Genomic DNA, 55720 nt, shown 5'->3' on the forward strand with positions numbered 1-55720 from the left:
GGTGCCGCGCTGACGCACGATGATCGAGCCGGCGTTGATGGCTTCGCCGCCGAACTTCTTCACGCCGAGACGGCGGCCCGCGGAATCGCGCCCGTTGCGCGAGGAGCCGCCGGATTTCTTGTGAGCCATGGTTCGCTCCTGTCCTTAAAAATCGCGGCCCGATTACTCGGCCGCGTCATCCTTCTTCGCCGCGGCCTTCTTGGGCGCGGCGGGCTTCTTGGCGGGGGCGTCGGCCTTGGCCTCGGCCTTCGGAGCCGCGGCCTTCTTCGGCGCGGCGGCCTTGGCTTCCGTCTTCGGGGCCTCGGCTTCGGCCGGAGCGGCGTCCGCCTTGGGCGCGGCCTTGGCCTTGGCGGCCTTCGGGGCCTCGGCGACGACGGCTTCCGCCTTCGCCTTCTTCGGCTTGTTCAGCGTGGCGAAGTCCAGGCCGCGGGCGCGGGCGTCCAGCTCGGCCTTGGTGGTCAGGTCGACCTTGCCGTCCCACTTGGCTTCCTTGCCGGCGCCGGCGATGGCGGTGACGCGCAGCACGGTCTCGGCCTGGCGGTGACCACGGGTGCGGCGATAGCCCTGGCGGCGGATCTTCTTGAAGATCTTCACCTTCTCGCCCTTGCGGGTTTCGATCAGGGTGGCCGCCACGCTGGCGCCTTCCACGGTGGGAGCGCCCACCGTCACGGCGTCGCCGTCGCCCAGCATCAGAACCTCGCCGAACGCCACCTTGGCGCCGGGCTCACCGTCCAGCTTTTCGACGATCAGCAGGTCGCCGGGCTGGACCCGGTATTGCTTGCCGCCGGTCTTGATCACCGCGTACATCGTTTCGCGCCTTTGTATTTCTTCTTGATTGAAAGCGTGTTCGCGCCCCCAGGCGGGCCCGGGGACGAGGAGGCGCGGTTATACAGAGGGACGCGGCTGAGTCAACGGTGGGGAGCGGGTGGCCGCTAGGTGACTCACCGGCGACGTAGGGAAGGTCTGCACTAGGGCGGGGCGTGTGACTTCCCGAGGGAGTCGAACCCCACCGGCCGCCGCTGACGCTTGGGCCTGCCGGCGGCGAGAAGCGCGGCTTGCCCACCTCTAAAGGTTCCTTCTGGTTGTGGACGGCGTGCTCGGCGCCGGCGTCTCACCGCTCGCGCACGCCCGCGAGCCGTTCGATGACAAGGTCGAGCAATGCGCGTAGGCGCGCCAGCCGCTTGAGATCCCTGTGGTAGCCGACCCACGTGTCGCGGCCGGGCGGCGCCTCGCCGAGATCGATTAGGTCGACGCCGGGCAGCGCGTCTCCGAGCGGCCGGGGAAGAACGGCTACGCCGACGCCCTGCTCACACAGGCGCCCTTGCACATCGCGGTTGTTGCTCCTCGAGACGACACGCGCGTTCGGGAGCAACTTCCTGAGCCAAACTGCGTCCGGCATGCCGCTAAAGGCTTCGTCCATCGTGACCAAAGCCGCGCCCGCGCCATCGCCGGCGACCGGTCGCGGCAAATCGGCCCGAATGTAGACGCCGTATTCGATATGAAGAAGCCGTCGAGACACCACGTCCGGCTCCTCGAAGGGACGGATGCGAAACGCCATGTCGGCCTCCCGTCGCGAGAGGCTGTAGTGGATCGCGCTGGTGAGTAATTCCACCTCTACACCGGGGTGGCGCTGCGCAAATTCCGCGAGGACCGGCGTAAGCATGTGGGCCCCGAACCAGTCGGATGACGTGATCCGCACCACCCCCTCCAGATGGTTGTCCTGGCCGGCCAGCCGACGCTGAAACGCAAGGGCTTCTTCTTCAATACGTTCGGCGTGCGACAGGACGGTCGATCCTTCATCCGTCAGTACGAAGCCGTCAGCCGTCCGTTGGAACAGCACTTGTCCAACCGATTGCTCCAACGCGCGAAGCCGACGCCCCATCGTGGGCTGGCTCTGGCCAAGGCTTCGCGCCGCAGCGCCGAGCGTGCCTGTCCGGGCAATCGCCAGGAAAACACGAACATCGTTCCATTCCACCGCCGCTAGCCCTCATAACTGCATGGCGACCGTGCGCCTTAGTTCGTTTCCAAACAAGTTCGTGGGGCCGATCCTGGCGACACACAGGAGACAGGCCAGTGGCGAAGAACGGTTCAATGAGGGCGGCGGTCTTGGAAATGCATGGTGCGCCGTTTCGCCTCGTCGAGGTCGCGCGACCCGGACTCGGGCCGAACCAGGTCCTGGTGCGGATCCACGCCAGCGGGGTCAATCCGCTCGACGTTAAGATCCGCGCCGGCGAGGCCGCCCATGCCCGCCACCCTCTGCCAGCCATCCTGGGTATCGACCTGGCAGGCGTGGTCGAGGCGGTCGGTCCAAGTGTCACAGCCTTCCGTCGGGGTGACGAAGTCTACGGAATGACCGGCGGCGTCGGCGGCTTGCAGGGCTCCCTCGCCGACTATGCCGCGGTCGATGTCGATCTCCTCGCGCCCAAGCCATCCAATCTCACCATGCGAGAAGCCGCGGCCTTGCCCCTGGTGTTCATCACAGCCTGGGAAGGTCTTGTGGACCGCGCCCATCTGCAATCCGGGCAGAAGGTTCTGATCCATGGCGGTGCGGGCGGCGTGGGGCACGTCGCGATCCAGATCGCCAGGGCGTTGGGCGCCGAGGTTTTCGCGACAGGCGCGGCCCGGAGCCTGGCCTATATTTCCTCGCTCGGCGCCACGGCGATCGACCGCGGCGATGTCGCCGTGGACGACTATGTCGCCCAATACACGTGCGGGCAGGGCTTCGACGTCATCTACGACACCGCCGGCGGCGCGACGCTCGATGCGTCTTTTGCCGCCGTCCGCCGGTTCGGGCACGTGGTCAGCGCCCTCGGTTGGGGCATACACGCCCTGGCGCCCCTGTCGTTCAAGTCGGCGAGCTACTCCGGGGTCTTCACCCTGCTGCCGCTGCTGACCGGCGAGGGTCGCGCGCATCACGGAGACATGCTGCGGCAAGCCACCCGGCTGGTCGAAGCGGGACAGTTGTCGCCGCGAGTCGATCCCCGCCGCTTTTCCCTCGGCGACCTTGATGACGCCTATCAAACGGTCGCGGAAGGCGGGCTGCAGGGCAAGGCCGTCATCGACATTGTCGCGTGACGGGAACGCGGTTTTCCCGAGGTGCTCCAGGCGCGCACGCCGCCCTGAGGAGAGAGCCGCGGCCAACCCTGGCTAATGTCAAATAACAGCGTTCATTAAGCGTCGAAATCTGGGCCGACATGGGGATCGCCTGACCGCATCCCGCAAACCTGGCTCTTCCTCATCATCGGAGCGCACCATGCATTCTCAGCCGCAACCCCTCAGTTCCTCCCGCCGGCACATCATGTCGGCCACCGCATTGTTGCTTGCGGCGGCGCCGGCCGCCACCGCGATGCCGCGCGCGCCGTCCGCACATGGCGACGACACCGCCCACGGAACGGGTTTTGTCACTGCGAAAGACGGCACGCAGATCTTCTACAAGGACTGGGGGACGGGACAGCCCATCGTGTTCAGCCACGGCTGGCCCCTCACCGCCGACGAGTGGGACGCCCAGATGATGTTCTTCGGTGAGCGCGGGTTCCGCGTCGTGGCGCACGACCGGCGTGGACATGGACGCTCCGGCCAGACCTGGGGCGGCAACGACATGGACACCTACGCCGACGACATGCGGGCGGTCGTCGAAGCGCTGGACCTTCGGGATGCGATCCACGTCGGCCATTCGACCGGCGGCGGCGAGGTGACCCGCTATCTCGCCCGCCACGGAACGGATCGCGCCGCCAAGGCGGTGCTGATCGGCGCCATCCCGCCGGTGATGATCAAGAAGGCGAGCAACCCGGAGGGCTTGCCGGTTGAGGTGTTCGACGGCTACCGCGCCGCCCTCGCAGCCGATCGCTCGCAGCTCTACCACGACATCCCAGCGGGCCCGTTCTACGGCTTCAACCGCCCTGGCGCGAAGGTCAGCCAGGGCCTGATCCAGAAATGGTGGCTGCAGGGCATGATGGGCAGCGTCAAGGCCCACTACGATTGCATTCGGGTCTTCTCGGAAACCGATTTCACCGAGGACCTGAAGAAGATCAACATCCCGGTCCTGGTGATGCACGGCCAGGACGATCAGGTGGTGCCGGTCGCCGATTCCGCCCTGAAGTCCGTGAAGCTTCTGAAGCGGGGCATGCTCAAGGTCTATCCGGGGCTGCCGCACGGCATGGCGACCACCCACGCCGAGCTGATCAACGGCGACATCCTGTCGTTCGTCCGCGGCGCGCCGCTGTCAGCGTGAAGCGCGGGCGGGCGTGGACGAGCCCGGCCAATCCCCCCCGCGCGCGAAACAGACTTTGAAGATGCGATCGACCCAAGTCGGTCGCACGTGAGAACGCCTCGCCCGACACAGGAGATGTCCCAATGAGTGCTGACCGCGAAGCGCTAGAGGTCACCACCTTCCGCCTGAGGCGAGGGCTGAAGATCGACGACTTCGTGGCCGCCAACGCCGACGTCGACGCATGGCTATTGCGGCAGCCGGGGTTCATCTCGCGCCGCATCGCGCAGGGCGCCGACGGCTTCGTCGTCGACATGCTGGTCTGGTCGAGCGCCAGAGCAGGCGAGGACGCTGCCGCGCGGCTAATGGCGGAACTGCCGACTTCGCCCGTTCACGAAGTCATCGACCAGCGGACGGTCTCCTGGAGCGTGTCTCCGGTGTTCCACCGACTGGACACTCCGCAACCACCATTCGAACGCCGCGCGCCGAATCCGTCCGACGAGGAACGATCTCAACACAGAACCCTCTGCGGATGCGCAGAAGCCGCGCCTGTCCTATCGGTCGGAATGTCCGATTTCGGGGGCGGAGCCAATGTCAGCTAGTGGCGCTTGCCAGACGTTCGGCGCGCGCGACTAAGCCCCGCATGCCGCCTGCCCCCTCCATCACCCGCTCTTCGGCGGGCGGTCCCCCTCCCGCCATCGCGGCCGCGATGGGGGAGGTGGACTACTCCCGACCCTGCCCCGGATACCGCAGGCCCAGCCGCCGGCGGATGATGGCGGCCTCCTTCGGCGGGGCGTCGTCGACCTTGTCGGGGAGGATGAAGCCGTCGCGGTATTGGCAGGCGCGGGCGACCATGGCGGCGAATTCGGGGCGCGCGCGGACCCAGCGGTAGAGGCTGTAGAGGCCGGGCATGCCGCGCTCGCGCGCCAGGCTGTGGAGCGAGGCGCCGTGGGCCAGGCGGGTTTCGATCCGCGCCATCAGCTCGGGCGAGCAGTGGGCGTCGGTGCGGGCGCGGCCGCGCTGGCGGTGGCCCTCACGCATGGCCGAGCGCAGCGCGGCGTCGAACACCGGCTGGTCGCGGCGCCAGCGCAGGAGCGCCGCCTTGGTGGGCATGGCCCGGTCGCGGACCAGTTCGGGCAGGGTGAGGCCCAGGCGCACGGCGGTGAGCACGCGGTCGGCCAGAGCCTCGTCGTAGGGCCAGCGAGAACGCCGGTGGCCGCGCGCGCTCCAGCCGTAGCGGCGGCGGTCGGCGTCGAAGGCCGCCTTGGCCTGCTCGAACTCGGCGGCGAAGAGGGGGTCGGCGCGCTTCCAGGCGGTGAGCTCGCGCCGCTGGGGCATGGCCGGGTCGCGGATCAGGTCGATCACCGGCTCGCCCCGGCGCACGCGCAGCAGGAACGCCTCGGCCACGGCCTTGCGGAAGGGGAAGCGGACGCGCGTGCGGCGCACGCTCTGGCCGCCGGAGATGCGGGCGCGGAAGTCCGGGTCCTCGCGCGCCCATTTGCGCAGGGTGGGCCGGCTGGGCCAGCCGGGGGTGGCGGCGATGTCGTCCAGGCTCTCGCCGGCGGCGAGGCGGTGGAACAGCGGCTCGGCGAAGCGCGCGCGGTCGGCGGGGGTGTAGGCGGGCATGTTGGGGTTCCGGGAGATTGGAACAAATAATGAACGTTGGAGGTAGGAAGGGTGGATTCAAGTGTGGAGCGGCGAGGCCGTGCGCGCGGCTCGCCCCCCTCCACCATCGGCTCTACGGCCTGCGGCCTCGGCCGACGGTCCCCCTCCCCCACTGGCGCGGGGGCGGCAGGAAGGATGCTCCCCCTCAGGGGGAGCTGTCGCGGAGCGACTGAGGGGGGAGGACTTTTTCCCGCCCGCCTCCCCTTGGGGAAGGATGGCGTCCGGCGGGTCGGGATGGTCCAATCGCCGGACTACGCCAGCCGGAGGGACCGACGCCATGGGGCTTGTCGTCGACTGCGATTCCCACGTGAAGGAGCCGGCCGACCTGTGGCTGCGCTACCTGGACCCGAAATATCGCGACCGGGCGATCCGGATCGAGGAACGCGACGGCGCGGAGTCGCTGATCATCGGCGAGCAGGTGGTGCTGTCGGGCGTGCTGGCCGGGCTGGGCGGGGCGCACGTGCCGCGCGAGCAGCTGTTCGGCGGCGGCCTGCGCTATGCCGACGGCTGCCTGCCGTCGAGCTACGAGCCGGCGGCGCGGCTGGCGATGCTGGACGACTGGGGCGTCGACCGCTGCGTGCTGTTCCCCACCATCGGCATCCTGCCCTTCCCCACCGAGGACATGGACCTCGCGAACGCCTATTGCCGCGCCTACAACACCTGGCAGGCCGAGTTCCACCAGGCGGCCGGGCGCCGCGCCATCCCCATGGCGCTGGTGAACTGGCGCGACGTTGACGCCGCCGCCGCCGAGCTGGAGCGCTGCCTGAAGCTGGGGTTCGGCGGGGTGTTCGTGCCGCCGGAGACGGTGGACGGGGCGCGGCCGGGGCAGGCGCGGTTCGACCCGATCTGGCGGCTGTGCGCCGAGGCCGGCGTGCCCGGATGCCTGCATGTGATCGTGCGGTTCGGGGGCTCGGCGCGGCCGTTCGCGGCCTGGCAGGAAACCGCGCCGGGGCCGGTGTTCGGCTTCGCCATGGGGGCGACGGCGCAACTGATCCCGGCGGTGGCCTCGATGGTTCTGGACGGGCTGTTCGACCGGTTCCCGACGCTGAAGGCGGTGTGCGTGGAGGCCGGCTGCGGGTTCGCCGCCTATCTGATGGACCGGCTGGACGGGAAGCATCAGTTCTTCGCCGGGGCCACGCCGCTGGAGATGAAGCCCAGCGACTATTTCCGGCGGAACCTGTGGTTCGTGGCCGAGCCCGAGGAGCGGACGATCGGCGCCATGCTGGACCTGGTGGGCGAGGACCGCATCCTGTGGGGCAGCGACTTCCCGCACGTCGATTCGCGGATGGACGCCGCCGAGCTGATCCGCGGCAGCGTGGCCGACCTGCCGCCGCCCCGGCGCGCCCGGGTGCTGGGCGAGAACGCGCGGGCGCTGTGGGGGTGAGAGGATCGGGATCGCCCTGCGCTGCGCCGCCCTTCAGGGCGTCATCCCCGCCCTTGTGGCGGGGATCCCTCGCGCCGCAGCTCCGCCCGTGCGGGCCGCCGACCGACAGGACCGCCGATGGCGGGATCCTCGCCACAAGGGCGAGGATGACGGGCTATAGAGGGGCCACCGTGGATCGATCCCGAAGCCGGAGGACATGATGCTCAAGGCCCGCCCGCCCGCGCCGCCGGAACCGATGCACGAGGCGGGGCCCTTGTGGAGCATCCAGCGCCGACACGTGCTGGCCGGCGCCCTAGGATGGGCCGCGATGCCGAAGATCGCCGCCGCCGCCTCGCCCGCCCCCTGGACCTACGCCGTGCGCCGGCTGGTCGACCGGGCGATCGTCGCGCCGGGCATGGACGCGCGGATGGGCCACGACATCGAGGGGCCGTCGCTGATCCGGGCACCCGACTGGCTGCCGAACCGGCTGGGCCGCTACTACCTCTATTTCGCCGACCACAAGGGCGACTATATCCGGCTGGCCTACGCCGACGCCCTGGAGGGGCCGTGGACGGTGCACACGCCGGGCGCGCTGCAGCTCTCGCAGTCGGGGTTCCCCACCTCGCCGCCCGCGCCGCCGTCCGGCCCGGCGCGCGGCGACGGCCTCTTGGGCCGCGCGCCGCCCGGGACGCCCGACGTGCCCACGCCGCTGGAGGACGCCACCCTGCCGCACATCGCCTCGCCCGACGTGCACGTGGACGCGGAACGGCGGCGGATCGTGATGTACTTCCACGGCCTGGCGCGGTTCGGCGTGCAGCCCAGCCGCGTGGCCGTGTCGTCCGACGGGGTGAACTTCGAGACCGTGGGGGGCGAGCTGGGGCCGCCCTACATGCGCGTGTTCGACCATGGCGGGGCGCGCTATGCGATGGCGATGCCGGGGCGGCTCTTGCGGTTGCGCGACGGGTTCGCCGACTTCGAGGCCGGGCCGCAGCTGTTCGGCAACGACCAGCGGCACACCGCCGTGCTGATCCGCGGCCAGACGCTGCACATCTTCTGGACCCGGGTGGGCGACGCGCCCGAGCGGATCTACGCCTCGACGGTGGACATGGCCGGCGACTGGAAGGCCTGGCGCGCGAGCGATCCGGTGGAGGTGATGCGGCCCGAGCGGCCCTGGGAGGGCGCGGACCTGCCGGTGGAGCCGTCGTACCGCAGCGCCATCTTCCGGCCGGTGAACCAGCTGCGCGACCCGTGCATCTACGAGGAAGCGGGCAGGACGTACCTGCTCTACGCCGTGCAGGGCGAGGCGGGCATCGGCATCGCCGAACTGACGGTGACGCCCGCGGGCTGAGCCTTCTCGCCTTCCGCGTTTGCGCTCCGTTGCGGCAAGGGCGTAGCGTTCGCCGCCAAGGACAGGAGAGGACGCCCGCCATGACCCCCGCCGACAGCGCCGAGCCGCGCGCCGCGCAAGCCGCCGAGACCACGCAGGAAACCGCCGGCCCCGAAGTCCTCTACGAGGTGAGCGAGCACGTCGCGACGCTGACGCTGAACCGGCCGGAGCGGCTGAACACCATCTCCGGGCCGATGCTGAACCTGCTGGGCGAGCTGCTGCTGAAGGCCGACCGCGACCCCGACGTGCGCTGCATCATCCTGACCGGCACGGGGCGGGCGTTCTGCGCGGGCCTGAACCTGAGCGGGGCGACCAAGGGCTCCACGGGCCTGTCGGGCGCCTCGACCTCCACCGACATCGACCTGCGCGGCACCCCGCCGACGGTGCTCTTCAACCTGGGCACGCCCACCATCTGCGCGCTGAACGGCTCGGCCGCCGGCTACGGCATGGACACCGCGCTGGGCTGCGACATCCGGATCATGGCCAAGAGCGCCAAGCTGGCCGCGGCCTTCACCAAGCGCGGGATCGTGCCCGAGAGCGGCGGCACCTGGATCCTGCCGCGCCTGATCGGCTGGTCGAAGGCCGCCGAGGTGATCTTCACGGGCCGCACGCTCACCGCCGACCAGTGCGTGGAGATGGGGCTGGCCAGCCGGGCGGTCGACGACGATCAGGTGGCCGCCGAGGCCCGCAAGCTGGCGCTGGAGATCGCCGGCAACGCGCCGCTGGCGGTGCAGGCCTCGAAGCGGATGATGCGGATGGGCTGGTCCGAGGGCTTCGACGAGCACGTGCACCACGTGTTCCTCCAGCTCCTGCCGCTGCTGCGCACCGAGGACGCGCTGGAGGGCATGAAGGCCTTCATGGAAAAGCGGGCGCCGCAGTTCAAAGGCAAGTAGCGCCGGGCGTCAGAGCACGCAGCTGGTCAGGCCCTCGCGGCGCACGACGCCGGCGTTGCGGGTGATCGCGCCCGAGCGGCGGCGGACGTAGGGGCCGGGCTTGGCCGCCTTCCACGACAGCGGCTTTGGCACGATGGCGGCCAGCCGCGAAGCCTGGGCGGCGGTCAGGTCCTTGGCGTGGACGTGGAAGTTCTTCTCGGCGGCGGCCTCGGCGCCGTAGACGCCCGGGCCCCATTCGATGGTGTTGAGGTAGACCTCCATGATCCGGCGCTTGCCCCAGCCCACCTCGATCAGGACGGTGAACCAGGACTCGAAGCCCTTGCGCACCCAGTCGCGATGCGGCCAGAGGAAGACGTTCTTGGCCGTCTGCTGGCTGATGGTGGAGCCGCCGCGCAGCTTCTTGCCCGACGCGTTGGCGGCCATGGCCTTCTGGATCGCCTGCACGTCGAAGCCGTGGTGCTCGCAGAAGCGGGCGTCCTCGGCGGCGATGACCGCGCGCACGAGGTGGGGCGAAATCTGGCGCATCGGGACCCAGCGGCGTTCGATGCCGTGGCCCTCGAACATGCGCTGGACCATCAGGTAGGTGACCGGCGGCGGCACGAAGCGATAGATCGCCACAACCGCGACCGGCCCGATCACGAACACGATCAGCAGCAGCGCGAAAACGCCGCCAATCACGCGTCCGAACGCCCCGCCCCTCGCCTTCTTCTTCGCCACAGCCTGCTTGCCTTCACCCTAGGAGGGGATGCTAGGGGCGATTCCCGTAGCAAAGGTCAATGGGGGGAGCATGGACGTCTCCGAGGCGGTCGAGCGGCGCACGTCGGTGCGGGCCTTCACCGATCAGCCGGTCGCCCGCGAGGTGGTGGCCGACATCCTGGCCCGCGCGGCGCGCGCGCCCAGCGGCGGCAACCTCCAGCCCTGGCGGGTCTATGCGCTGGCGGGATCGCCGCTGACCGCCCTGAAGGCGGCGGTGGCGGCCAACCCGATGGGCGAGAAGATGGAGTACAACGTCTATCCGCCCGACCTGTGGGATCCCTTCCGCACGCGCCGGTTCGAGAACGGCGAGCAGCTATACGCCTCGATCGGCGTGCCGCGCGACGACCGGGCCGGCCGGCTGCGCTGGTTCGCCCGCAACGCCGAGTTCTTCGGCGCGCCGGTGGGCCTGTTCTTCTGCCTCGACCGCAAGCTGGGCCCGCCGCAGTGGTCGGACGTGGGCATGTACATGCAGACGGTCATGCTGTTGGCGACCGAGCGGGGCCTGGCCACCTGCGCCCAGGAGTTCTGGGCCCGCTATCCGCAGACCGTCGCCGGCCACGTGGGCCTGCCCGACGACCACATGGTGTTCTCGGGCATGGCGCTGGGCTACGCCGACGAGGGCCATCCCATCAACCAATGGCGCTCCGCCCGCGACCCGGTGGAGACCTGGTGCGACCTGAAGGGCTTCGAATGAGCATGGTCCGATGAACTGGGCGCGCCTTGTGCTGATCGCCGCGATCGTCGCGGGGACGACCTATGTGGGGTCCTGGTTCCTGGCCCTGCCCCATCCGGCGGCTGTGGCCTGGAAGGGTGCGGGCGTGGCGCTGCTGGCGGTCTATGCGGCGCTGGCCGCGCGGGGCTCGGCGCGGCCGCTGATCGCCGCGGTGATGGCGTTCGGGGCCCTGGGCGACGTGCTGCTGGAGACCCACGGCCTGATCGTCGGCGCGCTGGCGTTCCTGGCCGGCCACCTGACGGCGATCTGGCTCTACCTGAGCCAGCGGCGGGCGGGACCGACGGCGGCGGACTGGGCCGTGGCGGGCGCCCTGATCCCGCTGATCACCGTGACCGCCTTCCTGCTGCCGCCCGACCGGGCGGGCGCGCCGGGCATCGCGTTCTACGCCCTGGGCCTGTCGGCGATGGCGGCCAGCGCCTGGCTCTCGCGTTTCCCCCGGACGCTGACCGCGGCGGGCGCGCTGATGTTCGCGGTCTCGGACCTGCTGATCTTCCTGCGCACGGGCCGTCGGGAATTGGACGGCTTCCCCATGGGCCTGGCCGTCTGGGGCCTCTACTTCGCAGGGCAGACGATGATCGCCCTGGGGGTCGTGCGCGGCGGCGCGAGCGCGCGCAAAACCTAATCTCCGAACGGTCGAAGCTTCTTAACGTTTTGCGACGTATCGCCTTGCGATATCACGTTATCGTTCGGGGGTGGCAGTGCCAGCTTATTACAATTCCACGAGTTTCTCCGTCCCGCTGCGGGCCGGAGCCGAGACCGCTTCTGTCCATGAAGTGGGGGTCGGAGACTTCAACGGGGACGGCAAGCTCGACGTCGTCCTGAGCTATTTCCGCTATCCGCTGGAAGACACCGGCACGGCGATCCGCCTGTTCACGGGCGACGGCCAGGGCGGGTTCACCGACGCCACCACCGCGCTCTTCGGCAGCGGCGCGCCCACCACGGTGCATGCGCGCGAGCTGATCGTCGCCGACTTCAACAAGGACGGCCGGCCCGACGTCTTCCTGGGCGACCACGGCTACGACGCCAATCCGTTCCCGGGCGCGCAGAACGGCCTGATCCTGTCGAGCGGGGCCACGGGCCTGACCAACGCCACGGCCCAGCTCCCGCAGGTGAAGGACTACACCCACTCCACCGAGGCGGCCGACATCGACGGCGACGGCGACCTCGACATCTTCGTCGGCAACGGCGGCGGCGGGAACGCCGTGACCGCGCCCTTCTTCCTGATCAACAACGGCGCGGGCGGCTTCACGAAGTCGGACGCCGGCCTGCCGAGCTCTCTGCTCACGGGCGCCAAGCCGAACCACTGGAGCGAGGCGTTCATCGACGTCGACGGCGACGGCGACAAGGACCTGTTCCTCGGCGCCAGCAAGGACAACCCCGCCCAGCTTCTGCTGAACGACGGCCACGGGAACTTCACCCTGTCGCCCAAGACGATGCCTGCGGGCGCGGGCAACGCCGACGCGGTGGACATCCAGTCGATGGACATCAACGGCGATGGCCGCGCCGACCTCGTGGTGGCCTATTCGGTGTTCAACGCCAACAGCACCGACCGCCACGTCCAGGTGCTGATCAACGACGGCGCCGGCGGCTTCACGGACGAGACCAGCTCGCGGCTTCCCGCCAGTATCCAGGTGGGCGAATGGAGCCGCCGGGTGCACGAGACCGACGTCAACGGCGACGGGGTGACCGACCTCGTGCTGTCGAACGGCTCGTCCTCGCCCATCTACCTGGGCGACAGCCTTGGCCATTTCGTCGAGATGCCGGGGATCGCGCCGGGCAACCAGTACGACCTGATCACGCCGGCCGACGTGAACGGCGACGGCCGCGTCGATTTCATCGCCTGGCGCGGCCTGTTCGACAACGCCGAGCAGCTGCGGGTGGACATCTCGGTCGACCCGGGCCCGACGCAGGTGGGAACCGCCGCGGTCGACGGGCTGATGGGCGACAACAGCAACGACACCATCAACGGCGCCGCCGGCAATGATGTGATCTTCGGCGGCGGGGGCACGAACTATCTCCGCGGCGACGAAGGCGACGACTACATCGTGGGCGGGGCGGGGTTCGACGACATCAACGGCAACATGGGCAACGACACCTGCGTCTCGGGCGGCGGGGACGACTGGGTGGTCGGCGGCAAGGACAACGACAGCCTGACGGGCTCGGCCGGCCAGAACCTGGTCTACGGCAACCTCGGCAACGACACCTGCGAGGGCGGGGACGGGGACGACATCGTCCGCGGCGGCCAGAACGACGACATCGTCAACGGCGGGGCCGGGGACGACTTCGTCTCGGGCGACAAGGGCGACGACACCATCACCGGCGGCGCTGGGGCCGACCGCTTCCACACCTTCGGGGCGGCCGGGATCGACCGGGTGCTGGACTTCCACATCGCCGAGGGCGACCGGGTGCAGCTCGATCCGGGCACCGTCTACACGGTGTCCCAGGTCGGGGCCGACACGGTGATCGACATGACCGGCGGCGGCAAGATGATCCTGGTGGGCGTGCAGATGAGCACCCTCACCGGGGACTGGATCTTCGGGGCCTGATCCGAGGCGGGGCAGGGTTTCGTAAACCCTGCCCCTTCACCCCGCCTTCAGTACGATCGCCTAAGCCTGGGGCCATGGCCCTGACCCCGCGAAACCTCACCGCACTCATCCGCATCGGGGGCGTCGCCGCCGGGTTCGGCGCGCTGATCGCCCTGACCGGGCCGTTCCGCTATTCCGACCTCGGCCTGCCGTTCCCCGACTTCGTGGCGCACGGCATGCTGTTCTACGGCCTGGCGGGGCTGATGATGGGCGCCCTGCCGCGCTCGCGGACCACCGACCTGGCGCTGGCCCTGATCGTCATCGCGGGCGGCAGCGAGGTGCTGCAGGCCCTGGTCGGCCGCGACATGGAGTGGGGCGACTTCGTGGGCGACAGCACAGGCGTGCTGGCCGCCGTGGGCCCGGTCTATCTGGCCGGCTTCCGACGCCTGGTGCGCGAGCACCCCGACGCCACCCTTGCCGAACTTCGCGCCATGGACCGCCGCCAGGGCCGCGGCGCCGAGCGGCCCGTGGCCGACCCCGCGCAGAGCTGAGCTTGCGGGCCGGCGCGGGCTCTGGAAGCTTGCGCCCATGCCGATCCGGACCCTCTCCATCGCCGCCGCGCTGGCCTGCGCCGCCCTGCCCGCCTTCGCCGAACCGCGCACCGCGACCATCCGGGACCCCGACACCCGGGCCTGGTGGGAGATCGCCGAGCACCTGTCGTCCGACGCCATGGAGGGCCGCGACACCGGCTCGCCCGGCTACGACCGCGCCGCGGCCTGGGTGATCGAGCGCTTCAAGGCCGCGGGACTGACGCCGGCGGGCGAGAACGGCGGCTGGACCCAGACCTTCCCGGTCCACGAGGCCAAGGTCGAGAGCGAGGGAACGCAGATCGCCGTCGTGGCCGCCGACGGGACGTCCACGCCGCTGCGGTTCCTGCACGACGTGACGGTTCGCGCCGCCGACGACCTGCCCGCCCGCCTGGACGCGCCGCTCGCCTTCGCCGCCGATTGCCGGGCCGAGGACCTGGCGGGAGCCCGGGGCAAGGTGGCGGTCTGCTTCAACACCCGGCGCACGGGACGCACCTCGGGCGCCGAGCGCGTGAGGAACGCCCAGGCGGCCGGCGCCGTCGGGCTGATCCAGGTGGACGATCCCTATTTCACCATCGAGCCGCCGCGCTGGCCGGCCGCCTATGCGCGCAGCGTGGGCATCGCCGACGGGACGCCCGACGCCGACGGCGGCTTCCCGGTGATGGTGCTCAACGCCGAGGCCCTGCCCAGGCTGATCGCCGGCTCGGGCCAGGACGCCGCGGCGCTGCTGAAGGCCGGCGGGGCGGGCGCGCGCGCGCCGATCTTCGATATCCCGGCGCGGCTGACGGCGACGTTCAAGGTGACCACCCGCGACTACACGGCCAGCAACGTGCTGGCGCTCATGCCCGGCGCGGACGCCAAGCTGAAGGGCGAGATCCTGGCGCTGTCGGCGCACCTGGACGGCTATGGCTACGGCGAGCCGGTGGACGGCGACGGCCTCTACAACGGCACGCTGGACGACGCGGCCTATGTGGGCACGCTCATCCGCTTCGCCGAGCGCCACAAGGGCAAGCCGCTGAAGCGCAGCGTGCTGCTGGCGGTGGTGACGGGCGAGGAGAAGGGCCTGCTGGGCTCGCGCTGGTTCGTCGCCCACCCGACGGTTCCCAAGGACGCGCTGGTCGCCGACCTCAACCTGGACCAATTGCGCCCGCTCTATCCGCTGACGCTGCTGACCGTGGCGGCCATCGACGAATCCACCCTGGGCGACACCGCCCGCGCCTTGGCCGCAGCGCAAGGGATCCGCACCCAGGCCGACCCCGAGCCCGAGCGCAACCTGCTGCGCCGTTCCGACCACTGGCCGTTCATGCAGATCGGCGTGCCGGCGACCGGCTTCATCTTCGGCGTCGAACCGGGGACCGAGGCCGAGGCGCGGTATCGCGAATGGTACCGCACCCGCTACCACCGCCCGCAGGACGACATCGGCCAGCCGATGGACTTCGAGGCGGCCGGCGCCTTCAACCGGTTCTTCTACGCCCTGGCCGAGACGGTGGCCGACGCGCCGCAGCGGCCGGCCTGGAAGCCGGGCAGCGCTTACACGCCCAAGCCCTGAGGCTTTGACGTCGCGCTCGCCCGGACCGCGCCCCGCGCTATGATGCCCGACGGGGAGCAGGAGGCGTCGGATGTACGAACGGGTGGTCCTGGCCTACGACGGCACGCGCGAAGGCCGCACGGCGCTGCGCGAGGGGGCCTTGCTGGCCAAGCGATGCGACGCGGCGGTCTACCTCCTCTGCGTGGTGGCCGAGACGCCCGGCGTGCGGCTGGGCGAGGCGGCGCACGCCGGCGCCATCGCCCACACCCAGGACACCTATGGCGCGCTGTTCGACGAGGCCATGGCGCGGCTCGCCGAGCTGGGCTTCACGGCCGAGGGCCAGGTGGTGCAGGGCGAACCCGCCGAAGCCATCGCCAACTACGCCCGCAAGGTGCGCGCCGACCTGGTGGTGGTGGGCCACCGCCGCCAGAGCCTGCTGGAACGCTGGTGGTCGGGATCGTCCGGCGCCTACCTCGTCGACCACCTCGGCTGCAGCCTGCTGGTGGCGCGCAACAACATCAGCGACGAGGCGTTCGCGAGCGAGATCGAGGGGTAGCGCGCGCCTCTCCCCCCCGCGAAGCGGAGAGGGTAGGGAGAGGCGGTGCGGACCGAGCCGATCCCGGAGCGGTCGATCGAGGATTCCCGGCGAACCATCAGCGCCATACGTTTCGCCGCGCCGCCCCTCTCCCTACCCTCTCCCTCTTGGAGCTCCGCTCCGGGGGAGAGGATTCATTGTTCGGCCCGCCAGTCGGCGGCGGTCGCGGCGTAGAGCTCGACGAGGTCGGCGTAGCGCTGGGCCTCGGCCTCGGCGAAGCCACGGCGGGCGCGGCCCAACTGGCGCTGGGCGTCGATGAGCTGCATCAGGGCGCCGCCGCCAAGGCGGTAGGCGACTTCGGCGTCCTTGTAGCGGGCTTCCGCCGCCGCGCGCGCGCGTTGCGCGGCGGCGATCTGATCGCCGTCGGATCTCAGGGCGACCAGGACATCGGAGACCTGGACGAAGGCGCGCAGCACGGTCTGCTGGTAGCGGGCCAGCGACGCGCGGGCCTCGGCTTCCGCGGCCGCGCGCTGCGCCTTGAGCGCGCCGCCATGGAAGACCGGCGCCGTCGCGCCGGCCAGCAGGCTCCAGCCCGTGGCGCTGTAGTTGAACAGGTTCTCCGGCTGGATCGAACCCTGCGTCAGGCCGGCCGTGAGCCGCAGGTCGGGATACTGGTCGGCGACCGCCACGCCGATCGCGGCCGTGGCGGCGTGCAGTTCGGCCTCGGCGGCCAGGATGTCGGGCCGGCGGCGCACGAGCTGCGAGGGCAGGCTGAACGGGACCTCGCCGCGGACGCGGAACTCGGTGAGCGCGAAATCGGGCGCGGTCCACTCGGCCGGCGACTTGCCAACCAGGAGCGCGAGCTGGTGTCGCGCCTGGGCGAGCTGGCGCTGGAGCGGCGGCAGCAGGGCCTCGTCCTCGGCGAGCTGGGCGCGGACCCCGGTGGTGGCCGAGGGTGCTTCGCCGCCGGCCTCCTGGGCCTTGGCCACGATGTCGGCGATGGCGTTGTCCTCGTTGATCACCGAGCGCTGGGCGTCGATCTGGGCGCGCAGCCCCGCGATCCGCACGGCCTGCGCGGCGATATTGGCGCTGAGCGTGAGGTAGGCCGCGTCGGCCTCGCGGGCGGCCTGCTCGGCGCGCGCCTCGGCGCGCTCGGTGGCGCGGCGGCGGCCGCCGAAGAGGTCGAGGTCGTAGCTGACCGAGGCGCCGACCTCGTAGAGGTTGATCGTCGGGCTGGGGAAGCCGGTGAAGCCGAACGACTGGGTGTTGATCCGTTCGCGCTGGGCCCCGGCGGTGGCGTCGACCTGGGGCAGCTCGGCGCCGCGGGCGGCGGCGGCCTGGGCCCGGGCGCGCTCGAGCGTCGCCCGCGCCTCGGCGATCGTCGGGCTGTCGGCGAGCGCCAGGCGGATCGTCTGGTCCAGGGTCTCGGGACCGAACGCGCCCCACCACGGCCCGGCCGCACGCGATTCCGGCGCGAGATGCGCGTTCGCCGGCATGCTGTCGCCGTTCATGACGTAGCGGTCCGCCGCCGGTCCCGTCGGCCCGGCGGGCGCCTGGAAGTCGGGGCCGACGGTCGCGCAGGCGGCCAGCGACAGGGCGGCGAGGGCGGCGCCGGTCAGGCGAAGGGATCTAGTCCGCAGCGGCATGGATCGGCTCCGCGCTCGTGCGCCGAGGGCGGCGCATCAGAAGCAGCATAGGCATGCAGGCGAAGGTGATGAGGAACATGAGCTTGAAGTCGTCGACATAGGCGATCATTCCGGCCTGACGGGTGATCTCCGCGTTGAGCGCCGACAGGCCGGCCACGCTGTGCAGGTCGAACATCGGCGGGAGGCCGCTGCGGACCATCGGGTCGGCGGGATCGACACGGCCGGCCAGGGACGCATGCGCCGCCTGGGTGTTGGAGACCAGCAGCGCCTGCATGATCGAGATGCCGACGCTGGAGCCCATGTTGCGCATCAGGGTGTAGACCGCCGAGCCCTCGGCCCGCAGCGCGGGCGGAATGGTGGCGAAGGCGAGCGTCGACAGCGGCACGAAGAGCAGGCCGATGCCCAGGCCCTGGATGAGCCCCGAGATCACGATCGGCATGGCGCCCATCGACAGGTCGAAATGCATCATCTGCCACAGCGCGATGGCGCTGAGCGACAGGCCGGTCATCAGGATGAGGCGGGTGTCGACGCGCCCCACGATCTGGCCGACCACGAACATGGCGATGAACGAGCCAACGCCGCGGGGCATGGTGACGATGCCGGCGGTCAGCACCGGATAGCCCATCAGGTTCTGCATCATCGGCGGCAGCAGGGCCAGCGTCGAGAACAGCAGGATCCCGATGAAGAAACCGAAGGCGCTGGCGGTCACGAAGTTGCGGTCGCGGGCCAGGGCGCGGTCGAAGAACGGATGCTCGGCGGTCAGGGTGTGGGCGACGAACACCCACAGGCCGATCGCGGCGATCACCGCCTCGGTCCAGACCTCAGCCGAGGAGAACCAGTCCTGGCTGGGACCGCGGTCCAGAACCATCTGCAACCCGCCCACGAACAGGGTCAGCATGCCGAAGCCCAGGAAGTCGAAGCGGCGGGCCTTGCTGAGTTCGTCGCGGGCGATGAACAGGAAGACGCCCAGGAAGGCGAGGATGCCGATCGGCAGGTTGATGTAGAAGCACCAGCGCCAGGAGAAGTTCTCCGTGAGATAGCCGCCGAGCACCGGCCCGAGGATCGGCCCCAGGATGGCGCCGGCGCCCCAGATGGCCATGGCCTGGCCGTGCTTCTCGGGCGGGTTGATGTCGAGCAGGACCGCCTGGCTCAGCGGGATCAGCGAGGCGCCGAACACGCCCTGCAGCAGGCGGAAGATCACCAGCTCAGGCAGGCTGGTGGCCAGGCCGCACAGCATCGACGCGAGCACGAAGCCCGAGATCGAGATCATGAAGAGCCGCTTGCGGCCGATCCGCCCGGCCAGCCAGCCGCTGAGCGGGGTCATGATCGCCGCCGAGACGATGTAGGAGGTCAGCACCCAGCCGATCTGCTCGGGGCCCGCGGAGACGCTGCCCTGGATGTGCGGCAGGGCGACGTTGGCGATGGTGGTGTCGAGCGAGTTCATCACCGTCGCCAGCATGATGGAGATGGTGATCGGCCAGCGGTTGGCCTCGGGGGTCCGACTCTCGGGCGCGAAGGTCATGCGACGCGCCTCAGCCGTCGCGGCCAGGCGCTTTCACGTCGACCTTCACCTTGGCGGACAGGCCCGCGCGCGAGGCCATGGGCGGCGGCGGGCTGTCGAACTCGATGCGCACGGGCAGGCGCTGGGTCACCTTCACCCAGTTGCCCGTCGCGTTCTGGGCGGGCAGCGGCGAAAAGGCCGAGCCGGCGCCGGGGGCGAAGCTGGCCACCCGGCCGTGCAGGTCGGCGTCGGGATCGGCGTCGATCTCGATGCTCACCGGCTGGCCGACCTTCATGTGGGCGAGCTGGTCTTCCTTGAAGTTGGCCTCGATCCAGGGCTTGCCCGACAGCAGCCAGAACGCGGTCTGGGAGGCGTTGAGGTAGGCGCCCGCCGGCAACTGGTCGACGCGGGCCACCACGCCGTCGGCCGGGGCCACGACAATGGCGTAGGAGACGTCGAGCGTCGCGCGCTCGAGCTGGGCGCGGGCCTGCATCACGGCGGGATGGTCGGCGGCGGCGAGGTTCGGGTCGCCGCCCAGCGCGGCCAGCGCGCGGGTCGAGGCCTGGCGGGCGGCGGCGAGCTCGTCGCGCGCCTGCTGGGCGGCGTGGACGGCCTGGTCGACCTGCTGGCGCGAGGCCACGCCGGCGGCGGCGAGATCGCGCTGGCGCTTGGCCTCGCGCTCGGCGTAGGCGAGCTGTTCCTGGGCGGCGCCCACATTGGCCTGGGCCTGGCCATAGGCGGCGCGGTCGGCGCGCACCTGCAGCTCGGCGGCGGCGAGCTGGGCCTTGGCCGCGTCGGCCGTGGCCTGGAAATCCCGGGGATCCAGCTTGAACAGCGGCTGGCCGCGGCGGACCGCCTGGTTCTCCTTGACGTAGATTTCCAGCACCCGGCCGCTGATCGACGGCGCCACCGGCGTCTTGGCCACCTGCACGTAAGCGTTGTCGGTGGTCTCGTAGCGGGCGTTGAGCATCATGATCGCAACGACCACCACCACGATCACCACCGGCCCGCCGATGATCAGCGGCCAACGCCAGCGGCGCAGTCCGCTCCGAGGCGGCGGCAAATGCGCGGCGTTCGCGTCCGGGTCGCTCACGTCCCAGTCCCTCTCCGTTCAGGATGCCAATGAATCGACGTCGGCGGTCCAACGCAAGGGCGCGACCGTCGACGATGCGTTTCAGATAGGCGCGACAGCCCAATGAACCAAATGATATGTTGTCACGCAGAAAATGCAGGAGATTCATAGCTGCTGCACGACCTGAACCTGCTCCGCGTCTTCGACGTGCTGCTGGAAGAGCGCAGCGTCACGCGCGCCGGGGCGCGGCTGGGCCTGACCCAGTCGGCGGTGAGCCACGCGCTGTCGCGGTTGCGGCACGGCCTGGGCGACGAGCTGTTCGTGCGCGGGCCCGACGGCATGCGCCCGACGCCGCGGGCGCTGGAGATCGGGGCCCAGGTGCATGCGGCGATACACCAGCTCCAGACCGCGCTCTCGACCACCGACTTCGACCCGGCCAAATCCGAGCGCCGCTTCACCATCGCGGCGGGCACCTACGCCAGCGCGGTGATCGCGCCCTCGCTGGTGGCGCGGCTGGCGGCCGAGGCCCCATTGACCGAGCTGGCGCTGAGCGACTACGCGCCAGCGGTGATCGACGCGCTGGACGCGCGGCAGGCCGACTTCGTGATCGGCGGCGTGGTGGCCGCGCCCGAGCGGTTCGCGCGCGAGACTCTGCTGGTCGAGGAGCTGGCCTGGGTGGTCAACGTCGACTCCCCGCTGGCGCGACGGCCCGTGGTGGACCTGGCGGCGCTGGCCGCGACCCCGCACGTGGTGATCTCGCGCCGCCCGCCCGGGCAGGCGGACGAGGCCGCCGTACGGCGCGGCGTGCTGACCCGCCCGAGCTGGGAGGACGCCGGCGCGCTGGAGGCGGCGCTCGCCGCCGAGGGCCTGCGCCGCCGGGTGGGCGTGACCGTGTCGGACACCTACGCCGCCCTGGCCATCGCCGCGCGCTCGGAGATGGCGGCCCTGGTCCCGCGCCGGCTGGCGCGGCTGTCGGCGGCGCGCGGGACGCTGAAACTGATCGAGCCGCCCTACGCTTCGCCGCCCGTGGAGGTGGGACTGATGTTCCTGCGCGAGCGGCTGGCCGAACCGCCGATCGCCTGGATGCGCGACGTGCTGCGCGAGGTGGCGCGCGGCATCGCGTGAACTTCCTCTCCCGTGTGGCGCGGGAAAGGAAGGGTCCTACCCGCTCGCCTCCGCCGCCCAGGCGGAGCGCAGGAGCGTTTCCAGCACGTCCATGTCCACGTCGGACAGCCGCTTGATGTAGAGGCAGCCGCGACCCTCGGCGTGCTTGCCCAGACGCCCGAGCAGGTCGTGGCGATCGGGGCTGGCCGGCAGGTAGAGCACCAGCGACGGCCTGCGCGGCGAAAAGCCCATCTTGCAGATCTCGCCGGGCCGACCGTCGGCGTAGCTGTAGCGGCTGACCCCGAAACCCACGATGGACGGCCCCCACATGACCGCCGGCTCGCCGCTGATCCGGGCCATCAGGTCGCGGAGCGCGCGGCCGTCGTCGCGCCGGGCGGCCGGCTGGGCCGCGTCGAGGAACGCGTCCACGTCGGCGTCGGTGGGCCGGGTCTTGGCTTCGTAGGCCATGGCCAAGAGGGTCGATCCGGCCGGCGCGGCCGTCAATCGATCTCGGCGACGCCCGCGGCTCCATCCTCGTCGCCCCAGGCCACCCGCTTCGCATCGGGGCTCAGGGCCAGAGCCGAGATGGCCGCGCCCTTCTCCGCCTTGAGCGGCACGAGGCGTTCGCCGGTGACGTCGGCGGCCCAGACGCGGCCGTCGTCGAGCCCCGCGGCCAGCCAGGTCTTGTCCGGGACAGCGGCGATCCTGGACGTGACCGCGGCGTCGTCGTAGCCGATCTCGGCGGCCTGCTTGCCCATCGGCCCGGTGGCGCCGGCGAACGGCCAGACCACGGCGCCATTGGCCCCCGAGGTGGCCATGAGCTGGCCCCGGGAGAGGAACGCCAGGCTCCTCACCTTCGACGGATAGCCGCCCATGCGCATGTTCTTCTCGTCGGCCACACGCCAGCCGTGGAGCTGGTTCTCCTGCATGGCGCTCATCAGGAACTTGCCGTCCGGGCTCCAGCAGACGCCGATGTGGCTGCCGGCCCACTTGAAGATCGAGGGCTTCTGGTCGGCGATGCGGGCGTACCAGAGCCAGACCCCGCCGTAGGTGGCCACCGCGATGCGCCGGCCTTTCGGATCGAACGCCAGCCCTGCGATCGACTTCTCGTGGGCGAAGACGCGGGAGAAGGCGGGGTCGGCCATGTCGCGCACGTGCAGCTCGCGCCCGGCGGAGAAGGCGACCAGCTTCGACTCCGGGCTCGCGTCGATCGATTCGATCCAGCGGCCCGGGACCTTGGCGATCTCCTCGGCGCCGGCCGGCGTCACCCGGACCACCCGGCCGTCGTCGCCGGCGGTCAGGATCCCCTCGCCCGTGGGCGGCAGGCAGGCGGCGAGGCAGGCGCCGTCGTGCGCCTCCACCCGTTCGCCGCCCTCGAAGCAGACCGCGCCGTCGCCCAGCGCGAAGACGGCGCGTCCAGCGCGGTCGAACAGGGCGGCGGTGACATAGGCGTCGAAGCTGAAGTTCATGGCCCTTCCCCTATTCGGTCGCACGACCTGCGGGCAAGCGTGCGACGAGTCGGGCAGGTGAACGACGTTCGGCCGCTTTGCGCTTTACAAGCGGCGGGCGGCTTGCCAATGGTCGCCGCGACGGGCCTGGACTTTGCAGGCTCATGGGAAGGAATCAGGACGCATGGGCGCCAAGATCGGCGGTGGCGGGAGCGGCAAGTTCGACCTCGGCCAGAACTCGGACATGAACGTGACGCCCTTCGTGGACGTCATGCTTGTGCTCCTCATCATCTTCATGGTGTCGATCCCGGCGGCCACGGTGTCGATCAAGCTCGACCTGCCGCCCGCGATTCCGCCGCCCCCCGGCACCAAGGTGAAGGAGCCGACGCTCATCAACATCCAGGCCGGCAACGCCATCTTCATCGGCGAGATCCCGACCACGCTCGATCACCTGCCGGCCGACCTGGCGACGCAGCTCACCAAGGACGACCCGACCCTGCCGCCGACCGAGCAGCGCGTGTACATCCGCGCCAACCGCGACGTGCGCTACGGCGACTTCATGAGCGTCATGAACACGCTGCAGGGCAACGGCTTCTATCAGGTGGCCCTGATCAACGAAGAGCTCTAGGCGCTTCGGACAAGCTTTCGAAACGGCCCGCCGGGGGAGACCCCGGCGGGCTTTTTCATGGGCGATACGCGGCGGGAGAGGAACCGCCCGCCATCGCTGGCGCGATGGGGAGCCATGGCTACCGGCCGATTCAGCATTAATCGGCACATAACCGCCTTCGTTTAGAACTTCAGGCTCAGGCAGGGTCAGAATGACCCGGTAGATCGCGCGAAGGCGCCAAGGCCATGTGGGAACGGATCGAAGTCTGGGTGGAGTCCGAGCGGCATCACGGCCGCTGGCGAATGGAAGGCCGCCGTCTGCTGCTGGAATGGCGCGGCGGGCGCTCCTACGAGTGGTGCGGCCTCCTGCGGCCCGAGGTGGTCGCCGCCCAGAGCCTCAAGCGCCTCGTCAGTCACCCGCCGTTGGCGGCGTAGGACCGGATCAGGCCGCAACGCAGCTTTCGAAGCCCGCCTGAAGGGCGGCCTTGTCGAGGTTGCGGCCGATGAAGACCAGCCGCGAATAGCGCTTGTCGCCCGGCTTCCACTCGCCCTGGAAGTCGCCCTCGAGGATCATGTGCACGGCCTGGAACACCAGGCGGCGCTCCTCGCCCTTGATGTCCATGATGCCCTTGGCCCGCAGGATGTCGGGCCCCTGGGTCTGCAGCACATTGTTGAGCCAGGCGGTGACGCGGTTGGCGTCGATCGGCTTGTCGGAGGTCAGCGAGATCGAGCTGATCCCGCTCTCGGCCACGTGGTCGTGGATGTGGCCGTGGCCATGATCGTGGTCATGATGGTCATGGCCATGATCGTGATGGTGATGATCGTGGTCATGCTCGCAGTGCTCGTCGTGGACGTGGCCAGGCTCGCCGTGCGCCGGATTGAGGAAGTCGGGCTGCAGCTCGGTCACCCGCGTCAGGTCGAAGGCGTGGCGGCCGAGGATCGTGTCGAGCGGCACGTTCGAGCGCTGCGCCCTGCGGATCGGCGCCATCGGGTTCAGCGTGCGGATCGCCTTCTCCACCTCGGCCAGCTCGGCCTCCGAGACGAGGTCGGTCTTGTTGAGGATGATCTGGTCGGCGAAGGCGATCTGCTCGGCCGCCTCCTTCGAATCCTTCAGGCGCAGCGGCAGGTGCTTGGCGTCGACCACGGTGGTGACGCTGTCCAGCTCGGTGCGGGCGCGCACGTCCTCGTCGACGAAGAAGGTCTGGGCCACCGGGGCCGGATCGGCCAGGCCCGTGGTCTCGACGATGATGCCGTCGAACTTGCCCTTGCGCTTCATCAGCCCCGAGAGCACCCGGATCAGGTCGCCGCGCACCGTGCAGCAGACGCAGCCGTTGTTCATCTCGAAGACCTCTTCGTCGGCGCCGACGATCAGGTCGTTGTCGATGCCCACCTCGCCGAACTCGTTGACGATCACGGCGTACTTCTTGCCGTGGTCCTCCGAGAGGATGCGGTTCAGGAGGGTGGTCTTGCCCGCGCCGAGATAGCCGGTGAGGACGGTGACGGGGGTCTTGAGGGCGGTGGCGGCTTCGCTCATGGCTCGTCATGTAGTCGCGGGAAGGCGCGGAGGGAAGTTCGGCGCGAGGCGGAAGAGAACCTTCCTCTCCCACGCCGGCGTGGGAGAGGGGGACCGCACGCCGACCCCGGCCTCGCGCCGGGGGAAGAGCGGGCGGTGGAGAGGGAAGGCCGCATGCGCATTGCCCGCCGCCTTCCCTCTCCACCCGTCGCTCTTCGGCGACGGGTCCCCCTCTCCCGCGTTCCGCGGGAAAGGAAACCGCGCCTTGACCGCCCATTTCTGTTATAAGATAACACTCGCCCGCCGAACACCGACGAGAGCCCGCTTGACCTCGACCGCCGCCGCCCCGGACCGGCCGACCCCCGCCGAAAGCCTCGACGGCTTTCGCGACGACCGCACCTATCTGGGCGCGGACCATCGGCGCAACGAACGGCGCACCTGGATCGTCACCGCGATCTGCGCCGCGACGCTGGCCGTGCTGGTGGCGGGCGGCGCCGCGACCCACTCGCTCGCCCTGATCGCCAGCGGCCTGCACATGGGCGCGCACGTGGCCGCCCTGCTGGTGGCCGCCGGCGCCTACGCCCTGGCGCGCCGTCACGCCGACAACCCGGCCTTCAGCTTCGGGACCGGCAAGCTGGGCTATCTGGCCGGCTTCGCCAACGCCGTGGTGATGGCCGTCACCGGCGTCCTGATCGGCGTCGAGAGCGTGGCGCGCCTCGCGAGCCCCGAGGCGGTCGACTACCAGGACGCCCTGCCCATCGCAGCGGGCGGCCTGGTGGTGAACCTGATCTGCGTCTGGCTGCTGCGGCCGACCCAGGCGGCGGCGGCGCGCAACGACCCCGCCGGCGACGTGAACCTCTCGGCGATCCATCTGCACCTGACGGCGGACGCCGCCGTCTCGGTGCTGGCGCTGGCGGCGGTGCTGGCCGGGCGCATGCTGGGCTGGACCTTCGCCGACCCGCTGGCGGGCCTGCTGGCCGCGGGCCTCGTCGCCCACTTCGCCTGGACGCTGCTGCGCCGGGCCGGAGCGGCGCTGCTGGACATCAACCCGTCGCCCGAGCTGACCACCGAGGTGCGGCGGCGCCTGTCCGACGGAGGCGAGCGGGTGGTCGACCTGCACCTGTGGCGCCTGGGCCCCGGGCACCACGCGGTGATCGCGGTGATCGCCGCCGACGATCCCCAGCCTGCGGCGACCTATCGCGCCCGGCTGGCTGGACTGGCCGGGGTCTCGCATGTGACCGTCGAGGTCCGCGCGACGGTCGACGATTCGCACTGCGGCCACGCGCACGGATAGTTCGGAGCGTCGCGTATGAGTGGCTTGTGGCGTCATCTCAAGGGCTGGCCCGGCCTCGCCGCCGCCGCCGTGGTGACGTCGGCCGCCGTCGCCGGCGGGATGGTCTCGGCCGACCGCGCGTCGCTTCTCGCGGGCAAGCCGCCCGCCGCCCCCCACGCCCGCCTCGTCGCCGAAATCCCGCCGCCCGCGCCCCAGGCCCTGCAGGCCGAACTCGCCCGGCTGGCCGAGGGCTACGGCGAGGACGTCGGCCTGGCGGTCACCGACGTGAGGACGGGCTGGACGGCCGGCGTCGATCTCGACCGGCCGTATCCGCAGCAGAGCGTGTCCAAGCTGTGGGTGGCGCTGTCGGTGCTGCAGGCCGTGGACGACGGCTCGCTCACCCTGGACCAGCCGGTGGTGCTGACCAAGTCGGACCGCTCGGTGTTCTACCAGCCCGTGACCCGGCGCATCCGCGGGCCGGAGGGGTTCGAGACCACCGTCTACGACCTGCTCCAGCGCCAGCTCACCGAGAGCGACAACGCCGCCAGCGACAAGCTGATGGCCGAGGTCGGCGGGATCGACGTGGTCACCCGGACGATCACCGAGAAGGGCCTGAACGGCGTGGCCGTGGGCGCGTCCGAACGCGACCTGCAGACCCGTACGGCCGGTCTCACCTGGCGGCCCGAATACGGCTTCACCTGGATCTTCAAGCAGGCCCGCGCCGAACTGCCCGACGAGGTGCGCGACGCGGCGCTGGACGCCTACCTCGCCGCCCCGCCGGATGGCGCCAAGCCGGCGGCGATCACCCGGGCGCTGGCCTCGCTCAAGCGCGGCGAGCTGCTCTCGGCGGGCTCGACGCGGGTGATGCTGGACCTCATGGCCCAGTGTCGCACGGGCAGCTCGCGCCTGCGCGCCGGCCTGCCGGAGGACTGGGCCATCGCGCACAAGACCGGCACCGGCCCCGACTGGCGCGGCGCCTCGGTGGGAATCAACGACGTGGGGCTGCTGACCGCGCCCGACGGACGCACCTATGCGGTGGCGGTGATGCTGCGCGAGACGCGCAAGCCCCAGAGCCAGCGGCTGGCCCTGATGCACGCGGTGAGCCGCGCGGTGGTCGATCAGTGGGCGCGCGACACCGGCGGCGCGCGGATGGCCGACTAAAGGTTCAGAGCCCGTCAGGGTGAAGTGGATACCGGTTCACCCGCCCGGACGGGCTCTACACTCTTGAAGATCGAGCCTTCTTGTCCGGATCAGGTGATCCCACCTGATCCGGGAAGGCTCTAGCGCGCGGCCACCTGGCCGGCCGGCGGCCGCTGGATGCCCGGCACCACCGTGACCCGGATCGGCTCGCCGTTCATGTCGTGCGAGGACCAGACCACCCCGATCCCGCCGTCCTTCGGGAACTTCGTGCAGTACTTGAAGAACGGCACGGGGAAGGGCTTGGACTGGCGCAGGCAGACCTTGTTGTCGTCCTTGCTCGACCAGTGGCCGGACGACCACAGCCCCCGGCGGCCGACCGCCTCCCAGTCGCCGTCGGCGCGGATCCAGAGCCACTGGTAGCGGCCGTCGGGATAGAGCGCCTTGACGGTGTTGCCGAAGGCGGCGGCGAGGCCGCGCGGCTCGGCCGAGGCGTTCGATGCGGCGAGGGTGGCCGCCGCGGCGGCCAGGATCAGCAGGCTTCGGCGCATGGCGGCCACTCTAGTCGACATCGTTCGCAGGTTGGAACCCCACGCCCCGACGGGCGGGGCGGTCAGATCCAGTAGGGCCCGACGCCGTAGCGGCCGTAGTAGCCGAAGATCGCCTCGCGGCTTCCAGCGTCGTTCCACCCGCTCAACTCGCCCCCTTCGATCGTCGGGGCCTCCTCGATCGCCGCCTTGTCGAGCGGGACCACATAGGCGCGCCGGTCGGCGTCGTAGGTCAGCAGCCTCCACGGCACCGGGTGATATTTCTCGCCAAAGCCCAGGACCCCGCCGAAGGACAGGATCGCGTAGGCCACCTCGCCCGAGACCTTGTCGATCGCGACGTCCTCGATCTTGCCCAGCTTGTCGCCGGCCTCGTTGCAGACATCGGTCCCGTTGACGCGGTCTGCGGGAATCAGCGGATGGACGGGCTTGTTCATCGTTCTCCTCCTTTGCGGCATACGGACTCAACGGTCCGGCCCGCGAAGAGGTTCAGCGCGCCGCCAAGATGGGCGTGGCGCCGATGTTGGTGCGCCCCACGCCGTCCACCTGGTACAGCGCCTCCACCGCCCTGTCGGGATCGAGGCGGAGCGCGGCCAGCGACCGGCCGTCGGCGGCGATCTCGGCGGTCTGCATCACCCCGATGTCGCGGTTCCCGGCGACGATGACGAAGCGGTTGCCCGCCGCCCCGCGGAAGGCGGCCAGATAGCCGTAGTCGCGGTTGGGCTGTCCCGTCGCGGCCGGCCCCGCGCCGGAGGTGTAGCTGACGCCGGTGCGGCGATCGATCAGCTCGTCGTAGGTGGCCCCGATGGTGAAGCGCGAGCGCTCGAACACCGGCGCCTGCAGGACCCGCAGGGCCGAGAGGTAGCCCACGTAGACGATGTCAGCGCTCTTCAGCATGTCGGGGGTGAGCTGGGAGGCGGTGATCACGCGGACGCGGCCGAGCCCGCCGGCCGCCTGGCGCACCAGGGGCATGATTTCGCGCAGCGCCAGCGTGGCGCCCACGGGGGTGTAGTAGGTGTCGAGGTCGACGTAGCGGCCCTGGAGCTGCGGGTTGGCCATCAGGAAGGCGTCGAGGTCGGCCGGCGAATTGATCTCGAACGCCCGCACCATCCGCTTGGGCGTGTCGCCATAGTCGGTGTCGCCGAAGATGTAGTAGTCGCCGATCGCCACGATCACGGGCCGTTCGCGCCCCAGCCCGGCCCAGATCGGCGAGGCGGCCGCGGCGGCCAGGTCCTGGGTGGGCCCGGCGCGGCCGGCCACCCACCACCACGCCCCGGCGTTGGCGGCGACCAGGACCGCGGCGGCGGCCACGGCCGGCCAAAGCCACCGGGACCGGGCGCGCCGCCCGGCGGCCGGGGCGGGCGCGGCGGTCGCGATCTCCAGGCGGTATTCGCCGACGGGGATCACCAGGCGCCGGGTCTCGTCCGCGCCGGGACCGGCGTAGAAGGCCTCGAGCTTCTTGCGCAGGCGATGGACGTAGACCCGCACCGAGGCGTCGCCCGACAGGTCGGGTTCGCGGCCGAACACGTCGAGGGCCACGTCGGCCTCGCTGAGCGTGCGGCCCCGCCGCTCGGGCGCGGCGAGATAGTCGAACAGGCGCGCCAGGCCGTGGCTGCGGCCCAGCACGCCGGCCGCGCGCACGCGGGCGACCTGCGCCTCGAAAGCCTCTGACGGGTCGTCGATCATCCCTGGCCTTCCACTCCCGCCCCGCTGTAACCCTCTGTAACGTCCGGGGAATGTCCGGCGGGAAACGTGGAGCCTACCACGCGGGGCGCGGGCCTGGCTTCAGCGACAGCGCCGGGCGCTCGACGAGGAACCAGCTCATCAGGGCGAACGGGATCACCGCCAGGACCGCGGTGGCGAGGTTGAGCACGCCGTGGACGGCCAGCATTTGCTGCACGGGAAAGGCGTAGATGTAGACCCCGTAGCTGAGGTCGGCCGGCAGCTTGCCGGGCCGCGAGAGGCCCAGGACGGCGGTCGGCAGGGCGAGTGGCCCCGCCAGCGGAAAGGCCAGGACCGAAAGCGCGCCCGCCCAGAGCGGAACGGCGACGCCGCCCGCCTGCAGCGCCGCCCCGGCGAAGAACAGCAGGCCGTTGCGCGCGATCAGGAAGGCGACGCGGCTGGCCCGCTCGTCGGCCCACTGCGGCGCGGCGAAGGTCATGACCAGCCAGACCGCGGCGCACAGGCCGGCCAGCGCCAGCATCGGGGCGAGCCGCGCGCGGACCGCCATGAGCACGAGGTAGAAGCTGAACTCCAGGCGCAGCGTCCACAGCACGCCGTTGACCACCCCGGCCATCGGCGCGGTTTCGAAGACGCCCGGCAGCTCGTAGGTCGCCGGATAGAGCAGCGCGTTGCGGAGCACGTAGAGCGCCGCCTTCGGCCAGTAGACGCCCATCGGCGCCGTGGTGACGAAGGCCAGCAGGACCACCGTCACGACCAGCGATGCGATCAGGCCCGGCTCGATGCGCAGCACGCGCTTGAGCAGATAGGTCTTCGGGTCGCGCCGGTAGCTGGCCGCCACGAGGTAGCCGCTGATCACGAAGAAGATGGAGACGCCCAGCGCGCCCAGGTCCTCGACGCCCACGATGCGGAGCGGCGGCTGGCCGGCCAGCGGGAAGGTGTGGCTCACCACCACCAGCAGGGCCGCGACCAGCCGCATGAGGTCGAACGTCATGCGGCCAGCGTTAGCACGGGATTCGCCCGTCCCTCAGGCCGGCGTCAGCTCTTGACGAACGGCTGGCTGAAGGTGGGCTGGCCGGTCAGGGTCAACAAGGCGTTGGCGACCGCGGGGCCGATCACCGGCGTCCCGGGCTCGCCGACGCCGCTCGGCGGATTGGCCGAAGTGACGATGTAGGTCTCGACCTTCGGCGCCTCGGAGTGGCGCAGCACCCGATAGGTGTCGAAGTTCGCCTGATCGACCTTGCCGTCGGTGAGCGTGATCTGGCCGAACATCGCCGCCGACAGGCCGTAGCAGGTCCCGCCCTCCATCTGGGCCGCGATCTGGTCGGGCGAGATGGCGACGCCGCAGTCGATGGCGGTGACCACGCGGCCCACCTTCGGCACGCCGTTCTCCAGCTTCACCTCGGCCACCTGGGCGACCACCGAGCCGAAGCTCTCGTGGACGGCCACGCCCCGCGTCCAGCCTTCGGGCGCGGGCTCGCTCCACCCGGCCTTCTCGGCGGCGAGGTTCAGCACGCCGAGATGGCGCGTCGCGCCGGCCTTGCCGTAGAGCGCGCGGCGATACTCCACCGGGTCCTTCCCCGCCCGCTTGGCGAGCTGGTCGACGGTGTGCTCCATCACATAGGCCGTGTGGGTGGCCCCCACCGAGCGCCACCACAGGACCGGCACGCCCACGTCGGGCTGCAGGACCTGGGCGTCGACCACCGGCGTCGCCTTGAGGTACGGCGAGCCCTTGGCCCCCTCGACGCCGGTTTCGTCGTAGTCGCCGCCCGTGGGCGCGCCGGGCGGGGCGCCCTTCATGATCGACTGGGTGACCACGCGGTGCCGCCAGGTGGCGGGAAAGCCGTCCTTGTCGAGCGTGATGCGCAGGGCGTGGTGCACGATCGGCCGGAAGTAGCCGGCGCGCATGTCGTCCTCGCGCGTCCAGACCAGCTTCACCGGCCGCCCCGCCCCCACCTTCTTGGCGATATGGACGCACTCGGCCACGTAGTCGGACTGGAAGTTGGTGCGCCGTCCGAACGAGCCGCCCGCGAACAGGGTCTCGATCTCCACCGAACCGGGCAGCGCCGGGGCGATCCTGGCGGTGTTGAGCTGGTCGAGCGTCGGCGACTGCGAACCGAAGACCAGCCGCGGCGGGCCTTTGCCGATCATGGCCACGCAGTTCATCGGCTCCATGGTCGCGTGCGCGAGATAGGGGAAGTCGTAGGCGATCTCCAGCGCCTCGCCCCCCTCCGTCGCCTTGGCCGTGTCGCCATGGGCCTCGAAGCTCTTCCAGCCGTTCTTCTCCGGCGCCGCGGTCTTGCCCGACGCCAGGTCGCGGTACTGGGCCAGGATCTGGGTGGTGCCGCGCTTCTCGGCCTTGGAGTCGTCCCAGGTCACTTTCAGCGCGTCGCGGGCGGTCTTGGCGGCGTAGGTGGACTGGGCCACCACCGCCACGCCGGTCGGGATCTTGAAGATCTCGACCACGCCGGGGACCTTCTCGGCCTCCGCCGCGTCGAACGAGGCCACCTTGCCGCCGAACAGCGGGGCGTGCGCCACCACGGCCACCAGCATGTTGGGCAGCCGGACGTCCTGGGTGTAGCGGGCGGTGCCGGTGCTCTTGGCCTGGGCGTCCTTGCGGCGCACCAGGTCGGAGCCGATCAGGGTGAAGGCCTTGGGATCCTTCAGGGCGGGCGCCTGCGGCGGCGTCACCTTGGCGGCGTCGGCCACCAGCTCGCCGAAGCCGGCCTTACGCCCGGACGGATGGGCGACGACGCTGTCCTTCACCGTGACCTCGGCGACCGGCACGGCCCATTTCGTGGCGGCGGCCTGCACGAACATGGCCCGCGCCGCCGCGCCGGCCGTACGCAGCTGGGTCCAGGAGTTGGCGATGGCCGACGAGCCCCCGGTCCCCTGGATGCCGCCCATCAGCGTGTTGCCGTAGAGCTTGGCGTTGGCGGGCGCCTGCTCGACCTTCACCCGGTCCCAGTCGGCGTCCATCTCCTCGGCGACGATGGCGGCGAGGCCGGCGTGGTTCCCCTGGCCGAACTCGATGTGCTTGGACACGACCGTGACCGCCCCGTCGGGGTCGACCTTCACGAAGGGCCCGAAGGCGCCGGGTTTCACCTTCGAGCCCGCCGACAGCGCGTCGGGCATCGAGCAGCCGACCAGCAACGCGCCGCCGACCAGCGTCGCGCCGACCGCAAGAGCCTCGCGGCGGGTCGGCGCGGCGGCGATATCCTTGAAAGGCTTGTTCATGGCCGTCCCCCCTACTTGGCCGCCGCCGGCTGGGCCGAGGCGTCCTTGATCGCGGCGTGGATGCGCTGATAGGCGCCGCAGCGGCAGATGTTGCCCTCCATCGCCGCGTCGATCGCCGCATCGTCGGGGTTCGGATTCTGCGCCAGCAGGCCCACCGCGCTCATGATCTGGCCCGACTGGCAGTAGCCGCACTGGGGCACGTCCAGCTTCACCCAGGCCTGCTGCACCGGATGCTCGCCGCCCAGGCCCTCGATGGTGGTGATCTTCATGCCGCTCAGCGCCGAGACCGGCGCCTGGCACGAGCGGATCGGCTGGCCATCGGCCAGCACGGTGCAGGCCCCGCATTGGGCGATGCCGCAGCCGTATTTCGTGCCGGTCAGCCCCAGTTCATCCCGCAGCACCCACAACAGCGGCGTGTCGGGCGGCGAGTTGACGTTGAGGGGCCGTCCGTTCACATCCAGCGTAGTCGCCATGAGCCGCATCCCTGACTGATTTGTTTCGATCCTAACGTTGTTCAGACATCCGCGTAAATCGCGCCCCGGCGACAACAGCCGTTCCGCGCTTGCGCCGCACCACGCCGACGAACCCTGCGAAGGAGTCCCCATGTTCCGCCTTGCCGCGCTCGCGTCCGCCCTGAGCCTCGCCGCCCTGCCCGCCCTGGCGGCCGACGGGGAGCAGCTCTTCAACATCCAGTGCCGCCAGTGCCACATGGGCTCGATCATGGGGCCCAGCCTCGTGGGTACGGCGGGCGGCCCGATCGCGGCCAAGCCCGGCTTCACGTACACGCCCGGTCTCAAGGCCAAGTCGGACCAGACCTGGACCGACGAGAACCTCGACGCCTTCCTGAAGGGCCCGGCGGCGTTCGCGCCCGGCACCAAGATGTTCGCCACCGTGCCCTCCGACGAGGCCCGCGCGGCGCTCATCGCCTACCTCAAGACCCTGAAGTAGCGCCGCCGTGGACGCCTTCCCCGCCTTCTTCCCGCTGGCCGGCCGCACGGTCGCCGTGGCGGGCGAGGGCGAGGGCGCCGAGGCCAAGGCGCGGCTGTTCGACGGATCGCCCGCGACGCTCCTGCGCCTGACCGGGCCGCGGGCGCTGGATCCGCGCGCCTATGCGGGCGTGAGCCTGGCCTTCGTGGCCGCCGAGGACGACGCCTGGGCGCTGGCGGCGGTGGAGGCGGCGCGCGCCGCCAACGTGCCCGTCAACGCGGTGGACCGCCCCGCGCTCTGCGACTTCGTCACCCCGGCGGTGATCGACCGCGGCGAGGTGGTGGCCGCCATCGGCACGGGCGGCGCCTCGCCCATGCTGGCGACCATGCTGCGCCACGACATCGAGACCCGCGTGCCCGAGGGCGCCGGCCGGATCGCGGCCCTGTTCCAGGCGATGCAGGACGAGGTGCGCGCCACCCTGCCCGACCCCGCGGCCCGCCGCCGCTTCCTGCGCGCCGCCCTCTCGGGCCCGGCCGCTTCGGCGGCGTTGGCCGGCGACATGGACACCGCCCGCGAGCGCCTGCGCGCCGCGCTGGCCGACAATCCGCAGATGGCGGGCAAGGTGCAGTACATCGACGCGCGCGGGCCGGCCGACCTGCTCGCCCTGCGCGCCGCCCGCGCACTGGCCGCCGCCGACGTGCTGGCCTGCGACGAGGGCGCCCATCCGGACGTCCTGGCCCTGGCCCGGCGCGACGCCGAGCGGCTGCCGCCCACGACCTGCGACCGGCTCGCCGCCCTGGCCGCCGAGGGCCTCACCGTGGCGCGGCTGGTCACCGATCCCGCGTGGCGGGGCGAACAGACCGCCCTCGACGCCCTGGGCGTGACCACCGAAGTGCTTCCGATCGCCGGCTAGGGGCCAAATCGCGCGGCGGCGGACGTCTGGGCCGGACAGGCTGGCGGATTTCGTGCTGTTCTTCGTTCAGATGGGCGAGGGCCTGGTCGGGAGATGGCGATGCGTACGGTGGCGGCGGCGGCGGTTCTGGTCCTGGCGGCAGGGGCTGCAAGCGCCCAGCCGGCCGATCCCAAGATCGCCGCGCGGATCGAGAAGGTGCTGGCGAAGACGCCGCTGATCGACGGCCACAACGACGTCCCCTGGGAGATCCGCAACCGCGCCGGCGGGAACGTGTGGAAGCTGGACCTCGGCGCCGACACCTCGCACTTGCCGCCGCCCCCCGGCCAGCCCGACGCGCCGGGCATGATGACCGACATCCCGCGCCTGAAGGCGGGCCATCTGGGCGGCCAGTTCTGGTCGGTGTTCATCCCGCCGAACATGACCGGCCCGCTGGCGGTGCAGATGACCCTCGAGCAGATCGACATCGTCAAGGGCATGGCCGCCCGCTGGCCCGACACCTTCGAGATGGCCTACACGGCCGACGACGTCGTGCGCATCCACAAGGCCGGCAAGGTGGCCTCGCTGATCGGCATCGAGGGCGGCCACCAGATCGACAACAGCCTGCCGGTGCTGCGCCAGATGTACGCCGCCGGCGCGCGCTACATGACGCTGACCCACGCGCTCAACACCGACTGGGCCGATTCCGCCACCGCCGATCCCAAGCACGACGGGCTGACCCCGTTCGGCGAGGCCGTGGTGAAGGAGATGAACCGGCTGGGGATGCTGGTCGACCTCAGCCACGTCTCGGAGGGCACGATGAAGGACGCGCTGGCCGTGGCCCAGGCGCCGGTGATGTTCTCGCACTCGGGCGCCAAGGGCGTGGACGACCACGCCCGCAACGTCTCCGACGAGGTGCTGAAGCTGGTGGCGGCCAACCACGGCGTGGTGATGGTCAACTTCGCCACCGACTACGTCAGCCACGACCGGATGGTGTGGTCGGCGGCCCGCTCCGCCGAGCGGGCGCGCTACAACGCCCCGCCGTTCGGCGGCCTCTACATCGGCCAGCCCGAGAAGGCCAAGGCGGCCCTGGCCGAGTGGGACAAGACCCATCCGCCGCCGCCGGTGACGCTCTCCATGGTGGCCGACCACATCGAGCACATCGCCAAGGTCTGCGGCGTGGACTGCGTAGGCATCGGCTCCGACTTCGACGGCATCGGCGAGACACCCAAGGGCCTGGAGGGCGTCGACAAATACCCCGACCTGCTGGCCGAGTTGGCCCGCCGCGGCTGGAGCGACGACGACCTCGCCAAGGTGGCCGGCGGCAGCGTCCTGCGGGTCATGCGCGAGGCCGAGGCGGTCGCGAAGAAGCTGCAGGCGACCACCCCGCCGTCGTACGCCACCATCGCCGAGCTGGACGGGGGGAAGAAGTAGAACGAGATGCTCCCCTTCCGGGGGAGCTGTCGCGGAGCGACTGAGGGGGGCACTCCGAGTGCGCCGCCCATCCATCTGAGCGGACCCCCTCCGGCCCTTCGGGCCACCTCCCCCGAAGGGGAGGATGCTCAGCCGTCCAGGGGGCGGCCGTTGGTTTCCTTGAGGAACAGGAAGCACACCACCACCGAAATGGCGGTGAAGGCGAACGGGAACCACAGGCCGGAGTAGAGGTCGCCCACCGTCGTCACGATGGCGAAGGCGGTGAAGGGGACGAAGCCGCCGACCCAGCCGGTGCCGATGTGGTAGGGCAGCGACAGCGCCGTGTAGCGCACGCGCGTGGGGAACAGCTCCACCAGGCAGGCCGCGATCGGGCCGTAGAGCGCCGTGGCCGCCACCACGAACACCAGCAGCACGCCGAACGCGCCCCACAGGTTCATCCGCTTGGGGTCGGCCTTCTCGGGATAGCCGCCCTGGGCCAGCGCGGTCTTGAGCCGGGCCTCGACGCTGGCCTTCACGGCCTTGGCGACCTCAGGCGTGAGCCCCTTGGCGGTGGTGGAGGGAACGGTCTGCTCGCCGACGCGCACCAGGGCGGGCTGGCCGGGCGCGCCGGCCTGGTTGGAATAGGAGACGCCGGCGTTGGCCAGCACCGCCTTGGCGATGTCGCACGACGACGAGAAGCTGGCCTTGCCGATAGGGTCGAACTGCAGCGAGCAGTCGGCGGGGTCGGCGATCACCACCACCGGCGTCGTCGCCCGGGCCTCGGCCAGGGCGGGGTTCAGCGTGCGCGCCAGCATGTGGAAGCCGGGGAAGTAGGCGGCCAGCATCAGGGTCATGCCGAACAGCAGCACGGGCTTGCGCCCCACCCGGTCCGACAGCCAGCCGAAGACGACGTAGAGCACGGCGCTGACCGCCGTGGCCGACAGCATCAGGGTGTTGATCGTCTCGGGCGCGACCTTCAGGAACCGCTCCATGAAGGTCTGGACGTAGAAGAAGGCCGTGTACCAGACCGCCCCCTGGGCGAACATGATCCCCACCAGGGCGATCAGCACGAGCTTGAGGTTGTCCCAGCGGCCGAAGGCCTCGGCGTAGGGCGCGTGGCTGATCTCGCCCTCGAGCTGCAGCTTGGCGAACGAGGGGCTCTCGCTGAGCTTCATGCGCATCCAGATCGAGATCACCAGCAGCAGGGCCGAGATCAGGAACGGCACGCGCCAGCCCCAGGCGTCGAAGGCCTCGTTGCCGAGGATCACCCGGGTGGCGAGGATCACCAGCAGCGCCGCCAGCAGGCCGAAGGCCGCCGAGGTCTGGATCCAGCCGGTGGACTGGCCGCGGCCGTCCGAGCGGGCGTGCTCGGCGACGTAGATCGCCGCGCCGCCATATTCCCCGCCCAGCGCGAAGCCCTGGATGATGCGCATGAGGATCAGCAGCGTCGGGCCGATGAAGCCCGAGCTGGCGTAGCTGGGCAGCAGGCCGATGGCGACGGTCGCCCCGCCCATCATCAGCACGGTGGTCAGGAACGCGCCCTTGCGGCCCAGCCGGTCCCCGATGCGGCCGAACACCAGGGCCCCGATGGGCCGGAACAGGAAGCCCGCGCCGAACAGCGCCAGCGCCGCGGCCAGGCCGGCCGTCTCCGGCAGGCCCGAGAAGAAGGTCTTGGAGATGATGCCGGTCAGGCTTCCGAAGACGAAGAAGTCATACCACTCGAAGGTGGTGCCGGCCGACGAGGCGGCGACCACGGTCCTCAGCGAGGCGGCCGGCTTGCCCGGCGCCCCCGTCGCGGCGACGTCCGCCATACTTGCTTCTCTCCCCAAGAATTATCGCGCTTGGTCTAGCACCGCTTCGGGCGCGGTCGCCAACCCGGCCGGCTATTTCGCCCCGACGTAGGTCTTCACCAGGTCGAACAGATAGTCGCGGCCCTCGTACAGCGACCGGGCGCGCATGCGCTCGTTCAGGCCGTGGGCCCCGTTGCCGTCGGGTTCGCCGAAGATGCCGGGCACGCCGTAGATCGGCATGCCGACCACGCCGAAATAGACGGCGTCGGTGGCGCCGGCCGACATCGAGGGAACCAGCGGCACGCCGGGCCAGTACTTGGCGGCCAGCGTCGTCATCGGCCCGATGATCTTGGGGTCCATCGGCGGATTGACCGCGATAGGCTTGTCGGAATGCGGGGCGTCGATCGTGATCTTGGGATCGTCGATCACCTTGGCCAGCACCTGGCGCACGCCCTCGGGCGTCTCGCCGGGGAAGATGCGGCAGTTGACGTTGGCCGTGGCCCGCTGCGGCAGGGCGTTGGGCGCGTGGCCGGCCGAGAGCAGGGTGGCGACGCAGTTGGTGTGCAGCACCGAATTGATGCCGGGATCGGTCATGGCGACCTTGGCCGCCTCGGCGTCGGCGGGGTCGACGAGCAGCCGCTTCAGCGCCTGGCCGGCGGGGTCATCCTGCTCGGCCCGCGGCGCGAAGGCCGCGCGCGTGGTGTCAGTCAGCTTGATGGGGAAGACATAGGCGCGGATCTTCTGCAGGGCGTCGGCCAGCTCGTAGATGGCGTTGTCGGGCCGGGGCCGCGAGGAGTGCCCGCCGGGGTTCGTCGCCGTCAGGATGTAGTCCTGATAGATCTTCTGGCCGGCCTGGACCGACAGGGCCTCACGATTGCCGGCGGCGTCCAGCCGTCCGCCGCCGCCTTCGGTGAGGCCGAAGTCCGCCTTGACGAGATCGGGCCGGTTCTTGCCCAGCCATTCGGCGCCGTTGAACGCGCCGCTCGTCTCTTCGCCGCAGGTGAGCGCCAGCTTCAGCGTCTTCTTCGGCGGCGACTTGGCCTGCTTCAGCCGGATCATGGTGTCGACCCAGACGGCGTCCATGCCCTTCATGTCGGCCGTCCCGCGGCCGTAGAAGAAGCCGTCCTCCTCGACCATCACGAAGGGATCGCGCGTCCAGTCCTCGCGCTTGGCCTCCACCACGTCGAGGTGGCCCAGCAGCAGGACCGAGCCGGCCTTGGGATCGGAGCCCTTGAGCACCGCCACCAGGCCGCCGTCCTTGGGATGCTCGGGCACGGCGAAATAGGTGATGTCGTCGTCGGCGAAACCCGCGGCCTTCAGGCGCGCGCCCATCTTGTGGGCGGCCTCGGTGCAACTGCCGACCGAGAGCGAGGTGTTGGTCTCGACCAGCTCCTTGTAGATCGCCCGGAAGGCGGCCTGGTCGGGCCGTAGCGCCGCCTCGTCCGCCTTCGCCGCCAGGGGCGCGAGCAGCGCCAGTCCCAATGCCAGTCCCGCCGCCTTCATACGCGCCTCCATCCGAACGAAGGCGCAATCAAGCATGGCCGCGGCGCGGACGAAAGCGCCCGCCCCGGCCGTGGGGCGGCCGGAGCGGGCGATGGCGGCGTGGGAGCAGCCCCCCGGCTGTTCCTTCGCCGTCAGATCCTCAGGGCGACGGCCGCGGGGCCCGTCCGGCGGCGGCGCAGCATGGCGCCCGCGCCAGCGAAGCCGACGATCATCAGCGCCCAGGCGCCCGGCTCCGGCACGGCCGCGCCGAACTGGCCCGTCGTGGTCGCGGTGAAGTTCGATAGCGACTTGCCGCTGAGATGGGTCAGGCCGTTGAGCTGGCCGCGATGGATGGCGTTCAGGCTGATCGTGAACGTTTCGAAGTCGAGGTTGCCGGCGTTGAAGACATCGGAGAGGTAGGTGGCGCTGCCGCCCGCCAGGGGGTCGACGCTCATCGCGCCGGTGGCGACGCCCATGATCACGCCGCCGCTGAACGCGCCCGAGAGCAGGTTGGCGCCGGCGGCGTAGTCCACGCCGTTGCGGGTGAAGGCCTGCTGCGAGGTGAACGAGAACGTCCCGTGCAGGCCTTGCTGCACCTGGAACCCGGCGAGCGTCTGGGCCGGATTGCCGTCGTCGACCACGCCGGCGAACTGCAGGGTGGCCAGCACCTCGACGGGGTCGCCGTGCGCGACGTCCGTGTCCCAGAGGCGGAAGATCACCGTGGGGTCGCCGATGTCCTGCAGGGTCCCGCCGGTCTTGGCCGCCGATTGGGTCCAGACGAGCGTGTCGCCGGCGTTCTTCTGCTGGTACTGGGCGAAGTTGATGATGGTAGTGGCGCCGGCGGGCGCCGCGGCCAGGCCGGCGATGGCGAGCGTCGCGGCGGCGGCCAACTTGGTGAAGGCGTTCATGGCTTGCGTTCCCTGGCCGCCGCGCCGGAAGCGCCGGGGCCTTGTCCTCAGTCCACCTGAGGCTATGGCGGGGGTTGCAGCGCAACAATCCGGGCTGACGGTAGGGCGCGGCGACTAACTTTCGATAGGGTGTCGATGTCGCGCGGCATCCGCGATACTGCATCGGACCGGCGCGTTGCGCCGTGGAGAGGGGACCCGTGGACGCGGGACAGTTGTCGTCGGCCCGCAGCGGCCGGGTGATCGCGATCGGGCGCGCCGTTTTGGCGCTGTTCCTCGCCGCCTCCTACCTTCTCGCGCCCGCACAGCCGCGGGCGATCGGCCTGATCGTCGGCGGGCTGCTGGCCGCCTACTTGGCCTGGAGCCTGCTCCTCTTCGTGGCCAGCCGGACCCCGGCGTTCCGCTATCGGCTGGGCCGCACCCCGCTGGCGCTCACGGCGGTGGATCTGGCCGTGTTCACCCTGCTGCTCTACCTGACCAGCGGCGCCGACAGCCCGTTCTTCAGCCCCTATGTGTTCCTGATCCTGAGCGCCACGATCCAGTGGGGGTCGCGCGGGGCGGCGATCATGGGGCTGCTCACCCTGGCCGCCCTCGCCCCAGCCGGCGGAAGCCTCGCCTTCGGCGCCGACCGGGACGCCGGCGCAGGCCAGGTGCTGGTGCTGCGCCTGGGCTACACGGCCGTGATCACGGTCATGCTGATGGCGTTCGGCCGCCACATCGAGCGCGTGGTGGAGGAGCTGTCGCGGCTGTCCGACCCGCTGTCCGAGGGCGAGGCCGACCAGGATCCGCCGATCGCCGAATGCCTGCGCCACGCGCTCTGGGTCTTCGGCGCCTCGCGCGGCGCCTTCCTCTGGGGCGAGACCGACGAACCCTATGTGACCCTGGCGGTGCTGTCGGAGGGTCGCTTCTCGACCGAGGCCCTACCCCCGCAGGCCGAGCCCTGGGTCGCGCCGGAGGTCGGCGAGGCGGTGTTCCTGCTGCACGCGCCCTCCGGCGCGACGCTGGTCCGCAAGGGGCGCGGCGGCGCCCAGGGGCCGAACGCGCCGCTCGCCGGCGCGCTGATGGCGCGCGAGCCGTTCGAACGGGCGCTCGTGATCCCCGCCTCCACGCGGGGCCTGACCGGCTGGGTGCTGGTGTTCGACCATGAGGACCCCGCCAACGAGGACCTCGCGATCGGCGCCATGGTGAGCGCCCAGGTCTCGGTCGCGCTGGAGCGGTGGGAGTCCCAGCGGGCGCGGCGCGCCGCGGTCGCCGCCGAGGACCGGGTCCGCCTGGCGCGCGATCTCCATGACGGCGTGCTGCAGTTCCTCGCCGGCGCGGGCCTGCAGCTCGACAGCCTCGCCAAGGCCCCGGCCCTGCCCAGCGAAGCAGCCGACCGCGTCGCGATCCTGCGGCGCGCCATCTCGGACGAACAGAAGGAGCTGCGCAGCTTCATCGCCGCCATGCGACCCGAGCGCGGCAAACGCTCGACCGCGCGCTGCCTGCTCGCCCGCGAATTCGGCCAGCTCGCCGAGCGCCTGTCGCACCATTGGACGATCGAGGTGACCGCGGAGGTGCGCCCCGACGACCTGAACGTTTCCGACCGCATGAACTTCGATCTCTCCCGGCTGGTGCGCGAGGCGGTGGCCAATGCGGTGCGCCACGGCGGAGCGCGGCGGGTGGCCGTGACCGCCGACGCCGCCGGCGGGCGGCTCGTGGTGCGGATCGACGACAACGGCCGGGGCTTCGCCTTCGACGACGACACCGGCGGCGAGCCCATCACGGTCGGGGCCGCGCCCCGGTCGCTGCGCGAGCGCGTGCGCGCGATGGACGGGCGCCTGGAGCTCAAGTCGAGCCCGAAGGGCGCCAGCGTGACGATTGACGTGCCCCTGGAGGCGGCGGGATGACGAGTGTTGTGGTGGCGGACGACCATCCGCTGATGCTGGACGCCGTGGCCGGCGTGTTCGACGGCGGGGGCTTCCAGGTGCTGGCCCGCTGCCGCGACGGGCTGGAGGCGCGCGCGGCGATCCTTGAGGCCACGCCCGACCTGGCGGTGGTGGACATCCACATGCCGCACCTCACCGGCCTGCAGCTCCTGGCCCAGGCCCGCGCCGAGCGCTGGCCGACGCGGATCCTGCTGCTCACGGCGGGCCTCGAACCCGAGCCCCTGGTCGAGGCCATCCGGCTCAAGACCGACGGCCTGGTGATGAAGGGAGCGGCCGGGGACGTTCTTCTGCGCGCGGCCGAGGCCGTGAGCGGCGGGACCCAGTGGATCGACAAGGACGCCATGGAGCAGGTGATCGGCCTGCTGGCCGAGCCGGCCGCCGAGCCCGTGGCGCTCACGCCGCGCGAGGCCGACGTGGTGCGCTGCGTCGCCCGCGGCCGCCGCAACAAGGAGATCGCCCGCGACCTCGGCATCTCCGAGGGCACGGTGAAGATGCACCTGCACAATCTCTACGAAAAGCTGTCGGTGTCGTCCCGGACCGAGCTGGCCATCCTCGCCCGCGAGCGCGGTCTGGGCTGAGGTCGGTCAGGCCGCGGCGCTGTCGGCCTGGGCCGCGTCGCGGCGGCCGGCCGCCTCGCTGATCTCGGCCAGCAGGGCCCCGGGCGAGATCGGCTTGCCGACAACCCCGTCCATGCCCGACTCCAGATAGGCCTGACGCTGATGGGCCAGCACATTGGCCGTGAGCGCCACGATCGGCGTGGCTGCGAGCGTCCCGCCCAGCGCGCGGATGCGGCGCGCCGCCTCGACGCCGTCGATGCCCGGCATCTGGATATCCATCAGGATCAGGTCGAACTCGCCGCGGGCGGCGGCCTCCACGCCCAGGTAGCCGTCGGCCGCGGTCTCGACCACGGCGCCGAGGTTCTCCAGAAGCTTGGTGGCGATGAGCCGGTTGGTGGCGTTGTCCTCCACCACCAGCACCCGGACGCCGTCGAGCAGGGCGACCTGCGTCTCGGCGGCCTTGACCTCGGCGGCGGCGGGTTCGGCCCTCACTTCCAGCCAGAAGGTCGAGCCCTGGCCCTCCTGCGAGGTGAAGCCCACGTCGCCCTGCATCAACTGGGCGAGGCGACGCGTGATCGCCAGCCCGAGCCCCGAACCGCCGAACTTGCGGGTGGTGGAGGCGTCGGCCTGGTTGAAGCGCTCGAAGAGGCGCGCCTGGGCGGCCTGCGGGATGCCGATGCCGGTGTCCTCGACCTCGAAGCGCAGGACGCCGGCGTCGGCCCGGCGGCACCGCACGACCACATGGCCCCTGTCGGTGAACTTCACGGCGTTGCCGACGAGGTTGAACAGGCCCTGGCGCAGCCGCACCGGATCCGACCGCACCCAGCCCAGGCCGGGATCGGCGTCGACGACCATCTGCAGACCCTTGGCGCGCGCCTGCGGCTCAAGCAGCCGCACCACGCCCTGGACCAGGGCGGCCGGGTCCAGGGCCTCGTCGGCCAGCTCGAGCCGTCCGGCCTCGATCTTCGAGAAGTCGATCACATCGTTGAGCAGCTCGGAGAGCATCCGGCCGCAGGAGAGCGCCTCGGCCAGCAATGCGCGGCCGTCCTCCGAGAGCTGCTCGCCGCCCAGCAGGTGCAACACCCCCATCACGCCGTTCATGGGCGTGCGGATTTCGTGGCTCATGTTGGCGAGGAACGCCGCCTTGGCCTCGGCGGCCACCTCGGCATCGCGCTGGGCCTGCTTCAACGCCAGCTCCTGGCGCTTCAGCACGTCGCAGTCCTGGATCAGGCCCACGGCCCGCATCCAGCGGCCGCCACGCTTGGTCAGCAGGTGGTGGTAGACGCGCACCCAGCGCTCGGAGCCGTCCGGCCGCAGGATCCGCGCCTCGAATCCGTCGCCCGACCGCATCTCGCCATGGTGGAGGGCGCGGAAGGCCGCGCGCACGGCCGGCAGGTCCTCGGGGTGGAAGCGCGGGAAGCGGAGCGTCGCCGCATCCTCGTAGTTCGCGGTCACCTCGCCGGTGATGCGGACGTACTCGGGCGAGGCCCAGAAGGTGCGCCGCAGGTGATCGATCTCGTAGACGCCCGACTCCGCCGCCTCGAGGGCCAGGGTCAGGCGCCGCGCGTTGGCCGCGGCCTCGCGCTGGGCCCGCCGCATGTGCTGCTCGCCCTTGCGGGCGGCGTCGCGGGCCGCGACCAGCTCGGTGATGTCCTCGGAGATGCCCTTCAGCGCGAAGGCGCCCTCGCCGCGCGGCTCGGTGCGCAAGGTCGCGCGGAACGTCTTGTAGCGGCCCGACGCGGTGCGGACGCGGTGCTCGAACTGGTTGGGCTCGCCGGTGGTCGCAGCGTGGGTGAAGCGCGCCAGCACCGCCTCCCGCTCGCGCTGCGGCAGCAGGTCGGCGAAATCCTGAGGCGTGCGCACCGAGTCCGGCTCCAGCCCGACCAGCTCGGTCAGTTCGTCGGACCACTCGACCCGGTCGTCCAGCGGCTCGTAGGTCCACATGCCGATGCCGGCCGAGGCGCCGAGCGTCTTGCGCGTGCGCCGGGCGTCCTCGACCTGCTCGCGGTAGGCGCGCTCGGCGGTGATGTCGCGCATGTTGCCGATGTGGCAGCCGTCATCCATCACCTGGCGGCGGGCGGCCACCCAGATCCACTCGCCGTGGCGGTTGCGCAGCCGCACCTCGGCCTCGCTCAGGTCGCCCGGATTGGAGGCGTCGGCCCGCGCGCGGATGCCCGGAAGCTCGTCGGGGTGGCAGAAGTCGAACACCGAGCGGCCCACGAGCTCGCGCTCGCTCAGACCGGTGAATTCCGACCAGGCGCGGTTCACCTGCAGCAACACGCCGTCCGGCGACACGACCTGCATAAGGTCACGGCTGTTGTCGAACAGCCATTTCGCCATCTCGGCCTTGTCGGCGGCGCCGTTCGCGCTCTTCCGAGCCATAGACCTCCCCCAGGGTGCGGCGACGATCTACGGAAACACCCGTAAATTTAACGTTGTGACCGAAAACATTGGTCACTCAAGGTCGCGATTTGCCGCAGAGCTTCGCTCTCCGCGGCGCGGTCGCGGCCTCAGAAGGCGTTCTCGCCCGTGATCGCCCGGCCGAGGATGAGGGCGTGGACGTCGTGGGCGCCCTCGTACGTATTGACGGTCTCCAGGTTCGCCGCGTGTCGCATCACGTGGTACTCGCCCGAGATGCCGTTGCCGCCGTGCATGTCGCGGGCGACGCGGGCGATGTCGAGCGCCTTGCCGCAGTTGTTGCGCTTGAGCATCGAGATGGCCTCGGGCACCCAGGCGCCCTCGTCGATCAGCCGGCCCAGAGCCAGCGCGCCCTCGAAGCCCAGGGCGATCTCGGTGGACATGTCGGCCAGCTTCTTCTGCACCAGCTGGCGCGAGGCCAGGGTGCGGCCGAACAGCGAGCGGCTGGAGACGTAGTCTCGCGCGGCGTGCATGCAGAACTCGGCCGCGCCCATGGCGCCCCAGGCGATGCCGTAGCGGGCCTTGTTCAGGCACGAGAACGGGCCACGCAGGCCGCTGACGTTCGGCAGGATGGCGTCGGACGGCACGAAGACGTCCGACAGCGCGATCTCGCCGGTGACCGAGGCGCGCAGGGAGAGCTTGTTCTGGATCTTGGGGGTCTCGAACCCCTTGGTCCCGCGCTCCACCAGGAAGCCGTGGATCTTGCCGTCCAGCTTGGCCCAGACCAGCGCCACGTCGCTGATCGGCGAGTTGGTGATCCACATCTTGGCGCCGTTCAGCACGTAGCCGCCGTCGACCTTCTTGGCCGTGGTGCGCATCGAGGCCGGGTCGGAGCCGCCGTCGGGCTCGGTCAGGCCGAAGCAGCCCACGATCTTGCCGGCCGCCATGCCGGGCAGCCACTTGCGCCGCTGCTCCTCCGAGCCGAACGCGAAGATCGGATACATCACCAGCGAGCTCTGCACGCTCATCGCCGAGCGGTAGCCGGAATCGATCGCCTCGACCTCACGGGCGATCAGGCCATAGGCCACGTGGTTCACGCCGGCGCAGCCGTATTCCTCGGGCAGCGTCGGGCCCAGGAAGCCCAGCTCGCCCATCTCGGTCATGATCTCGCGGTCGAACCGCTCGTCGGCGAAGGCGCTGACCACGCGCGGCAGCAGCTTCTCGCGCGCGTACTGGCGCGCGGCGTCCCACACCATCCGCTCCTCCTCCGAGAGGCGGGAGGACATGTCGAGGGGATCGTCCCAGCGGTAGGTCTTCTGGGGCGCGCCGGTGTCGAGCGGCATGCGGAGGCTCCTTCGCGATCAGTCGGCGGGGGATACCGGCTTTTCAGGTCCCCGTGTAGACGCCCTTGCGCTTTTCGACGAACGCCAGGCGCGATTCCTTGGCGTCGTTGACGGCGCGCCGCGCGAAGGCGAGGCCCTGGCTCTCGTAGCGCAGCGCCTCGGTCAGCTCGCAGTCCTGGTTGTGCTGCAGCACGCGCTTGGACATCCGCATGGCCAGCGGCGGCCATTGGGCGATCGTCTCGGCGTAGGCCACGGCCGCGTCGAGCAGTTCGGCGGCCGGGACGATCCGGTTCAGCAGGCCCAGGCCCAGCGCCTCCTCGGCGCCGACGGCGCGGCTGGTGAAGATCATGTCGGCCGCGGCGGCGTAGCCCACCACCCGCGGCAGGAACCACGACAGGCCGGAGTCGGGCGACAGGTTCCGCTCGATGAAGACGCTCTTGAAGCGGGCGTGCTCCGAGCCGATCCGCACGTCGCAGGCCGCCGCCGTCGAGAGCCCCGCGCCCGCCGCCACGCCGTTGATCGCGCCGACCACCGGCTTGTCGAACGTGGCCCACAAGGTGGCCCAGCGGCCGACCCAGCCCATCTCGTCGATGCGTTCGTTCTGGCCCGTCGCCTCGGCCGGGCGCTCGGCCATCATCGCGGCCCCTGCCAGATCGGCGCCCGAGCAGAACCCGCGGCCGGCGCCCGTGAGCACCAGGGCGCGGACCTCATCGTCGGCGCGCGCCTCGGCCAGCGCGGTCTCGACCTCCGCGCGCATGACCGCGCTGAGGGCGTTGAGCCGGTCGGGCTTGTTGAGGGTCAGCACCGCCACCGGGCCGCGCCGCTCGTAGATGACCGCGTCGAAGACCTGTCCGCCGTCCGCCATGGCGCTCCTCCGTTATGTCGTTGGAGGAACACTCGCGCCGAACCGCGTCGAGGGGAAGCCGCCGCCGAATCTATGCCGCCATGACGTCGGCATTGAGGCGCTATTGATAATGATTTGCAAAAACGGGCGCCGACGGTTATGCGACTGCGCGTGAGTTTCATTCGCAAAGGGGTTGGCGACGTGCGTACGAGCGGCAGGGGCGGCATTCGAAGCATCAAGAGATCGGTCCGGGTTTCGGTCGGCCTAGCCGTCGCGGCCCTTGGCGTGCAGCAGGCCCACGCGGAAGAGGCGGACGCGAGCGGCGCCACGGCCGTGGACCAGCTGGTCGTCGTCGGCCGGCGCGAGGTGATCCAGTCGCCCAAATTCACCCAGCCGCTGAAGGACACGCCCCAGACCATCCAGGTCATCGGCAAGGAGCTGTTCAACCAGCAGGGCGCGGTGACCCTGACCGAGGCGCTGCGCAACAGCCCCGGCGTCGGGACCTTCTTCGCTGGCGAGAACGGCAGCACCTCGACCGGCGACGCGGTCTACATGCGCGGCTTCGACACCTCGAACAGCATCTTCGTCGACGGCGTCCGCGACGTGGGCGCGATCTCCCGCGACCTCTTCAACACCGAGCAGGTGGAGATCGAGAAGGGCCCGGCCGGCACCGACAACGGCCGCACGGCGCCCGCCGGCGCCATCAACCTCGTCAGCAAGCAGGCGCTGCTGGAGAACGCGGTGTCGGGGACAGCCTCGGCCGGCGTCGACGGCCAGAAGCGCGGCACGGTCGACGTGAACCAGGGCTTCTCCAGCCTCTCGGGCGGCGCCCTGCGCCTCAACGCCGTGTGGCAGGACAGCGACGTCCCGGGCCGCGACCATCTGAAGAACAAGCGCGCCGGCATCGCCTCGTCGCTCGGCCTCGGCCTGATGACCGACACGCGCGTCTACCTGAACCTGCTCTACGTCGACCAGGACAACATCCCCGACGGCCTCGTACCCACCATCGGCCTGCCGGGCTGGACCCCGCAGCCGGGCCTGGAGCAGCTGGCCGGGCATCCGGTCGATTCGAAGAACTTCTACGGCACCCGCGACGACCACGACGACGTCACCGCCCAGATGGCGACGCTGCGCTTCGAACACGATTTCGCAGGCGGACTGAAGCTGACCAACACCGCGCGGTGGGGCCGGACGAAGCAGGAATACCTCCTGACCTCGTTCATGACGACCGGCGGCACGACGGCCGACCCGCAGGCCGGCAATATCAAGTGGACCGACCCCAACGACCTGTCGACCTACACCGTCGCGCGCAGCCTCAACACGGTCCGCGACCAGAAGAACGACATCCTCACCGACCAGCTCAACCTGCGGGGCGACTTCGTCACCGGCGGCGTCGAGCACAGCGTCAGCGCGGGCGTGGAACTGACCCGCGAACGGCAGACGGCCTACGGGGTCACGGTCACGGGGAGCCGGCCGGCGGCCAGCCTCTATGATCCCGACTGGAACGACGCCGGCTCGCTCAGCCTGTCGCGAAGCGGCGCGGTCGCCAAGGGCAAGACCAACACCGAGGCCGTCTATCTCTTCGACACCGCGAAGTTCCTCGACGACAAGCTGCTGGTGACCGGCGGCGTCCGGCTCGACCACTACAAGACCACCTATTTCTCGACCGCGGTCTGCGACAACGGCACGGGCCGCAGAGCCGTGCCCTGCGGCGCCCAGCCGGTGGGCTCGATCGTCACCACCAACGACCTCAGTTCCAAGGACACTCTGTTCAACTGGAAGCTCGGCGCGGTCTACAAGCCGGTCGAGGCGCTGAGCCTCTATGTGAACTATGCGCTGTCGCAGCAGCCGCCCGGCGGCTCGAACTTCTCGCTGAGCTCCTCGGCCACCAGCCTCGACAACCCGCGGCTCGACCCGCAGAAGGCCAAGACCATCGAGGCCGGCGCCAAGTGGAGCGTGCTGGACGACAAGCTGCTGGTGAACCTCGCGCTGTTCCGCACCAACGTGACCAACGAGATCAACAACCAGATCCTCGACGACGCCGGCAACCCGACCCAGACGGGCGAGAAGCGGGTGAAGGGGATCGAGGTCTCGGCCGTCGGCCGGATCACCGAGCAATGGTCGATCTCCGCCGGCTACAGCCATCTCGACACCAGCGTCGTGGAGGGCCCGTCCGTGGCCAGCGACGGGAGCTCGAACCTCACCTACACGCCCGGCGACGCCTTCACCGTCTGGACGACCTACACCCTGCCCTTCGGCCTCACCGTCGGCGGCGGCGTGCGCCACACCGGCGGCCTGCATCGCGGCACGGACGGCGCGGTGGGCACGCCCACCTTCACCAAGTCGTGGACCGTCGTGGATGCGGTCGTCTCCTACCCGGTGACCGACCACGTCATGCTGCGGGTCAACGCCTACAACCTGTTCGACAAGGACTACGTCGCGTCGATCAACAAGAGCGGCTACCGCTACACGCCCGGCACGCCGCGGACGTTCCTGTTCAGCGTCGACTACAGCTTCTAGACCTACGCATACAGGCCGCGGCGGGTGGTGACGGCCCGCCGCGGAGCAACCGAGCGGAAGCCATCATGCTGGTGCACATCCCGCAGATCCTCGACGCCCAGGAGGTCGCCGAGTTCCGGCGCCGGCTGGACGCGGCCGACTGGACCGATGGCCGCGAAACCGTCGGGCCGCAGGGCGCGCAGGTGAAGCGCAACGAACAACTCCCCGACGCCTCGCCGCTGAAGGCCGAACTGGGCGCGGCGGTGCTCGCCGCGCTGGACCGCAGCCCGCTGTTCTTCGCCGCGGCCCTGCCGTTGAAGATCCTGCCCCCGCGCTTCAACCGCTATGCCGGCGGCGGCCACTACGGCTTCCACGTCGACGGCGCGGTGATGCGGATGGGCGACGGGCGGCAGCTGCGCTCGGACGTCTCCTGCACCCTGTTCCTCAACGACCCCGACGACTACGAGGGCGGCGAGCTGATCATCAGCGACACCTACGGCGAGCACGAGGTGACGCTGCCGGCCGGCGACGCGATCGTCTATCCGTCGAGCAGCCTGCACCAGGTGCGGCCGGTGACCCGGGGCGCGCGCCTGGCCTCGTTCTTCTGGATTCAGAGCCTAGTCCGCGACGACGGCCAACGGCGGATGCTGTTCGAGCTGGACGCCACGATCCAGCGGCTGAAGGCGGGCGGAGCCGACGAGGAGTCCGTCCTCCAGCTCACCGGCATGTACCACAACCTGCTGCGCGGTTGGGCCGAGACCTGAGCCGCCGCGTCAGGCCTCCGCGAGCCTGCGCCGCCGCTCGCGCCGACGCAGCCACATCACCACGCCGGTGATCCCGAGGAGCGCGGGCGCGAGCCCGGCGACGAAGATCACCGTCTGCCAGACGATCCCCAGGCCGCCGCCGTCGTGCACCTGGCGCATCAGCCGCGAAACGGGATCCGGGCCGCCCTCGCGCCGGGGCTCGGCGCCGGGGCGCGGGAGCCTCACGTCGCCGGTCGCATCGGCGACCTGGATCGTCGCGGGCCGCTCGGCGCCCGGCGTCCTCAGGCCGACCCGCCAGGACGGATCGCGGCCGCGCGTCGGGGCGTTGATCTCGGCCAACTCGCCCGGGGCGGCGGCCAGGGCCGCGGCGGCGGCGTCGCCGAAGCTCATGCGCGGCTGCGCAAGCGGCGGGGCGAAGCGCCCGCCGGGGCCGCCGGCGCGCGGCGGCGGGGACGGGATTCCGAACAGGGCGCGGCTGGTCTGCGGGAACGAGATGTAGACGCCGGTCAGCGACAGCACCGCCAGCGGGATGCAGATCCAGAACCCCACCATGTGGTGCAGGTTGAACATCGTGGTGTCGCCGCGCGTCCAGCGCAGGCCCTTCACGAAGCCGCCCCGCCGCGGCCACCAGAGCCACAGCCCCGTGGCGCACGAGACGAACATCGCCCAGCCCAGCCAGCCCACCACCTTGCGACCCACCTCCGGAATCATGAGCGTGCCGTGGACCCGGTGCATGATCATCATGAAGCCCTTGGCCGTCTCGGCCGTGTCGAGCACGCGGGCGGTCGGCGGATCGATCCAGGCGTTGATCGTCTGGGGCCGGCCACCGCCTCCGGAGCCCGCCATCCGCCCCACCGCCACGACCGGGTCGCCCGGCTCCTGCGGCATCCGGATCTGGGTGAGCTGGGCGCGGCCGGCGAAGGCCGCCTGGGCCGCGCGCACATAGTCGTCGAGCGGACGTGAAGCCGTCGGCCCGCTTGTTGCGTACCTCTGGGCATGGAGGGCGCGATCGATCGGATCGTGCCAGACGAGGACAGAGCCGGTGACGCCCAGCGGAGCCAGTACGATCAGAAGGCCGGCGCCGATCCAGAGATGGACGTCCAGCCAGAGGCTGCGGAGCCTTGCGAGCACGGTCATGGGCGGCGGTCTCTCCCGATTGGGCCACAAGGCCGCCGATCGTGCTAATGCGAGTAATTCTCAAACGCAAGAGGCCCTGCGCACGCAACCGCTTCGCCGCGCCGGGGTTGTCTCTTCGATGCTTACGACGACAGCGGACGCCGACGATTTCCTGGGCGTGTTGCGGCCCTTCCTGCTCCTGGCCTGCATCGGCTTCGCCGCGGGCTTCCTGGGCTATTGGGCGCTGGCGCAGATGACGCCCGCCGGCGTGCAGCGGCTCGAACCGGCTCAGCCGGCCGTCCTCACCGGACCAATGGCCGACCCGGACAATCCTCCACGGCTGATCTGAGCCTCGGCGAACGTCGAAGGCGCGGGAGCGGGCTCCGCCAAACGCGGTCGGCCGGGCCCTTTCCCATCTCCCGCGCCTTCAGCCCTCGCCGAGGCTCAGGACCCGTCAGCCCCCGCGGGCGACGAACCAGCCGTTGCGGAATCCGTCCGGGGCCTTGCCGTAGACGAACGGCTCGCCCTCGGGCGTCGTCAGCCGCCCGCCCGCCGCCTCCAGCACCGCGTGCCCGGCGGCGATGTCCCACTCCATGGTCGGGCCGTGGCGGGGATAGATGTCGGCGGCGCCCTCGGCGATCCGGCAGAGCTTGATCGAGGAATCCATCGGCTCGCGCAGGTCGAAGCCGTACTCCGCCGCCAGCTTGGCCGCGGTCTCCTCCTTCATCGTGTGGCTGACGAGCGCGATGGCCGCCCCCTTGGGCCAGGGCCGCACGCGCACGGGCGCCTCGGGCCCGCCCTTGATCCGCTTGAGCGCGCCGCCGGGCGCCGTGAACCAAGTCTCGCCGCTGGGCGGGGCGACGACGGCGCCGGCCACCGGGCGGCCATGGTCGACCAGGCCGATGTTGACGGTGAAGTGCGGATCGCGCCGCACGAAGGCCTTGGTGCCGTCCAGCGGGTCCACCAGGAAGAACCGGGGCCCGATGGCGTCCGGCGTTCCGAACTCGCTCGCGTGCTCTTCGGAGATCACCGGCACGCCGGGGAACCGCCTGGCGAGGTGCTCGAGGATCAGCGCCTCGCCGCGCCGGTCGGCCTCGGTGACCGGGCTTTCGTCGGCCTTGGTCAGCACCTCCACGCCGGCTTCCCAGAGCGGCAGGATCAGATCCGCCGCCGCCTCGCAGATTTCGGCCAGCGCGCGGCCCAGCTCGTCAGTGTCGCTCAAGTCCCGCCTCGGTCCGTCTCGCTAGGGATTGTTGCGTCGGGGATCGTCGTCGACGAACTCCAGGGTCACCACCTGGGTGTCGATCGTCCGCTTGCCCGCATGTTCGAAGTTCACGGTCACCCTGCGGCCCGCCACCGACTGCACCTGGCCCAGTCCCCAGGCCGGCTCGGCGGGGTGTCGGACCAGGACGCCGGGCTCGAGGAAGGGATCCGGGAACCTGTCCATGCCGGGCTGTCATAGAGAGGCGCGCGCGTTTCCCCAAGGCGCAAATGGCGCCCGCCCGCCAAACCGGATTCCCCTCCGCGCGGATGCACTCTAGGGTCGCAAGGCATGACCGAGCCCCTCGCCCCCGCCGTACGCGCCGCCGAACTCGCCGCCTTCCTGGCGGCGCGGATGTGCCACGACTTCATCAGCCCCGCGAGCGCGATCACGTCGGGCCTGGATCTGCTGGAGGACCCGTCCACCAGCGACATGCATGACGAGGCCATGGGCCTGATCGCCGCCTCCGCGAAGAAGCTGGCCGACCAGCTCGCCTTCTGCCGCGTCGCCTTCGGCGCTTCGGCGTCGGCCGAGACGTTCGACGTGCGCGACCTGGAGAAGCTCTCCCGCGGCGTGTTCGACCACATGCGCGCCGACCTCGATTGGGCCGTCGAGGCGCCGGCGGTCAACAAGCCGACGGCCCGCGCGCTGCTCAACCTGGTGCAGATGGCGGGCGCGGCGCTGCCGACCGGCGGGACCGCCAAGGTGCGGGCTGTCCAGGACGGGGCGAACATGTCCATCGCCATCGAGGCCGTCGGGCCGCGCGCCCGCCTGCGGGCCGAGGTGGGCGAAGGGCTGCGGGGCGAACCCCTGGGCGAAGGGCTGCACGGCCACTGGGTGCAGGCCTACTACGCCTGGCTGCTGATCGGCGACGCCGGGGGGCGCGTCTTCGCCGAAGCCGAGCCCGAACGGGTGGTCTTCGCCGCCACCCTGCCGGCCTAGCCCTCCAGATCCCGCGCCTTCACCAGCGCCTTGGGGGCGACCATCCGCCAGGCCGCCTCCAGCATCCCCGCCATCTCGTCCTCGTCGATCGCGTCCAGGCGTACGAGCACGCCCGCGTAGCCGCGGTAATGGTCGTCGATGAAGAAGCGGTCGGGCGCGGTGTCCAGCAGCATCTCGCGCCGTTCGAAGCTGCAGCGCACCGCCAGCACGTCGAGCCTGGGGACCCGCGGCTTCTTCGGATGGACCCGCTCGTTCCAGGTCCAGGCTAGGCCTTTGCCCGCGACCAGATAGGTCAGCGCGCGTTCGGTGGAGGCGTCGTGGCCCGACGGCAGGGCCTCCACGAGGCGGCGGAGCGTTTCGCGGTCAACCATGCCGCCAAGGTACGCCGACGTCAGCCGACCGTTAACCGGTTGGGCTTCAGATGGGCGGCGTAGAGGAGAGGGGCGGCCGTGACCTCGAAGACATGCCTTGTCGTCGACGACAGCCGTGTGATCCGAAAGGTCTCGCGCCGCATCCTCGAGGAGATGGGTTTCGAGGTGGCCGAAGCGGCTGACGGCGTCGAGGCGATGGCCTGGTGCGCGGCGGTGCTGCCGGACGTGATCCTGCTGGACTGGCGGATGCCCAACATGGACGGCCTCGAATTCGTCCGGCGCCTGCGCGCCGAGCCGAACGGCGCGGCCCCGAAGGTGGTGTTCTGCAGCGTCGAGAGCGATCTCGACGCCATCCGCGAAGCGCTGGACGCCGGCGCGGACGAATACATCATGAAGCCCTTCGACGGCGGCATCGTCGCCGGCAAGCTGGCCGCCCTGGGGGTGGCCGCGTGATCCCCACCACCAACCGCATCTATCTCGCGGCCCTGTGCCTGGCCCGCGCCGGCCTGCGCATCGATTCCGACAAGACCTACCTGCTGGAAAGCCGGCTGGGCCCGGTGGCCCGGCGCGAGGGCTTCCCGTCGATCGAGGCCTTGATCGAGAAGCTGCGCGACGGAGGCGACGAGCGGCTGGCCTGGGCCACCGTCGAGGCCATGCTGTTGCCCGAGGCGGAGTTCTTCCGCGACCGGCGGATGTTCGAGACGCTGAGCGGCGAGGTGCTGCCGGCGATGGCGCGGGCGGCCGGCGGACGGCCGCTGCGGATCTGGAGCGCAGCCTGCGGGACGGGCCAGGAGATCTATTCGCTCGCCATGCTGCTGGCCGACGCCGCCGGCCTCGGCGACCGGGTCGAGCTGTTCGCCTCCGACCTTTCCGAGCGCGCGTTGGAGAAGGCCCAGGCGGCCGCCTTCTCGCAATTCGAGGTCCAGCGCGGCCTGCCGGCGCGCCTCCTGGTGCGCTGCTTCGAGAAGGAGGGCGAGGCGTTCGTGCTGTCGCCGCGTCTGCGCCAGATGGTCCGCTGGCGGCGGGTCAACCTGCTGGACGACGTCTCCGCGCTCGGCCGCTTCGACGTGATCCTCTGCCGCAATCTGCTGCCCCAGCTGGCCCCGGAGGCCAAGGATCGGGTGCTGCAATCGCTGAGCGGCGCGCTTCTGCCGGGCGGGCGGCTGGTGCTGGGGCCCGGCGAGGCGGCGGGCCGGGGCCTGACGGCCATCGATCCGGCGATCGGACTGCACGCCGCCGCGACCGGCGACGACGTGCGCTCGGCGGCCTAGTTCTTCGCGTCCTCGGCGGTGTCCGTCACGGCCTGACCGGCCGACTTCATGTCACGGCCGGCGCCCGACACGGTGTTGCAGGCGCTCACGGCGAGACTGGCCGCCAGCGCGGCCAGCACAAT

Annotated in this window: 55 protein-coding genes and 1 pseudogene (1 of these 56 cut by a window edge); 28 read left to right on the top strand and 28 right to left on the bottom strand. The window is 70.9% G+C overall.

Annotated elements, in window-relative coordinates; translation table 11 throughout:
- The 3 genes and pseudogenes from GC203_RS12990 to GC203_RS13000 all read right to left on the bottom strand — a co-directional run.
- The coding region (locus GC203_RS12990) for a 50S ribosomal protein L27 (RefSeq protein WP_293455232.1) at positions 1 to 129 on the bottom strand (129 nt) is incomplete at its 3' end.
- A 168-nt stretch (positions 130 to 297) separates the two neighbouring features.
- Positions 298 to 807 (bottom strand): annotated as a pseudogene (rplU, locus tag GC203_RS12995) (50S ribosomal protein L21); the annotation flags it as partial.
- 304 nt (positions 808 to 1111) lie between these two features.
- Entirely contained in the window at positions 1112 to 1975 is an 864-nt protein-coding gene (locus GC203_RS13000; protein ID WP_293455034.1) for a LysR family transcriptional regulator, read from the bottom strand.
- A 98-nt stretch (positions 1976 to 2073) separates the two neighbouring features.
- Here GC203_RS13000 and GC203_RS13005 point away from each other — a divergent pair, with 98 nt between their 5' ends.
- The 3 genes from GC203_RS13005 to GC203_RS13015 all read left to right on the top strand — a co-directional run bounded on the left by GC203_RS13005 (position 2074) and on the right by GC203_RS13015 (position 4809).
- Positions 2074 to 3075 (top strand): zinc-dependent alcohol dehydrogenase family protein, encoded by a 1002-nt coding sequence (locus tag GC203_RS13005; RefSeq protein WP_293455037.1) that lies wholly within the window; start codon positions 2074 to 2076, stop codon positions 3073 to 3075.
- A gap of 223 nt (positions 3076 to 3298) precedes the next feature.
- Positions 3299 to 4231 (top strand): alpha/beta hydrolase, encoded by a 933-nt coding sequence (locus GC203_RS13010; RefSeq protein WP_293455040.1) that lies wholly within the window; start codon positions 3299 to 3301, stop codon positions 4229 to 4231.
- Between the two features lie 122 nt (positions 4232 to 4353).
- Positions 4354 to 4809, top strand: a complete 456-nt coding sequence (locus GC203_RS13015; RefSeq protein ID WP_293455043.1) for a hypothetical protein — start codon at positions 4354 to 4356, stop codon at positions 4807 to 4809.
- Positions 4810 to 4930: 121 nt separating this feature from the next.
- On the opposite strand, the gene GC203_RS13020 is transcribed toward GC203_RS13015, so the two are convergent.
- Positions 4931 to 5833 carry a hypothetical protein gene (locus GC203_RS13020; protein ID WP_293455045.1) on the bottom strand — a complete coding sequence of 301 codons (903 nt, stop codon included), beginning with the start codon at positions 5831 to 5833 and terminating at the stop codon, positions 4931 to 4933.
- Positions 5834 to 6149: 316 nt separating this feature from the next.
- Here GC203_RS13020 and GC203_RS13025 point away from each other — a divergent pair, with 316 nt between their 5' ends.
- The 3 genes from GC203_RS13025 to GC203_RS13035 all read left to right on the top strand — a co-directional run bounded on the left by GC203_RS13025 (position 6150) and on the right by GC203_RS13035 (position 9515).
- Complete coding sequence (locus GC203_RS13025; protein WP_293455047.1) at positions 6150 to 7256, top strand: amidohydrolase family protein; 1107 nt, start codon at positions 6150 to 6152, stop codon at positions 7254 to 7256.
- 199 nt (positions 7257 to 7455) lie between these two features.
- Positions 7456 to 8583, top strand: a complete 1128-nt coding sequence (locus tag GC203_RS13030) for a hypothetical protein (protein WP_293455049.1) — start codon at positions 7456 to 7458, stop codon at positions 8581 to 8583.
- 80 nt (positions 8584 to 8663) lie between these two features.
- On the top strand, positions 8664 to 9515 hold the full coding sequence (locus tag GC203_RS13035) for an enoyl-CoA hydratase-related protein (protein WP_293455052.1): 852 nt from the start codon (positions 8664 to 8666) through the stop codon (positions 9513 to 9515).
- Positions 9516 to 9524: 9 nt separating this feature from the next.
- On the opposite strand, the gene mtgA is transcribed toward GC203_RS13035, so the two are convergent.
- A complete protein-coding gene (mtgA, locus tag GC203_RS13040; protein ID WP_293455234.1) occupies positions 9525 to 10193 on the bottom strand; it encodes a monofunctional biosynthetic peptidoglycan transglycosylase in 669 nt (222 codons plus the stop codon).
- A gap of 109 nt (positions 10194 to 10302) precedes the next feature.
- On the opposite strand from mtgA, the gene GC203_RS13045 reads away from it, so the two are divergent.
- The 6 genes from GC203_RS13045 to GC203_RS13070 all read left to right on the top strand — a co-directional run bounded on the left by GC203_RS13045 (position 10303) and on the right by GC203_RS13070 (position 16200).
- The gene (locus GC203_RS13045; protein ID WP_293455054.1) at positions 10303 to 10965 is read left to right on the top strand and encodes a nitroreductase; all 663 of its coding nucleotides are present in this window, start codon (positions 10303 to 10305) and stop codon (positions 10963 to 10965) included.
- A gap of 10 nt (positions 10966 to 10975) precedes the next feature.
- Positions 10976 to 11626, top strand: coding sequence for a lysoplasmalogenase family protein (locus GC203_RS13050; protein WP_293455057.1), 651 nt, complete (start codon positions 10976 to 10978; stop codon positions 11624 to 11626).
- A 151-nt stretch (positions 11627 to 11777) separates the two neighbouring features.
- The gene (locus tag GC203_RS13055; protein ID WP_293455058.1) at positions 11778 to 13550 is read left to right on the top strand and encodes an FG-GAP-like repeat-containing protein; all 1773 of its coding nucleotides are present in this window, start codon (positions 11778 to 11780) and stop codon (positions 13548 to 13550) included.
- Between the two features lie 74 nt (positions 13551 to 13624).
- Complete coding sequence (locus tag GC203_RS13060; RefSeq protein ID WP_293455059.1) at positions 13625 to 14080, top strand: hypothetical protein; 456 nt, start codon at positions 13625 to 13627, stop codon at positions 14078 to 14080.
- Positions 14081 to 14117: 37 nt separating this feature from the next.
- Positions 14118 to 15665, top strand: coding sequence for a M28 family peptidase (locus GC203_RS13065; RefSeq protein WP_293455062.1), 1548 nt, complete (start codon positions 14118 to 14120; stop codon positions 15663 to 15665).
- A 70-nt stretch (positions 15666 to 15735) separates the two neighbouring features.
- Entirely contained in the window at positions 15736 to 16200 is a 465-nt protein-coding gene (locus GC203_RS13070) for a universal stress protein (RefSeq protein ID WP_293455065.1), read from the top strand.
- A gap of 173 nt (positions 16201 to 16373) precedes the next feature.
- Here the strand turns inward: GC203_RS13070 and GC203_RS13075 are convergent, their stop codons facing one another.
- Genes GC203_RS13075 through GC203_RS13085 form a run of 3 tightly spaced genes read right to left on the bottom strand, consistent with a single transcriptional unit; the run spans position 16374 to position 20419 of the window.
- Positions 16374 to 17825 (bottom strand): efflux transporter outer membrane subunit, encoded by a 1452-nt coding sequence (locus GC203_RS13075; RefSeq protein ID WP_293455067.1) that lies wholly within the window; start codon positions 17823 to 17825, stop codon positions 16374 to 16376.
- Complete coding sequence (locus GC203_RS13080; RefSeq protein WP_293455069.1) at positions 17809 to 19347, bottom strand: DHA2 family efflux MFS transporter permease subunit; 1539 nt, start codon at positions 19345 to 19347, stop codon at positions 17809 to 17811. Before GC203_RS13080 ends, GC203_RS13075 begins: the two co-directional genes overlap by 17 nt.
- A 10-nt stretch (positions 19348 to 19357) precedes the next feature.
- Positions 19358 to 20419 (bottom strand): HlyD family secretion protein, encoded by a 1062-nt coding sequence (locus tag GC203_RS13085; RefSeq protein WP_293455071.1) that lies wholly within the window; start codon positions 20417 to 20419, stop codon positions 19358 to 19360.
- A 168-nt stretch (positions 20420 to 20587) separates the two neighbouring features.
- On the opposite strand from GC203_RS13085, the gene GC203_RS13090 reads away from it, so the two are divergent.
- Complete coding sequence (locus tag GC203_RS13090; protein ID WP_293455237.1) at positions 20588 to 21523, top strand: LysR family transcriptional regulator; 936 nt, start codon at positions 20588 to 20590, stop codon at positions 21521 to 21523.
- Between the two features lie 36 nt (positions 21524 to 21559).
- On the opposite strand, the gene GC203_RS13095 is transcribed toward GC203_RS13090, so the two are convergent.
- A complete protein-coding gene (locus GC203_RS13095; protein ID WP_293455074.1) occupies positions 21560 to 21970 on the bottom strand; it encodes a DUF1801 domain-containing protein in 411 nt (136 codons plus the stop codon).
- Between the two features lie 32 nt (positions 21971 to 22002).
- Positions 22003 to 22971: a WD40 repeat domain-containing protein gene (locus GC203_RS13100; RefSeq protein ID WP_293455076.1), complete on the bottom strand. Its 969-nt coding sequence runs from the start codon at positions 22969 to 22971 to the stop codon at positions 22003 to 22005.
- A 163-nt stretch (positions 22972 to 23134) separates the two neighbouring features.
- Between GC203_RS13100 and GC203_RS13105 the strand changes: the two genes are divergently transcribed.
- Entirely contained in the window at positions 23135 to 23578 is a 444-nt protein-coding gene (locus GC203_RS13105; RefSeq protein ID WP_293455078.1) for a biopolymer transporter ExbD, read from the top strand.
- Between the two features lie 224 nt (positions 23579 to 23802).
- Positions 23803 to 23991 (top strand): hypothetical protein, encoded by a 189-nt coding sequence (locus GC203_RS13110; protein WP_293455080.1) that lies wholly within the window; start codon positions 23803 to 23805, stop codon positions 23989 to 23991.
- A 7-nt stretch (positions 23992 to 23998) separates the two neighbouring features.
- On the opposite strand, the gene GC203_RS13115 is transcribed toward GC203_RS13110, so the two are convergent.
- Complete coding sequence (locus GC203_RS13115) at positions 23999 to 25090, bottom strand: GTP-binding protein (protein ID WP_293455083.1); 1092 nt, start codon at positions 25088 to 25090, stop codon at positions 23999 to 24001.
- A 304-nt stretch (positions 25091 to 25394) separates the two neighbouring features.
- Here GC203_RS13115 and GC203_RS13120 point away from each other — a divergent pair, with 304 nt between their 5' ends.
- On the top strand, positions 25395 to 26363 hold the full coding sequence (locus tag GC203_RS13120; RefSeq protein WP_293455086.1) for a cation diffusion facilitator family transporter: 969 nt from the start codon (positions 25395 to 25397) through the stop codon (positions 26361 to 26363).
- Between the two features lie 15 nt (positions 26364 to 26378).
- A complete protein-coding gene (gene bla, locus GC203_RS13125) occupies positions 26379 to 27503 on the top strand; it encodes a class A beta-lactamase (RefSeq protein WP_293455089.1) in 1125 nt (374 codons plus the stop codon).
- A gap of 119 nt (positions 27504 to 27622) precedes the next feature.
- Here the strand turns inward: bla and GC203_RS13130 are convergent, their stop codons facing one another.
- The 6 genes from GC203_RS13130 to GC203_RS13155 form a co-directional block, all read right to left on the bottom strand.
- On the bottom strand, positions 27623 to 28051 hold the full coding sequence (locus GC203_RS13130; RefSeq protein WP_293455092.1) for a hypothetical protein: 429 nt from the start codon (positions 28049 to 28051) through the stop codon (positions 27623 to 27625).
- Positions 28052 to 28092: 41 nt separating this feature from the next.
- The gene (locus tag GC203_RS13135) at positions 28093 to 28461 is read right to left on the bottom strand and encodes a PRC-barrel domain-containing protein (RefSeq protein WP_293455094.1); all 369 of its coding nucleotides are present in this window, start codon (positions 28459 to 28461) and stop codon (positions 28093 to 28095) included.
- Between the two features lie 52 nt (positions 28462 to 28513).
- Positions 28514 to 29710, bottom strand: a complete 1197-nt coding sequence (locus GC203_RS13140) for a helix-turn-helix domain-containing protein (RefSeq protein ID WP_293455098.1) — start codon at positions 29708 to 29710, stop codon at positions 28514 to 28516.
- 73 nt (positions 29711 to 29783) lie between these two features.
- A complete protein-coding gene (locus GC203_RS13145; RefSeq protein WP_293455100.1) occupies positions 29784 to 30698 on the bottom strand; it encodes an acyltransferase in 915 nt (304 codons plus the stop codon).
- A gap of 44 nt (positions 30699 to 30742) precedes the next feature.
- A complete protein-coding gene (locus GC203_RS13150; protein WP_293455102.1) occupies positions 30743 to 32941 on the bottom strand; it encodes a xanthine dehydrogenase family protein molybdopterin-binding subunit in 2199 nt (732 codons plus the stop codon).
- A gap of 11 nt (positions 32942 to 32952) precedes the next feature.
- A complete protein-coding gene (locus GC203_RS13155) occupies positions 32953 to 33414 on the bottom strand; it encodes a (2Fe-2S)-binding protein (RefSeq protein WP_293455105.1) in 462 nt (153 codons plus the stop codon).
- A gap of 130 nt (positions 33415 to 33544) precedes the next feature.
- On the opposite strand from GC203_RS13155, the gene GC203_RS13160 reads away from it, so the two are divergent.
- From GC203_RS13160 to GC203_RS13170, 3 genes are all read left to right on the top strand, one after another.
- Entirely contained in the window at positions 33545 to 33889 is a 345-nt protein-coding gene (locus GC203_RS13160; protein ID WP_293455107.1) for a c-type cytochrome, read from the top strand.
- Positions 33890 to 33896: 7 nt separating this feature from the next.
- Positions 33897 to 34781, top strand: a complete 885-nt coding sequence (locus GC203_RS13165; RefSeq protein WP_293455109.1) for a bifunctional precorrin-2 dehydrogenase/sirohydrochlorin ferrochelatase — start codon at positions 33897 to 33899, stop codon at positions 34779 to 34781.
- Between the two features lie 93 nt (positions 34782 to 34874).
- On the top strand, positions 34875 to 36191 hold the full coding sequence (locus GC203_RS13170; RefSeq protein ID WP_293455111.1) for a dipeptidase: 1317 nt from the start codon (positions 34875 to 34877) through the stop codon (positions 36189 to 36191).
- Positions 36192 to 36319: 128 nt separating this feature from the next.
- On the opposite strand, the gene GC203_RS13175 is transcribed toward GC203_RS13170, so the two are convergent.
- The 3 genes from GC203_RS13175 to GC203_RS13185 all read right to left on the bottom strand — a co-directional run bounded on the left by GC203_RS13175 (position 36320) and on the right by GC203_RS13185 (position 40350).
- Positions 36320 to 37981, bottom strand: a complete 1662-nt coding sequence (locus GC203_RS13175; protein WP_293455114.1) for an MFS transporter — start codon at positions 37979 to 37981, stop codon at positions 36320 to 36322.
- 72 nt (positions 37982 to 38053) lie between these two features.
- Positions 38054 to 39463, bottom strand: a complete 1410-nt coding sequence (locus tag GC203_RS13180) for a M20/M25/M40 family metallo-hydrolase (protein ID WP_293455117.1) — start codon at positions 39461 to 39463, stop codon at positions 38054 to 38056.
- A 131-nt stretch (positions 39464 to 39594) separates the two neighbouring features.
- Positions 39595 to 40350 carry a PEPxxWA-CTERM sorting domain-containing protein gene (locus tag GC203_RS13185; protein WP_293455120.1) on the bottom strand — a complete coding sequence of 252 codons (756 nt, stop codon included), beginning with the start codon at positions 40348 to 40350 and terminating at the stop codon, positions 39595 to 39597.
- 197 nt (positions 40351 to 40547) lie between these two features.
- Between GC203_RS13185 and GC203_RS13190 the strand changes: the two genes are divergently transcribed.
- Both GC203_RS13190 and GC203_RS13195 read left to right on the top strand, forming a co-directional pair.
- A complete protein-coding gene (locus GC203_RS13190; protein WP_293455123.1) occupies positions 40548 to 42233 on the top strand; it encodes a histidine kinase in 1686 nt (561 codons plus the stop codon).
- On the top strand, positions 42230 to 42850 hold the full coding sequence (locus GC203_RS13195) for a response regulator transcription factor (protein WP_293455126.1): 621 nt from the start codon (positions 42230 to 42232) through the stop codon (positions 42848 to 42850). The genes GC203_RS13190 and GC203_RS13195 overlap by 4 nt, the downstream gene beginning before the upstream one ends.
- Before the next feature lie 6 nt (positions 42851 to 42856).
- On the opposite strand, the gene GC203_RS13200 is transcribed toward GC203_RS13195, so the two are convergent.
- From GC203_RS13200 to GC203_RS13210, 3 genes are all read right to left on the bottom strand, one after another.
- Positions 42857 to 45211 carry a PAS domain S-box protein gene (locus tag GC203_RS13200; protein ID WP_293455128.1) on the bottom strand — a complete coding sequence of 785 codons (2355 nt, stop codon included), beginning with the start codon at positions 45209 to 45211 and terminating at the stop codon, positions 42857 to 42859.
- Between the two features lie 128 nt (positions 45212 to 45339).
- Positions 45340 to 46530, bottom strand: coding sequence for an acyl-CoA dehydrogenase (locus GC203_RS13205; protein WP_293455131.1), 1191 nt, complete (start codon positions 46528 to 46530; stop codon positions 45340 to 45342).
- A 43-nt stretch (positions 46531 to 46573) separates the two neighbouring features.
- The gene (locus GC203_RS13210) at positions 46574 to 47395 is read right to left on the bottom strand and encodes an enoyl-CoA hydratase-related protein (RefSeq protein ID WP_293455133.1); all 822 of its coding nucleotides are present in this window, start codon (positions 47393 to 47395) and stop codon (positions 46574 to 46576) included.
- Positions 47396 to 47533: 138 nt separating this feature from the next.
- Here GC203_RS13210 and GC203_RS13215 point away from each other — a divergent pair, with 138 nt between their 5' ends.
- Positions 47534 to 49894: a catecholate siderophore receptor Fiu gene (locus GC203_RS13215; protein ID WP_293455135.1), complete on the top strand. Its 2361-nt coding sequence runs from the start codon at positions 47534 to 47536 to the stop codon at positions 49892 to 49894.
- A gap of 65 nt (positions 49895 to 49959) precedes the next feature.
- Positions 49960 to 50637 carry a Fe2+-dependent dioxygenase gene (locus tag GC203_RS13220; RefSeq protein ID WP_293455137.1) on the top strand — a complete coding sequence of 226 codons (678 nt, stop codon included), beginning with the start codon at positions 49960 to 49962 and terminating at the stop codon, positions 50635 to 50637.
- Positions 50638 to 50646: 9 nt separating this feature from the next.
- Here the strand turns inward: GC203_RS13220 and GC203_RS13225 are convergent, their stop codons facing one another.
- On the bottom strand, positions 50647 to 51774 hold the full coding sequence (locus GC203_RS13225) for a PepSY-associated TM helix domain-containing protein (RefSeq protein ID WP_293455139.1): 1128 nt from the start codon (positions 51772 to 51774) through the stop codon (positions 50647 to 50649).
- Between the two features lie 118 nt (positions 51775 to 51892).
- On the opposite strand from GC203_RS13225, the gene GC203_RS13230 reads away from it, so the two are divergent.
- Entirely contained in the window at positions 51893 to 52102 is a 210-nt protein-coding gene (locus tag GC203_RS13230) for a hypothetical protein (protein ID WP_293455141.1), read from the top strand.
- A gap of 105 nt (positions 52103 to 52207) precedes the next feature.
- Here GC203_RS13230 and cysQ read toward each other — a convergent pair whose 3' ends face one another.
- Together cysQ and GC203_RS13240 are read right to left on the bottom strand one after the other, a co-directional pair.
- Complete coding sequence (gene cysQ, locus GC203_RS13235; protein WP_293455142.1) at positions 52208 to 52975, bottom strand: 3'(2'),5'-bisphosphate nucleotidase CysQ; 768 nt, start codon at positions 52973 to 52975, stop codon at positions 52208 to 52210.
- 21 nt (positions 52976 to 52996) lie between these two features.
- Positions 52997 to 53200, bottom strand: a complete 204-nt coding sequence (locus GC203_RS13240) for a DUF3553 domain-containing protein (RefSeq protein ID WP_293455143.1) — start codon at positions 53198 to 53200, stop codon at positions 52997 to 52999.
- A gap of 105 nt (positions 53201 to 53305) precedes the next feature.
- Here GC203_RS13240 and chpT point away from each other — a divergent pair, with 105 nt between their 5' ends.
- The gene (gene chpT / locus GC203_RS13245) at positions 53306 to 53956 is read left to right on the top strand and encodes a histidine phosphotransferase ChpT (RefSeq protein ID WP_293455146.1); all 651 of its coding nucleotides are present in this window, start codon (positions 53306 to 53308) and stop codon (positions 53954 to 53956) included.
- On the opposite strand, the gene GC203_RS13250 is transcribed toward chpT, so the two are convergent.
- Positions 53953 to 54327, bottom strand: coding sequence for an MmcQ/YjbR family DNA-binding protein (locus GC203_RS13250; protein WP_293455148.1), 375 nt, complete (start codon positions 54325 to 54327; stop codon positions 53953 to 53955). The genes chpT and GC203_RS13250 overlap by 4 nt on opposite strands.
- Before the next feature lie 78 nt (positions 54328 to 54405).
- On the opposite strand from GC203_RS13250, the gene GC203_RS13255 reads away from it, so the two are divergent.
- On the top strand, positions 54406 to 54780 hold the full coding sequence (locus GC203_RS13255; protein ID WP_293455151.1) for a response regulator: 375 nt from the start codon (positions 54406 to 54408) through the stop codon (positions 54778 to 54780).
- A complete protein-coding gene (locus GC203_RS13260; RefSeq protein WP_293455154.1) occupies positions 54777 to 55598 on the top strand; it encodes a protein-glutamate O-methyltransferase CheR in 822 nt (273 codons plus the stop codon). Before GC203_RS13255 ends, GC203_RS13260 begins: the two co-directional genes overlap by 4 nt.
- On the opposite strand, the gene GC203_RS13265 is transcribed toward GC203_RS13260, so the two are convergent.
- Positions 55595 to 55720, bottom strand: partial view of an entericidin A/B family lipoprotein gene (locus GC203_RS13265; protein ID WP_293455157.1) — the 3' portion only. Its footprint extends 12 nt past the window's final position; 126 of the gene's 138 nt are visible here — the last part of the coding sequence; the start codon falls outside the window, past its right edge — the gene reads right to left on this strand; its stop codon occupies positions 55595 to 55597. The two genes, GC203_RS13260 and GC203_RS13265, sit on opposite strands and share 4 nt — an antisense overlap.

It is taken from the genome of Phenylobacterium sp. (genome assembly GCF_016124325.1).
Lineage (GTDB): Bacteria > Pseudomonadota > Alphaproteobacteria > Caulobacterales > Caulobacteraceae > Phenylobacterium.

Bases quoted from the DNA above. Each gene is read 5' to 3' on its own strand.
- GC203_RS13010 (WP_293455040.1), top strand. From the start codon at position 3,299: ATGTCGGCCACCGCATTGTTGCTTGCGGCGGCGCCGGCCGCCACCGCG.
- GC203_RS13015 (WP_293455043.1), top strand. From the start codon at position 4,354: ATGAGTGCTGACCGCGAAGCGCTAGAGGTCACCACCTTCCGCCTGAGG.
- GC203_RS13020 (WP_293455045.1), bottom strand. From the start codon at position 5,833: ATGCCCGCCTACACCCCCGCCGACCGCGCGCGCTTCGCCGAGCCGCTG.
- GC203_RS13025 (WP_293455047.1), top strand. From the start codon at position 6,150: ATGGGGCTTGTCGTCGACTGCGATTCCCACGTGAAGGAGCCGGCCGAC.
- GC203_RS13030 (WP_293455049.1), top strand. From the start codon at position 7,456: ATGCTCAAGGCCCGCCCGCCCGCGCCGCCGGAACCGATGCACGAGGCG.
- GC203_RS13035 (WP_293455052.1), top strand. From the start codon at position 8,664: ATGACCCCCGCCGACAGCGCCGAGCCGCGCGCCGCGCAAGCCGCCGAG.
- GC203_RS13045 (WP_293455054.1), top strand. From the start codon at position 10,303: ATGGACGTCTCCGAGGCGGTCGAGCGGCGCACGTCGGTGCGGGCCTTC.
- GC203_RS13050 (WP_293455057.1), top strand. From the start codon at position 10,976: ATGAACTGGGCGCGCCTTGTGCTGATCGCCGCGATCGTCGCGGGGACG.
- GC203_RS13060 (WP_293455059.1), top strand. From the start codon at position 13,625: ATGGCCCTGACCCCGCGAAACCTCACCGCACTCATCCGCATCGGGGGC.
- GC203_RS13065 (WP_293455062.1), top strand. From the start codon at position 14,118: ATGCCGATCCGGACCCTCTCCATCGCCGCCGCGCTGGCCTGCGCCGCC.
- GC203_RS13070 (WP_293455065.1), top strand. From the start codon at position 15,736: ATGTACGAACGGGTGGTCCTGGCCTACGACGGCACGCGCGAAGGCCGC.
- GC203_RS13075 (WP_293455067.1), bottom strand. From the start codon at position 17,825: ATGCCGCTGCGGACTAGATCCCTTCGCCTGACCGGCGCCGCCCTCGCC.
- GC203_RS13080 (WP_293455069.1), bottom strand. From the start codon at position 19,347: ATGACCTTCGCGCCCGAGAGTCGGACCCCCGAGGCCAACCGCTGGCCG.
- GC203_RS13095 (WP_293455074.1), bottom strand. From the start codon at position 21,970: ATGGCCTACGAAGCCAAGACCCGGCCCACCGACGCCGACGTGGACGCG.
- GC203_RS13100 (WP_293455076.1), bottom strand. From the start codon at position 22,971: ATGAACTTCAGCTTCGACGCCTATGTCACCGCCGCCCTGTTCGACCGC.
- GC203_RS13105 (WP_293455078.1), top strand. From the start codon at position 23,135: ATGGGCGCCAAGATCGGCGGTGGCGGGAGCGGCAAGTTCGACCTCGGC.
- GC203_RS13110 (WP_293455080.1), top strand. From the start codon at position 23,803: ATGTGGGAACGGATCGAAGTCTGGGTGGAGTCCGAGCGGCATCACGGC.
- GC203_RS13115 (WP_293455083.1), bottom strand. From the start codon at position 25,090: ATGAGCGAAGCCGCCACCGCCCTCAAGACCCCCGTCACCGTCCTCACC.
- bla (WP_293455089.1), top strand. From the start codon at position 26,379: ATGAGTGGCTTGTGGCGTCATCTCAAGGGCTGGCCCGGCCTCGCCGCC.
- GC203_RS13130 (WP_293455092.1), bottom strand. From the start codon at position 28,051: ATGTCGACTAGAGTGGCCGCCATGCGCCGAAGCCTGCTGATCCTGGCC.
- GC203_RS13135 (WP_293455094.1), bottom strand. From the start codon at position 28,461: ATGAACAAGCCCGTCCATCCGCTGATTCCCGCAGACCGCGTCAACGGG.
- GC203_RS13140 (WP_293455098.1), bottom strand. From the start codon at position 29,710: ATGATCGACGACCCGTCAGAGGCTTTCGAGGCGCAGGTCGCCCGCGTG.
- GC203_RS13145 (WP_293455100.1), bottom strand. From the start codon at position 30,698: ATGACGTTCGACCTCATGCGGCTGGTCGCGGCCCTGCTGGTGGTGGTG.
- GC203_RS13150 (WP_293455102.1), bottom strand. From the start codon at position 32,941: ATGAACAAGCCTTTCAAGGATATCGCCGCCGCGCCGACCCGCCGCGAG.
- GC203_RS13155 (WP_293455105.1), bottom strand. From the start codon at position 33,414: ATGGCGACTACGCTGGATGTGAACGGACGGCCCCTCAACGTCAACTCG.
- GC203_RS13160 (WP_293455107.1), top strand. From the start codon at position 33,545: ATGTTCCGCCTTGCCGCGCTCGCGTCCGCCCTGAGCCTCGCCGCCCTG.
- GC203_RS13170 (WP_293455111.1), top strand. From the start codon at position 34,875: ATGGCGATGCGTACGGTGGCGGCGGCGGCGGTTCTGGTCCTGGCGGCA.
- GC203_RS13175 (WP_293455114.1), bottom strand. From the start codon at position 37,981: ATGGCGGACGTCGCCGCGACGGGGGCGCCGGGCAAGCCGGCCGCCTCG.
- GC203_RS13180 (WP_293455117.1), bottom strand. From the start codon at position 39,463: ATGAAGGCGGCGGGACTGGCATTGGGACTGGCGCTGCTCGCGCCCCTG.
- GC203_RS13185 (WP_293455120.1), bottom strand. From the start codon at position 40,350: ATGAACGCCTTCACCAAGTTGGCCGCCGCCGCGACGCTCGCCATCGCC.
- GC203_RS13195 (WP_293455126.1), top strand. From the start codon at position 42,230: ATGACGAGTGTTGTGGTGGCGGACGACCATCCGCTGATGCTGGACGCC.
- GC203_RS13200 (WP_293455128.1), bottom strand. From the start codon at position 45,211: ATGGCTCGGAAGAGCGCGAACGGCGCCGCCGACAAGGCCGAGATGGCG.
- GC203_RS13205 (WP_293455131.1), bottom strand. From the start codon at position 46,530: ATGCCGCTCGACACCGGCGCGCCCCAGAAGACCTACCGCTGGGACGAT.
- GC203_RS13210 (WP_293455133.1), bottom strand. From the start codon at position 47,395: ATGGCGGACGGCGGACAGGTCTTCGACGCGGTCATCTACGAGCGGCGC.
- GC203_RS13215 (WP_293455135.1), top strand. From the start codon at position 47,534: ATGCGACTGCGCGTGAGTTTCATTCGCAAAGGGGTTGGCGACGTGCGT.
- GC203_RS13220 (WP_293455137.1), top strand. From the start codon at position 49,960: ATGCTGGTGCACATCCCGCAGATCCTCGACGCCCAGGAGGTCGCCGAG.
- GC203_RS13225 (WP_293455139.1), bottom strand. From the start codon at position 51,774: ATGACCGTGCTCGCAAGGCTCCGCAGCCTCTGGCTGGACGTCCATCTC.
- GC203_RS13230 (WP_293455141.1), top strand. From the start codon at position 51,893: ATGCTTACGACGACAGCGGACGCCGACGATTTCCTGGGCGTGTTGCGG.
- GC203_RS13240 (WP_293455143.1), bottom strand. From the start codon at position 53,200: ATGGACAGGTTCCCGGATCCCTTCCTCGAGCCCGGCGTCCTGGTCCGA.
- chpT (WP_293455146.1), top strand. From the start codon at position 53,306: ATGACCGAGCCCCTCGCCCCCGCCGTACGCGCCGCCGAACTCGCCGCC.
- GC203_RS13250 (WP_293455148.1), bottom strand. From the start codon at position 54,327: ATGGTTGACCGCGAAACGCTCCGCCGCCTCGTGGAGGCCCTGCCGTCG.